56 protein-coding genes, 1 tRNA gene and 1 pseudogene (1 of these 58 running past the window's edge) are annotated in these 55,907 nt (G+C 69.3%); 30 read left to right on the top strand and 28 right to left on the bottom strand.

The features are described from left to right. Positions 1-116 precede the first annotated feature (116 nt). The 4 genes and pseudogenes from K329_RS30395 to K329_RS0116085 all read left to right on the top strand — a co-directional run. A pseudogene (locus K329_RS30395) lies at positions 117-248 on the top strand (GDP-mannose 4,6-dehydratase); the annotation flags it as partial. A 1-nt stretch (position 249) separates the two neighbouring features. Further along, positions 250-636 carry a sugar transferase gene (locus K329_RS31505; protein WP_211225890.1) on the top strand — a complete coding sequence of 129 codons (387 nt, stop codon included), beginning with the start codon at positions 250-252 and terminating at the stop codon, positions 634-636. Then, a complete protein-coding gene (locus K329_RS30405; RefSeq protein ID WP_084541377.1) occupies positions 623-1,381 on the top strand; it encodes an SGNH/GDSL hydrolase family protein in 759 nt (252 codons plus the stop codon). The genes K329_RS31505 and K329_RS30405 overlap by 14 nt, the downstream gene beginning before the upstream one ends. 53 nt (positions 1,382-1,434) lie before the next feature. After that, a complete protein-coding gene (locus K329_RS0116085) occupies positions 1,435-1,929 on the top strand; it encodes an acyltransferase (protein ID WP_245596579.1) in 495 nt (164 codons plus the stop codon). Between the two features lie 13 nt (positions 1,930-1,942). Here K329_RS0116085 and K329_RS32115 read toward each other — a convergent pair whose 3' ends face one another. Both K329_RS32115 and K329_RS31955 read right to left on the bottom strand, forming a co-directional pair. Continuing rightward, complete coding sequence (locus K329_RS32115) at positions 1,943-2,974, bottom strand: glycosyltransferase family 4 protein (RefSeq protein WP_425411485.1); 1,032 nt, start codon at positions 2,972-2,974, stop codon at positions 1,943-1,945. A gap of 125 nt (positions 2,975-3,099) precedes the next feature. Beyond that, positions 3,100-3,669, bottom strand: a complete 570-nt coding sequence (locus K329_RS31955; RefSeq protein WP_084541379.1) for a DapH/DapD/GlmU-related protein — start codon at positions 3,667-3,669, stop codon at positions 3,100-3,102. A gap of 1,373 nt (positions 3,670-5,042) precedes the next feature. Between K329_RS31955 and K329_RS31000 the strand changes: the two genes are divergently transcribed. The 7 genes from K329_RS31000 (at position 5,043) to K329_RS0116100 (ending at position 12,857) form a co-directional block, all read left to right on the top strand. Further along, complete coding sequence (locus tag K329_RS31000) at positions 5,043-6,275, top strand: hypothetical protein (protein ID WP_157571783.1); 1,233 nt, start codon at positions 5,043-5,045, stop codon at positions 6,273-6,275. Further along, positions 6,235-7,467, top strand: coding sequence for a glycosyltransferase family 4 protein (locus K329_RS30420; RefSeq protein WP_157571784.1), 1,233 nt, complete (start codon positions 6,235-6,237; stop codon positions 7,465-7,467). The genes K329_RS31000 and K329_RS30420 overlap by 41 nt, the downstream gene beginning before the upstream one ends. 343 nt (positions 7,468-7,810) lie before the next feature. Next, entirely contained in the window at positions 7,811-8,539 is a 729-nt protein-coding gene (locus K329_RS32120) for a glycosyltransferase (RefSeq protein ID WP_425411486.1), read from the top strand. Between the two features lie 64 nt (positions 8,540-8,603). Next, entirely contained in the window at positions 8,604-9,419 is an 816-nt protein-coding gene (locus tag K329_RS30430) for a glycosyltransferase family 2 protein (protein ID WP_084541382.1), read from the top strand. Between the two features lie 78 nt (positions 9,420-9,497). Next, positions 9,498-10,694, top strand: a complete 1,197-nt coding sequence (locus tag K329_RS31005) for a hypothetical protein (protein ID WP_157571785.1) — start codon at positions 9,498-9,500, stop codon at positions 10,692-10,694. Between the two features lie 157 nt (positions 10,695-10,851). Next, positions 10,852-11,886: a GDP-mannose 4,6-dehydratase gene (gene gmd / locus K329_RS0116095; RefSeq protein ID WP_028473855.1), complete on the top strand. Its 1,035-nt coding sequence runs from the start codon at positions 10,852-10,854 to the stop codon at positions 11,884-11,886. Beyond that, positions 11,883-12,857, top strand: a complete 975-nt coding sequence (locus tag K329_RS0116100) for a GDP-L-fucose synthase family protein (RefSeq protein ID WP_028473856.1) — start codon at positions 11,883-11,885, stop codon at positions 12,855-12,857. The genes gmd and K329_RS0116100 overlap by 4 nt, the downstream gene beginning before the upstream one ends. A 78-nt stretch (positions 12,858-12,935) precedes the next feature. Here the strand turns inward: K329_RS0116100 and K329_RS0116105 are convergent, their stop codons facing one another. The 7 genes from K329_RS0116105 to K329_RS0116135 form a co-directional block, all read right to left on the bottom strand. Beyond that, positions 12,936-14,186, bottom strand: coding sequence for a sulfate adenylyltransferase subunit 1 (locus K329_RS0116105; RefSeq protein ID WP_028473857.1), 1,251 nt, complete (start codon positions 14,184-14,186; stop codon positions 12,936-12,938). Further along, positions 14,186-15,112, bottom strand: a complete 927-nt coding sequence (gene cysD, locus K329_RS0116110; RefSeq protein WP_028473858.1) for a sulfate adenylyltransferase subunit CysD — start codon at positions 15,110-15,112, stop codon at positions 14,186-14,188. The genes K329_RS0116105 and cysD overlap by 1 nt, the downstream gene beginning before the upstream one ends. 115 nt (positions 15,113-15,227) lie before the next feature. After that, positions 15,228-16,727 carry an amidohydrolase family protein gene (locus tag K329_RS0116115; protein ID WP_084541383.1) on the bottom strand — a complete coding sequence of 500 codons (1,500 nt, stop codon included), beginning with the start codon at positions 16,725-16,727 and terminating at the stop codon, positions 15,228-15,230. Positions 16,728-16,775: 48 nt separating this feature from the next. After that, the gene (locus K329_RS0116120; protein WP_028473860.1) at positions 16,776-17,138 is read right to left on the bottom strand and encodes a hypothetical protein; all 363 of its coding nucleotides are present in this window, start codon (positions 17,136-17,138) and stop codon (positions 16,776-16,778) included. Beyond that, complete coding sequence (locus K329_RS27330; RefSeq protein ID WP_052336998.1) at positions 17,135-18,034, bottom strand: DODA-type extradiol aromatic ring-opening family dioxygenase; 900 nt, start codon at positions 18,032-18,034, stop codon at positions 17,135-17,137. The genes K329_RS0116120 and K329_RS27330 overlap by 4 nt, the downstream gene beginning before the upstream one ends. 115 nt (positions 18,035-18,149) lie before the next feature. After that, positions 18,150-18,980, bottom strand: a complete 831-nt coding sequence (locus tag K329_RS27335) for a citryl-CoA lyase (protein WP_052336999.1) — start codon at positions 18,978-18,980, stop codon at positions 18,150-18,152. Next, positions 18,977-20,146 carry a CaiB/BaiF CoA transferase family protein gene (locus K329_RS0116135; protein WP_157571786.1) on the bottom strand — a complete coding sequence of 390 codons (1,170 nt, stop codon included), beginning with the start codon at positions 20,144-20,146 and terminating at the stop codon, positions 18,977-18,979. Before K329_RS0116135 ends, K329_RS27335 begins: the two co-directional genes overlap by 4 nt. 171 nt (positions 20,147-20,317) lie before the next feature. Here K329_RS0116135 and K329_RS0116140 point away from each other — a divergent pair, with 171 nt between their 5' ends. Then, positions 20,318-21,115 (top strand): IclR family transcriptional regulator domain-containing protein, encoded by a 798-nt coding sequence (locus tag K329_RS0116140; RefSeq protein ID WP_028473862.1) that lies wholly within the window; start codon positions 20,318-20,320, stop codon positions 21,113-21,115. 30 nt (positions 21,116-21,145) lie between these two features. Here the strand turns inward: K329_RS0116140 and K329_RS0116145 are convergent, their stop codons facing one another. After that, positions 21,146-22,312 carry a nucleotide sugar dehydrogenase gene (locus K329_RS0116145; protein WP_028473863.1) on the bottom strand — a complete coding sequence of 389 codons (1,167 nt, stop codon included), beginning with the start codon at positions 22,310-22,312 and terminating at the stop codon, positions 21,146-21,148. A gap of 46 nt (positions 22,313-22,358) precedes the next feature. Beyond that, positions 22,359-24,110, bottom strand: coding sequence for an adenylyl-sulfate kinase (gene cysC, locus K329_RS0116150; protein WP_245596581.1), 1,752 nt, complete (start codon positions 24,108-24,110; stop codon positions 22,359-22,361). Between the two features lie 149 nt (positions 24,111-24,259). Here cysC and K329_RS27340 point away from each other — a divergent pair, with 149 nt between their 5' ends. Beyond that, complete coding sequence (locus K329_RS27340; RefSeq protein WP_043643974.1) at positions 24,260-25,501, top strand: glycosyltransferase; 1,242 nt, start codon at positions 24,260-24,262, stop codon at positions 25,499-25,501. Here the strand turns inward: K329_RS27340 and K329_RS0116160 are convergent. Further along, positions 25,432-26,019 carry an LbetaH domain-containing protein gene (locus tag K329_RS0116160; RefSeq protein WP_028473865.1) on the bottom strand — a complete coding sequence of 196 codons (588 nt, stop codon included), beginning with the start codon at positions 26,017-26,019 and terminating at the stop codon, positions 25,432-25,434. The genes K329_RS27340 and K329_RS0116160 overlap by 70 nt on opposite strands. Positions 26,020-26,089: 70 nt before the next feature. Between K329_RS0116160 and K329_RS0116165 the strand changes: the two genes are divergently transcribed. The 3 genes from K329_RS0116165 to K329_RS29725 all read left to right on the top strand — a co-directional run bounded on the left by K329_RS0116165 (position 26,090) and on the right by K329_RS29725 (position 28,577). Continuing rightward, a complete protein-coding gene (locus K329_RS0116165; protein ID WP_028473866.1) occupies positions 26,090-27,049 on the top strand; it encodes an asparaginase in 960 nt (319 codons plus the stop codon). Between the two features lie 345 nt (positions 27,050-27,394). Continuing rightward, complete coding sequence (locus K329_RS27345; RefSeq protein WP_281169824.1) at positions 27,395-27,772, top strand: helix-turn-helix domain-containing protein; 378 nt, start codon at positions 27,395-27,397, stop codon at positions 27,770-27,772. A 46-nt stretch (positions 27,773-27,818) separates the two neighbouring features. After that, entirely contained in the window at positions 27,819-28,577 is a 759-nt protein-coding gene (locus K329_RS29725) for a hypothetical protein (RefSeq protein WP_157571787.1), read from the top strand. An 80-nt stretch (positions 28,578-28,657) separates the two neighbouring features. Here the strand turns inward: K329_RS29725 and K329_RS0116180 are convergent, their stop codons facing one another. After that, entirely contained in the window at positions 28,658-29,731 is a 1,074-nt protein-coding gene (locus tag K329_RS0116180) for a nucleotidyltransferase family protein (RefSeq protein WP_157571788.1), read from the bottom strand. Positions 29,732-29,857: 126 nt separating this feature from the next. Between K329_RS0116180 and K329_RS27355 the strand changes: the two genes are divergently transcribed. Then, on the top strand, positions 29,858-30,160 hold the full coding sequence (locus tag K329_RS27355) for a DUF2516 family protein (RefSeq protein WP_157571789.1): 303 nt from the start codon (positions 29,858-29,860) through the stop codon (positions 30,158-30,160). A gap of 103 nt (positions 30,161-30,263) precedes the next feature. Then, positions 30,264-30,848 carry a hypothetical protein gene (locus K329_RS0116190; protein ID WP_028473868.1) on the top strand — a complete coding sequence of 195 codons (585 nt, stop codon included), beginning with the start codon at positions 30,264-30,266 and terminating at the stop codon, positions 30,846-30,848. On the opposite strand, the gene K329_RS0116195 is transcribed toward K329_RS0116190, so the two are convergent. From K329_RS0116195 to rfbB, 3 genes are all read right to left on the bottom strand, one after another. After that, positions 30,845-32,233: a sugar nucleotide-binding protein gene (locus K329_RS0116195; RefSeq protein ID WP_028473869.1), complete on the bottom strand. Its 1,389-nt coding sequence runs from the start codon at positions 32,231-32,233 to the stop codon at positions 30,845-30,847. The two genes, K329_RS0116190 and K329_RS0116195, sit on opposite strands and share 4 nt — an antisense overlap. Positions 32,234-32,271: 38 nt before the next feature. Beyond that, positions 32,272-32,727, bottom strand: a complete 456-nt coding sequence (locus tag K329_RS0116200) for a hypothetical protein (RefSeq protein WP_043643977.1) — start codon at positions 32,725-32,727, stop codon at positions 32,272-32,274. Between the two features lie 103 nt (positions 32,728-32,830). Further along, on the bottom strand, positions 32,831-33,829 hold the full coding sequence (gene rfbB / locus K329_RS0116205) for a dTDP-glucose 4,6-dehydratase (RefSeq protein ID WP_028473871.1): 999 nt from the start codon (positions 33,827-33,829) through the stop codon (positions 32,831-32,833). Positions 33,830-33,852: 23 nt separating this feature from the next. Between rfbB and rfbA the strand changes: the two genes are divergently transcribed. Next, a complete protein-coding gene (gene rfbA / locus K329_RS0116210) occupies positions 33,853-34,713 on the top strand; it encodes a glucose-1-phosphate thymidylyltransferase RfbA (protein ID WP_028473872.1) in 861 nt (286 codons plus the stop codon). A gap of 92 nt (positions 34,714-34,805) precedes the next feature. Here rfbA and K329_RS0116215 read toward each other — a convergent pair whose 3' ends face one another. Next, a complete protein-coding gene (locus K329_RS0116215) occupies positions 34,806-36,284 on the bottom strand; it encodes a sugar transferase (protein ID WP_052337001.1) in 1,479 nt (492 codons plus the stop codon). A 193-nt stretch (positions 36,285-36,477) separates the two neighbouring features. After that, positions 36,478-37,470: a GDP-mannose 4,6-dehydratase gene (locus tag K329_RS0116220; protein WP_028473874.1), complete on the bottom strand. Its 993-nt coding sequence runs from the start codon at positions 37,468-37,470 to the stop codon at positions 36,478-36,480. A gap of 59 nt (positions 37,471-37,529) precedes the next feature. Between K329_RS0116220 and K329_RS27360 the strand changes: the two genes are divergently transcribed. Beyond that, positions 37,530-38,390, top strand: coding sequence for an N-acetylmuramoyl-L-alanine amidase (locus K329_RS27360; RefSeq protein ID WP_052337002.1), 861 nt, complete (start codon positions 37,530-37,532; stop codon positions 38,388-38,390). 4 nt (positions 38,391-38,394) lie between these two features. Here the strand turns inward: K329_RS27360 and K329_RS0116230 are convergent, their stop codons facing one another. The 3 genes from K329_RS0116230 to K329_RS0116240 all read right to left on the bottom strand — a co-directional run bounded on the left by K329_RS0116230 (position 38,395) and on the right by K329_RS0116240 (position 40,634). Then, on the bottom strand, positions 38,395-39,963 hold the full coding sequence (locus K329_RS0116230) for a GDSL-type esterase/lipase family protein (protein ID WP_028473875.1): 1,569 nt from the start codon (positions 39,961-39,963) through the stop codon (positions 38,395-38,397). A 127-nt stretch (positions 39,964-40,090) separates the two neighbouring features. Then, positions 40,091-40,342 carry a hypothetical protein gene (locus tag K329_RS0116235; RefSeq protein ID WP_157571791.1) on the bottom strand — a complete coding sequence of 84 codons (252 nt, stop codon included), beginning with the start codon at positions 40,340-40,342 and terminating at the stop codon, positions 40,091-40,093. A 70-nt stretch (positions 40,343-40,412) separates the two neighbouring features. After that, complete coding sequence (locus K329_RS0116240; RefSeq protein ID WP_028473877.1) at positions 40,413-40,634, bottom strand: hypothetical protein; 222 nt, start codon at positions 40,632-40,634, stop codon at positions 40,413-40,415. A gap of 383 nt (positions 40,635-41,017) precedes the next feature. Between K329_RS0116240 and K329_RS31010 the strand changes: the two genes are divergently transcribed. Continuing rightward, positions 41,018-41,164 carry a hypothetical protein gene (locus K329_RS31010; RefSeq protein WP_157571792.1) on the top strand — a complete coding sequence of 49 codons (147 nt, stop codon included), beginning with the start codon at positions 41,018-41,020 and terminating at the stop codon, positions 41,162-41,164. Between the two features lie 86 nt (positions 41,165-41,250). Here the strand turns inward: K329_RS31010 and K329_RS0116255 are convergent, their stop codons facing one another. From K329_RS0116255 to K329_RS27365, 5 genes are all read right to left on the bottom strand, one after another. After that, on the bottom strand, positions 41,251-41,607 hold the full coding sequence (locus K329_RS0116255; RefSeq protein ID WP_028473878.1) for a large conductance mechanosensitive channel protein MscL: 357 nt from the start codon (positions 41,605-41,607) through the stop codon (positions 41,251-41,253). 113 nt (positions 41,608-41,720) lie between these two features. Next, positions 41,721-41,984, bottom strand: coding sequence for a hypothetical protein (locus K329_RS0116260; RefSeq protein WP_028473879.1), 264 nt, complete (start codon positions 41,982-41,984; stop codon positions 41,721-41,723). Positions 41,985-42,085: 101 nt separating this feature from the next. Next, complete coding sequence (locus K329_RS0116265; protein WP_052337003.1) at positions 42,086-42,733, bottom strand: SAF domain-containing protein; 648 nt, start codon at positions 42,731-42,733, stop codon at positions 42,086-42,088. 52 nt (positions 42,734-42,785) lie between these two features. Continuing rightward, positions 42,786-43,145: an FmdB family zinc ribbon protein gene (locus K329_RS0116270; protein ID WP_028473881.1), complete on the bottom strand. Its 360-nt coding sequence runs from the start codon at positions 43,143-43,145 to the stop codon at positions 42,786-42,788. Between the two features lie 134 nt (positions 43,146-43,279). Then, positions 43,280-43,921 carry a 5-formyltetrahydrofolate cyclo-ligase gene (locus tag K329_RS27365; RefSeq protein ID WP_084541385.1) on the bottom strand — a complete coding sequence of 214 codons (642 nt, stop codon included), beginning with the start codon at positions 43,919-43,921 and terminating at the stop codon, positions 43,280-43,282. 23 nt (positions 43,922-43,944) lie between these two features. Here K329_RS27365 and K329_RS0116280 point away from each other — a divergent pair, with 23 nt between their 5' ends. The 8 genes from K329_RS0116280 to poxB all read left to right on the top strand — a co-directional run bounded on the left by K329_RS0116280 (position 43,945) and on the right by poxB (position 51,693). Beyond that, complete coding sequence (locus K329_RS0116280; RefSeq protein ID WP_028473882.1) at positions 43,945-45,324, top strand: UTP--glucose-1-phosphate uridylyltransferase; 1,380 nt, start codon at positions 43,945-43,947, stop codon at positions 45,322-45,324. Between the two features lie 67 nt (positions 45,325-45,391). Next, positions 45,392-46,651 carry a molybdotransferase-like divisome protein Glp gene (glp, locus tag K329_RS0116285; RefSeq protein ID WP_028473883.1) on the top strand — a complete coding sequence of 420 codons (1,260 nt, stop codon included), beginning with the start codon at positions 45,392-45,394 and terminating at the stop codon, positions 46,649-46,651. A 26-nt stretch (positions 46,652-46,677) separates the two neighbouring features. Continuing rightward, the gene (gene moaC, locus K329_RS0116290) at positions 46,678-47,166 is read left to right on the top strand and encodes a cyclic pyranopterin monophosphate synthase MoaC (RefSeq protein ID WP_052337019.1); all 489 of its coding nucleotides are present in this window, start codon (positions 46,678-46,680) and stop codon (positions 47,164-47,166) included. After that, positions 47,163-47,687, top strand: a complete 525-nt coding sequence (locus K329_RS0116295) for a MogA/MoaB family molybdenum cofactor biosynthesis protein (protein WP_028473885.1) — start codon at positions 47,163-47,165, stop codon at positions 47,685-47,687. The genes moaC and K329_RS0116295 overlap by 4 nt, the downstream gene beginning before the upstream one ends. A gap of 20 nt (positions 47,688-47,707) precedes the next feature. Next, on the top strand, positions 47,708-48,325 hold the full coding sequence (locus K329_RS0116300; protein WP_043644033.1) for a GNAT family N-acetyltransferase: 618 nt from the start codon (positions 47,708-47,710) through the stop codon (positions 48,323-48,325). A gap of 425 nt (positions 48,326-48,750) precedes the next feature. Then, the gene (gene sepX / locus K329_RS0116305) at positions 48,751-49,623 is read left to right on the top strand and encodes a divisome protein SepX/GlpR (RefSeq protein WP_043643980.1); all 873 of its coding nucleotides are present in this window, start codon (positions 48,751-48,753) and stop codon (positions 49,621-49,623) included. Positions 49,624-49,708: 85 nt separating this feature from the next. After that, positions 49,709-49,784: transfer RNA gene (locus K329_RS0116310), tRNA-Ala, on the top strand. A gap of 178 nt (positions 49,785-49,962) precedes the next feature. Continuing rightward, the gene (gene poxB / locus K329_RS0116315; RefSeq protein ID WP_028473888.1) at positions 49,963-51,693 is read left to right on the top strand and encodes a ubiquinone-dependent pyruvate dehydrogenase; all 1,731 of its coding nucleotides are present in this window, start codon (positions 49,963-49,965) and stop codon (positions 51,691-51,693) included. Between the two features lie 176 nt (positions 51,694-51,869). Here the strand turns inward: poxB and K329_RS0116320 are convergent, their stop codons facing one another. After that, positions 51,870-53,558: an FAD-dependent oxidoreductase gene (locus K329_RS0116320; protein WP_028473889.1), complete on the bottom strand. Its 1,689-nt coding sequence runs from the start codon at positions 53,556-53,558 to the stop codon at positions 51,870-51,872. 95 nt (positions 53,559-53,653) lie between these two features. Then, the gene (locus tag K329_RS0116325; RefSeq protein ID WP_052337005.1) at positions 53,654-54,337 is read right to left on the bottom strand and encodes a GntR family transcriptional regulator; all 684 of its coding nucleotides are present in this window, start codon (positions 54,335-54,337) and stop codon (positions 53,654-53,656) included. Between the two features lie 137 nt (positions 54,338-54,474). Here K329_RS0116325 and K329_RS27370 point away from each other — a divergent pair, with 137 nt between their 5' ends. Further along, positions 54,475-55,907 carry the 5' portion of an IlvD/Edd family dehydratase gene (locus tag K329_RS27370; RefSeq protein WP_052337006.1) on the top strand. The gene runs 328 nt beyond the window's last position, so the window shows 1,433 of its 1,761 coding nt (coding positions 1-1,433); the start codon lies at positions 54,475-54,477; its stop codon lies off the right edge, out of view.

Raw genomic sequence — 55,907 nt, forward strand, 5'->3', positions numbered from 1 at the left:
AGGGGTTCGGTCTTGGTTGCACCATCGAACGCGATAGCTCCGAGTAGTGGCGCGGAGGCGACACTTGTCACTTCCTCGGCGTTCTTGATCGTGTTCTCAAGCACGTCGCGTAGGCGACGCCCTACACGCCGTCGTCGCCGTACTCGGCCTCGAAGGCCGGCTCCGACCACCTCGTGCGCGCGTGGGGGCGCTCCTTCGGCGTGCAGGCAACGGTGTCGAACTGCTCCGACAACTACGGGCCGCGGCGCGATGAGCCTCGTGGGACGCGTCCGTCGCTGCCGAGCGTGGTCGCGACAAACGACGACGAAAATACGTCGCCGCCTGGGCGTGCTGCGCGGCATGACCGGCCTCTGGCAGGTCTCCGGCCCGTCAGACCTCTCGTGGGAAGAGGCGGCACGCCTCGATCTCCACTACGTCGACAATTGGTCGATGCTGCAGGACTTCAGCATCCTGGTGCGCACGGGTCGGGACCGGCTTTGGCTCCCGAGGCGCCTACTGAAGTCCGTCCTGCCCACGCATAGTCTGTGTGCCATCAAGCCGGGGTGTGCCGCACCACGATTGGTCCACCTCAGCACAGCCAACCAGCACCCGACAGAGCTACTACACCGCGTAAGGACACCCTGTGACCTCCGTTGATGCCGCGGCCACGACCCGCATCGCGTTGTTTGGCGACTCAATCGCCGCCGGGCTTGGCGTGAAGGAACACCGGTACGGTGCTCTGGTCGCTCAGTCTCTGCAAGCCACTCTCGTGGACTTCGCGTCGACTGCAGCAACTGTCAAGGACTCGCTTGCTGCGTTCGAAGCCGATCCACGAACCGTTGACATCGCCTTGATCGCCCACGGCATCACAGAGGCGATTCTGCGTCCAGAGGTGAGTCGGTTCAGTCGGCTCCCGCGCAGGTGGAGGCGACCCGGATGGATGGATCCTCGTCCCTATTACTCAACGCGCTTACATAGACGAGTATCCGAGCGGATCGAATCCTCGCTGAGATGGCGCATCAAGAATCTATTAATTCGGAGAGGTGGGGCAATTCAGTTTGTGTCCCCCGACGACTACGCCGACGCTCTCGATGTGTTAGTCCGACTTCTTGGCCGGCACGGTTGCGGTCAGATATTCATCCTGGAACCCACACACATCAGCGAGCGGTTCTTCCCGGGCAGCAATGAAGCAATGTTGCACTACGCGACCGTAGCGAGGGCTCGGGTCTCGGGAGTGACCTGGATCCGGACTCGCTCGGCGGTGCGAGAGGAGGCCCACTACTTCCTCGACGACTTCCACCCCAACAGAGAGGGGCATCAAGCTATGGCCTCGCTGATCACGAAGATCATCTTGGGACAATCGGAGGTCAATCAGAGCTTTTCGAACGGAGGTGGCCTTTGATGAATCTTCTACACTGGGCACGACAGTTCAAGCACGGATTGGTTAGCTTGTACTTGAACGACTTCGTGGCGCGATTGCTTTCGCACGCCTTGCGACGCGTCGCCTATAGCAGAGCCGGCCTCGTCATGGGCTCTGGATCGAGCATTCACCGAGGTGTCAGGTTCGACGGGACTGGGAACTTCGTAATGGGGAACAACTCGGTCATCAACCGTGGCTGCAGACTTGACAACAGGGCCATGGTGACAATCGGGTCTAACGTCAGCATTTCCGAGGAGGTCATCGTTCTGACTGCCGATCATGACCCCGTAGACCGCGACTTCAGCGGCCGCGAGAGGCCCGTCCAGATTGACGACTACGTTTTCGTGGGCACAAGGGCGACAATTTTGCCTGGCGTCAATCTTGGACACGGGGCCGTGGTCGCGGCGGGCGCTGTTGTCACACGCAGCGTCGAACCCTTCAGCATCGTTGCCGGAGTACCAGCCAGGGTAGTCGGGCAGCGTCGCAACGACCTCTCGTACAGCGCCGAGTACAAGCCGTTCTTCCGCTGACCTGTCGTATGGCCTAGAACGGCGTGCGATCCACGACGCTCTTGTAGATGGAACGCAGGGTCGCAAGTTGTCGCTCTCGACCCAACACTTGTTCCGATAGGTTGCCAGCTCCCACAGACAAGCGCGAGCGCAGCGTTTCGTCATCTAGAATCTTGCTTACCTGATGTGCGAGAGCGGCATGGTCGCCGTCAGCGAAAACGAGGCCGGCCCCATACTCCTCAATTGTGCGGGCGAGTGCCGCGGATTCTGGCACAACTACGGGCATTCGAAGACTTAAGGCTAACGCAAGAACATTTCCCCACGGCTCGGCCTCGGACGTCAACACGAAGACATTCGCCCGATCCAACCGAGCTGCGACGGCGCCACCTGGAATTGACCCTTCGTAACTCAAGTTTTTATTCAAAGCAACTTGACGACGCAAAAACGCTTCGTCCCCTTCGTCGGGACCAACCACTGTCCATGCCTCGGTCCGTCCCAGTTCACCTGCTCGCGCAGCAGCGGCAGCGAAGGTCGAAACTCTCTTCCTCCTATGCAAACGAGCGATCCATATGACCTCGCGGCGGTGGTTGACCCCCCGCACGTCATCGGGAACTCGCGCCGGAGCTGCGGCCACTGGATTGCCCAGGACCGTTATGCATGGCCCACCTTCCCCGAGCCATCCACGCACCGACTCGGCCTCTTGTTCAGTCAACGCAATGATTCCGCCGCTGCGGCGCAACAGAGGACGAAGGAACAAGTCGATCGAACGGTGAAATTTGGATGAACGTGCGGTCAGCATCCCATGCGTCTGAGCAACCCACGGTCGCCGTAAAACTGTCAGAACCAGGATGACCCAGACGGGTCCCAATTCGCGACTGACCGAAACATGGGCGAGATCGCAAGCCCGAACTTCGGCTATGGCGCGTGTTGCCAGTCGAAACGAAAACACGCCCGTGAACCCCGGGGACGGGACTAATCGCCGCACTCGGGCAAGTGCGAGAGGCCCGGTGGCCGCCTCCAAGGGTTCATCACCTTCGAAAGAACCAGCAAGCAAGGTGGGCCTCATACCGAGTTCTGTTGCCACCGCCACCTGCCGCACCGACGTGTCGTACGGACCGCCGTATCTGCCGCTCGCGCTCGCCAGAGCAACGAAACGCAACAGTCGCAGCTCAGAGACCGAATCGGAGGCTCTCACTTTCGGCGCCTTTCACCCTCAGCTAGCCTTCTTACGACCCTGGCGGGCGAACCGGCCACCACACACCATGGATCGACAGACCGGGACACAACGGAGTTCGCACCGACGACTGCTCCGTCGCCAACCACGACGCCTGGAAGGATGACCGCATTCTGGCCGATCCATACGTCGTGACCAATCACAACCGGAACGCACTTAACACCCGCCCCAGGCTCGACCTCATGGAAATCGGTATCGGAGATGCTCGCTCGCGGACCAATGCGACAATAATTGCCAATCGTGACCGAATCTGCAGACTGAATCGATGCGCCGGAGTTGACCAGCACCTCGTTACCGATTGAAATACGCCCGTCTCCGTGAGTCCGAAGGAGCACCTTTGCTCCCTCTCCCCCAAAAACGACCCTTGACCCGATGGTGATGGTGCCCTCATTCGAGATGTAGGGCCGCATGCCGACTACTGCGGGCCGTCGACCGAACTCGACGCGCTGAAGCAGAAGGGGCGCCATCGCTTTCGCGACACCCCACTCCCTAGCCAACCGGGCCACTACACCATGCCGCATGATCATCTCTTTCGTCGAGGACGCTGGAATCCTGCGCTTTCTTGGTGCAGTGACACTTCCCCTATCAATCGCTGAAGAGCCTCCGCGGCAGCGTCCACAGACATCCTCGACTCGTAGAAAGCTTTCCCCGCAAGTGACAACCGAAGAGTTTCCTCACCGCTATGACTGCTGAGATTGGTGATCGCTGCCCCGAGCGCCGACGCGTTCTCGGGCACAAGGCACACAGCTCCGGCCGCCGCAAGATCAGGCCAAGTCTCCAGACCTGAGAATGCCACGACAGGAACGCCGTTTTGCAAGGCGGCTGCGAGTGTGCCTTTACTCGCAGCGGGGCCGTCGCTCCCTGGAATCAGCGCTACGGTCGACTCGGCGAGAGTTCGCGATGCCTCTGTTGCACTCAAGCGACCGGTGAATGTGTAAGAGACTCCATTACTCTCCAGGGCTGCGGCCCACGAGCGGCCCTGCGGCGTCGATGCACCCGCCCCTCCAAGAAGAATAACCTCGTCGACTACACCTGCAAGGCCTTTCGCGATCAGCTCGTAGGGAATTCGGGGGTGACCCCAGCCAGCCACGCAGACCGACGTGGGATGGCCAGCGCTCGGGCGCGTCCAATCAATTCGGGGCCAGTTACTGAAAACGGGAATCACGCGGACCTTGCGCGCAGACACTCCCGCCGCGCACAACTCCGCCGCCCGCCGGTCCGTAGTCACCACAACACGGTGACTGCCAGCCGCCACTACCTTCATCGCGAGACGATGCATCGCTGACAGCACCCACGTCTTCGGTCGGCGTCCATATCCCGGCCACATCTCGTGAGCAACAGTTATTGTGCCAACGCCCCGTGCCCTGCTGACAATTGGAAGAAAAATACTGGTCAACGGGACGCCACGAAAACTCCCTCCGAAAGAAGCGTACTGAAAGATCAGAACATCCTGGTCGACTGGTCCCATCAATTCATGGGAACTTCGCAACATTGAAAACAAGCCGGTTGTTTTCTGCCGCAATGCAACCGACACTTCATTGCCGTCGGCATCAATCCGATCGGCCAGGGTAATGCTGTAGTCCCGCACTCCGCAAGAACCAGCGTTAACGAAGCCCCGAACAGCAACTCTCTGACCGCCCAACTGGGTCATGTCGACGGCCTCCAGGGGTGACACTGAGTAGACGAGATCGTCGGCGCGAGTGGGCCAACTCGTGGGAGACTCTAGTCGGAGCGTCCGGTCAGGCGCTCCGACACCTGATGCCTGGCCGCCGTCGTCTTACAGGGAGACGCCCGCTTGAGTTCGTCGCCCCCTCAACTGTCAGCCACTCGCCCCGTCGACGACCCAGGGCGGGCCTTCCGAGACCAGCTCCTCTTCGTGTGGCTCACGACATACGGGATCTTGTGGATCTACGAAGGCGCGCTTCGTAAGTGGGTGCTGCCGGGCGCTGCGGATGTCATCTACCTCGTGCGCGACGCATCGACTGTCGTGACCTTCCTCGCCGTCCTGATCCTAGGCACCGGAAGGAGACCATCCCGTACGTTTGCTGCGGCGATCGTGGTCGCCTTCGGGCTTGCCGTTCTGTCCATTCTGCAATTGATCGTCTCCGGCGGGATTACTCGCGTAGCGGTCGTGGGATCCGTGGGATACATTTCGCCACTTCTCGCGGCCGGCCTAGCAGCGCTGGTCGGCGACCCCCGGCGAGTGCTCGACTCACTTTTGCGAATCATCCTCTGGAGTGCGCCTATCCAGGCTGGCCTTGCCATCCTGCAGGTAGTCACGCCCCCCTCAGGGTTCTGGAACCGCGTCGGGACCGAGGAAGCTGCACTCTTCACCGCAGACGGCATTGTTCGCGCCTCTGGGTCCTTCACTTCACCGACGGGATTGACTTGCTTCACCACCTTGCTAGCTGCCCTGACCCTCGGGCGTCTCTACGACGAAGGACGTAGGAGCGGGCGTGGTCTCACGGGGATGGCAGTCGTCAGTTCGGGGGTTCTGCTCAGCATTGGGGGATCGCGCGGAGCGCTTCTTGTGGCGGCCGCATTGTTCGTCGCAGCGCTAATGCTCACTTTTGGTCGCGCCGATCGCCTCGGGCGCTCTCTCGTCAGAACCACTGCAATCATCGCGGCTTCTCTAGCCCTATACTTCCTTTCTCGGGCTGCCTTGCCAGCCGTAACCGAGGCCTTCAGTGCGCGCCTGACGAATGCGAGTGAGAATGAAGACACCGTTGGTCGCGTGATCGTTACTTCTTTCGGATATCTTTCGCTTCCCTATGATCTCCTAGGGGCTGGTGCCGGGAACCACACTAACGCGGGTGTCGCTCTCGGGGCAGAAGGGCCCTGGATCGAGAACGAGCTTGAGCGGTGGGTGGCGGAACTCGGATTGGCGGGACTGCTCGCCGGAGTCGGTCGCCAGCTGCTCAGTGTTGTCGGGCTTGTATACGCTCTCCGCGCTTCGATTCGCTCTGGGTACACTCGGCCGTACTTCGTCATCGCCGCACTCTCGACCACGCTGATCGCAGGGAGTGGGTTTTCGCAGCCGTCACAGCAAGGCATGACTGCTCTCATGTTGGCAATCGTATTGCTGTCCTACCGTGAACTTTCCGACCGAAACGGGCAGCCTACCAATGACTGACTTCCAATCAGCCCTTTACGCGTGCTCCGCAAAACACTGGAACCACGTTGCAGACGGGCTTGTGTCTCGTGTGCCAGAAACCGCTTTGATCACCCCGTTCGCGCTCTCGCCCGAAGCCGCTCAGATCATCGGACGTTCGACCGTTCTTCCCAGGAGCGTGCGGAAACTGCTCCTGCGGCGGGTCAACTCAAGCGGCGTAGCGAACGCTGGCGGTCTGGGCGCGGGACAGTTCGTACTTCCCATGTTCGTCCACTTGGGCCTCAAGGTTCCAATGGCGATCAGACGTCAGGCAATGACTGCGCAGGCTAGTCGAGTCGCGCGAGTGGCCGAGTCGCTGAAGGGACGATCAGTAGTCCAGTTCACCGACGGCTTCGGCCACCGTATCCGCCGCGATCGCACTCCTGAGGCGACAATCATTTGTGAGAGGCGCAACCTACATCAAGATATTTTTACTCAAACATTCGAGACTTTTGGCAATTTTCCCCACCAGCATCTAGATCGCGATCCGATCGAATCATTCCTGCTGGCGGAGTATCGATTGGCCGACAAGATTCTAGTCTACTCTTCGTATGCGCGTCAGACTTTTCTGGATCGCGGTTTTGATCCAGCCCGAGTCGTGGTGGCGCCGCTGCCGGTCAGTCTCTCGGCCACGGCTGGATCGATGAAGCCGCCCGAGCGCGACAAAAGGCGGATGCTTTTTGTCGGCCGATGCGAGGTGGTCAAGGGCGTCGACCTAGCTGTTGCCGCTGCTCGCCTGGCCGGAGTCCGAATCACTGTAGCGGGACCTGCGTCGCCATCAGTACGAGAGTGGCTCAGCGCGCAGAGGCACGTCGACTATGTAGGTTTGCAGACGTCCGAGCAGCTGACGAGCCTCTTCCGCAGTGCGGGAGCCCTGATCCTGCCGTCGTACGAGTCTTTCGGCTTGGTTGCCTTCGAGGCCGCTCATTATGGTCTTCCTGTTATTGCTGCCGACACCACGGGCGCATCCGAGTACCTGGACCTGGATGCCGTTGGAACTCAGGTCAGGGGTCGCTCAGTAGACACCTGGGCGTCGGCAATCGATCGTCTCCAGACTTCTGGTCGTGAATGGACAATGTTGTCGCAACGGGGCGCCGAAAAAGCACGGATGTTAAGTCCTCAGGAATGTACGAGGAGGTGGGCAAATGCAGTCTTCGGAGAAGGCGAAAACTGAGCTATTCGCCAGATCAATCTTGGTAGTCGGACCTCATCCCAGGGATGGCAGGTCGATGCAAAGATATGTCGGTATTGTCGAACAGGCATTAAAGCGCGAAGGATTCGAGCCAAGAGTAGCGAGGCCGCGTGCGATTTTTTCTCGGCTGCCTGGATCATTGTCGAAGTTCGGAGCCTACGTTGACAAATTCATAATTTTCGCTCCCACTCTTTCGCTCAGATCGCGGCAGTTCTCGTCGGTTCTGATTTCTGACCACTCAGACGCTGTCTACGTCCACTACCTACGACGGGACCGCCGGCGAGTGGCCGTTGTATGCCACGACCTCATAGCCGCGAGAGCGGCCATGGGTGAGATCAGAGAGCACAGGACACGACCCAGCGGGCGGCTTTATCAAACCGCGATTCTGCGCGGGCTGAGACTATCGGCTCTGGTAATTTGCGTTAGCAACACCACGCGCCTCGATGTTCAGCGCATCGTCGGCGGAAACTCCGCCGTGGTCCACAACCCCGTCGGCAGAGCCTTCGACCGTCCGCGGCGCCACGATCGCACCCGGGATTTTGTCGTCGTTGCGCCTCCACATTGGCGGAAGAACCGCCTGTGGGCCGTGGAGTTTTGGCTGCTGGCACGACGACTCCCTGGGTTCGCTGCTTCGCGGCTCCACATCGTCGGTGGGGCTCTTTCCGCTACCGAGAGAGTTGCAGTCGAGGGTGAGGGAGCGCAGAACGCGGTCATGATCCACTCTGGAGTTTCGGACGACGAGTTAAACGCGATCTATGGAGCATCCTTCGCAGTCATCCAGCCCTCGTTGCACGAGGGGTTTGGGTGGCCAGTCGTGGAAGGACAATCCGCCGGCACGCCGGCGATTTGCATCGACACGCCGATCAATCGCGAGATCGGTGGTGAGGCGGCTATTTATCTACCACCCGAGCTGGGTGAGGAATCCGCCCACGCGGCCGTTCAAGCGTTAATAGACCACCGCGCAGCTTTTGACGAGAGCTGCGCTCGGAATGTCGCAAGATTCAGTCAGGCAAACTTTGACACCTCTCTGCGAGCCTGCCTTTCTGAGTCCTAGCAATCTAGTCCCTGCCGCCGACCCGCGGCGATCGCGATTCTCACTTTTAGAAGGATGACGACATATGGAGACGCTGGCAATTGTCACGCCCAGCTACAACCAAGGTCCCTACCTGGAACGCACCATCCAGTCAGTTCTGGATCAGAATGATCCGTCGCTGCGGTACGCCGTTGTTGATGGCGGCAGTCGAGACAACTCGACGCGGATCATAAGGAAGTACGAAAAGTACTTGGCTTTCTGGTGCAGTGAACCCGACAAGGGCCAGACAGATGCGATCCTGAAAGGGTTTCGTGCCGTCGGCGGTGATATTCGCGGCTGGATCAATAGTGATGACGAGTATGTGCCGGGTTCTTTTGCAAAGGTGCGGAAGGTGTTTGCTACCCGGCCAGAGGTTGGACTGGTGTATGGGGAGCGCGTTTTGATCGGGCCCGCAAGTGAGGTGCTCGGATGGACCCGGCAGCCAGCTTTTGATCCTTCTAAAGCAGGATTCAACATTCCTTCGGAGACCGCTTTCTGGCGGTCGACCGTGGAGAGTCGAGCAGGTTCGCTCGACGGCAGTCTGCAGTTCGCAATGGATCTCGATTTTTTTTCACGCTTGTATCTAGCCGCCCCTACGGTCAAGCTGAATTCCTATCTTGGGAAGTTCAGGGCGCACGAGGAGAGTAAGTCGTCCACGATTCCTGAGGTGGGAAGGGAGGAGGCCGCGGAACGATGGCGCCGGCACTTCGGCGACAATGAGATGTGGTCGATTCAGCCACCTCGGCTTTACGCCCGTCACCTTGCAGCTGGTCTCCGCAGGCCACTTCTGCTGGGCGCACCGTACGCGAGGCATCGGCTCTTGAGACTCACTCGCAGAATGACCGGGGGGTCCGGTGCCTGATGGTGGAGAAAGCGCTTGCGTAGATTTGGGAAGTTATTTCTTCAACAAGGTGCGCTGACTGCTGCGTTTCAACTGATCGTGGCCATCGCAGGAATTCTGATCGTCCGTGATCTGCCGAAGTCAGAGTATGCGCATTATGTCCTCGCGATCAACGCGGTAACCACAATCTCCGCTCTGGCGGAGGCGGGCGTGACGTCGACCCTCTTGTCGCGAGGGGGTGACCTTCTTAATCGCGGCATGAATCTGACTCGCCTTGTTCAGCAGGCTGCTCGATTCAGGCTCGCCACCTATGCTCTGGCCACAGCGGCAGTAGTTCCAGTCTTCTCTGTCCTCTTGCGGGGAACGGGCGCGACGGTTCCGAACCTGGCGGCGATGTTGTGTATCGCGGCCGTATCGGCCCTCTGCTCTTCGGTCAGTGTGGTGTCTGCGACCCTTCTAAGGCTGGGGGGGCGGTTTACCACCGCCAATCTCATTCTGCTCGCCTCGGCAACAATTCGGCTCGCCGCAGTAGTGTTTGTCGTTGTGGCCCCAGTACCAAACCCGATTATCGCATTCTTGGTTGTGAACACGTTGGCCCTTCTGTTTGAATCCTTGATTGCGTCACGACTGGCTACAACTTTGGTCACGTCGGGGCTAACTGACACTCAGAACTCTTACTCGCCAGCACTTGCAATGAATGCGAGAAGACAAATCCCGAATAGCGTTTTCTATGTCATCCAGGGCCAGGCGCTTGTAATGATTCTGGCCACTCTGGGATTATCCGGAGCAATCGCTGAAGTGGCTGCGTTGTCGCGGTTTTCGCTGGGTTTCATCGTAGTGGGCGGCGTGATTAGTCAAATCTTCATGACTTCTATCGCAAGACAGACCTCGAATCGGTCGGCACTACGGAAGTACGTTCAGGCGATGATGGCATACCTGTTTGTTGCGACCATGGGATTTCTATGTATCGTTGCGACCCCCGGAATTTGGCTGTCCATCCTTGGGTCGGAGTATTCTGGATTGCATCTTGAATTGATCCTGATTAGCGCAGGCGGATTGCTTAGTTCTCTGATCGGCGTGGTCACATCGCTGAACCAAGCGAGGGCGTGGACGCGGCGCGCTTGGCTTTTCATTCCTGCCACCTTGACATGGCTTACCGTACTTGCATTGTGTCTTCGCCCGAATGATATTTTGTTGGCGTCGATTTTCTTCATGCTCGCACCACTGGCTGGCCTTCCAGTGATGCTCTACTGTGCTTGGCTGGGCTCGAGAGGGTCTACAACCGGTCAGCGGTAAGCGTGATCTGGGAGACAGAAGGTGAGGCACTTCACCCAAGTCGCTAGGGACGGTTCTCCTGATCGCAGGTACGAACGGGCTGCGTGTGGGATTGTTTCCGGGATCGCCTTGTCGCGCAACGGGCAGACCAGCTCGCCGCTGACCATAATCATCAGGAGTGACCTTGAAGCGTGCCCTCATCACCGGCATCACCGGCCAGGACGGTTCCTACCTGGCAGAGCTGCTGCTCGCCAAGGGGTACGAGGTCCACGGCCTGATCCGTCGTGCCTCCACCTTCAACACGTCGCGGATCGACCACCTCTACGTCGACCCGCACGACCCGGAGGCCAAGCTCTTCCTCCACTACGGCGACCTCAGCGACGGCGCGCGCCTCGTGACGCTCATGGCGGAGATCAAGCCCGACGAGGTCTACAACCTCGCGGCGCAGTCCCACGTGCGGGTGTCGTTCGACGAGCCCGAGCACACGGCCGACACGACGGGCACGGGCTCCATCCGCCTGCTCGAGGCCGTCCGGCTCTCCGGGATCGAGACGAAGTACTACCAGGCCTCGTCCTCCGAGCTGTACGGCGCGACCCCGCCGCCGCAGAACGAGGAGACGCCGTTCTACCCGCGCTCGCCGTACGCCGCCGCCAAGCTCTACAGCTACTGGATCACGAAGAACTACCGCGAGGCCTACGGCATGTTCGCGGTCAACGGGATCCTCTTCAACCACGAGTCGCCCCGTCGTGGCGAGACCTTCGTGACCCGCAAGATCACGCGTGCCGTGGCGGCCATCGCCGCCGGCAAGCAGGAGCACCTCTACATGGGCAACCTGGACTCGGTGCGCGACTGGGGCTACGCGGCGGAGTACGTCGAGGGCATGTGGCGGATGCTGCAGGTCGACGAGCCCGACGACTTCGTGCTCGCCACCGGCAGCGGCATCACCGTGCGCGACTTCCTCGAGATCAGCTTCACCCACGCGGGCCTCAACTGGGAGGACCACGTGAAGTTCGACGAGCGCTACCTGCGCCCGACCGAGGTCGACGCCCTCATCGGTGACCCGAGCAAGGCCAACGAGAAGCTGGGCTGGAAGGCGACCATCGACGGCCGCGAGCTCGCGAAGCTGATGGTCGACGCCGACATGGAGGCCATCAAGCACGCCGGCTCCACCTGGATCGACGAGGTGAAGCTCGCGTCGTGGGGCACGGCATGAGCGAGGCCGCGACCTTCTCGCCCCGGCCGCTCGACCGTGACCAGCCGTTCTACGTCGCCGGTCACCGCGGTCTCGTGGGGGGCGCGCTCTGGCGCACGCTGGAGACCAACGGGTTCGAGCGCCTCCTCGGGCGCTCGTCGTCCGAGCTGGACCTGACCGACCGCCGCGCTGTCTTCGCGTTCTTCGAGGCGGAGAAGCCGACGTACGTCGCGCTGGCCGCTGCCAAGGTCGGCGGCATCCTCGCCAACAGCACCTACCCGGCCGACTTCCTCTCGGTGAACCTGCAGATCCAGACGAACGTCATGGACGCGGCGCTCGAGCACGGTGTCGAGCGCCTGCTCTTCCTGGGCTCGTCCTGCATCTACCCGAAGCTGGCCCCGCAGCCGCTCAAGGAGGAGTACCTCCTCACGGGCCCGCTCGAGGAGACCAACGACGCCTACGCGATCGCGAAGATCGCCGGCATCCTCGGCGTGCAGGCCGTCCGACGCCAGCACGGCCTGCCGTGGATCTCGGCCATGCCGACGAACCTCTACGGCCCCGGCGACAACTTCTCGCCGCAGGGCTCGCACGTGCTGCCGGCCCTCATCCGCCGGTACGACGAGGCCGCTCGCTCGGGTGCCTCGACCGTCGAGAACTGGGGCACGGGCTCGCCGCGACGCGAGTTCCTCCACGTCGACGACATGGCCGAGGCCTGCCTGTTCCTGATGGAGAACTACGACGGGCCGTCCCAGGTCAACGTCGGCTCCGGCTCCGACGTCACCATCAAGGAGATCGCCGAGACGATCGCCGAGGTCGTCGGCTACACCGGCGACGTCGAGTGGGACACGACGAAGCCCGACGGCACGCCCCAGAAGCTCATGGACGTCGGCCTCATCAACCAGGCCGGTTGGAAGGCCCGCATCGGGCTCCGCGAGGGCCTCGAGTCCACGGTGGAGTGGTACCGCGCGAATGCCGGCTCGCTGCGGCAGTAGCGGGCCGCCACGACCGAGCATCAACGACGACGGCGCCCCTCCCGCGAGGGAGGGGCGACGTCGTACGTGTCGTAGGGCTCAGCCCTTGTCGTTGATCATCCCGGCGCCGACGGTCACGCCGGTGGCCTCGTCGATGAGGATGAACGCCCCCGTGGTGCGGTTGCGCGAGTAGGCGTCCACGAGCAGCGGCTGCTGGGTGCGCAGGCGCACCCGACCGATCTCGTTCACGCCCAGCTCGCCGGCCTCGAGGTCGCGGTGCAGCGTGTTGACGTCGAGGCGGTAGTCGAGCTCCTTCACGAGCGCCTTGACGGTGCGCGTCGTGTGCTTGACCAGCAGCTTCTGGCGGGGCTTGAGCGGCGTCGTCGACATCCAGGCCACCATCGCGTCAATGTCCTGCGTGACCGTCGGCGCGTTGTTCGGCCGCGCGATCATGTCACCGCGGGAGACGTCGACGTCCTCGTCGAGGCGGATCGTCACCGACATGGGCGGGAAGGCCTGGGCGACCTCGTCGTCGAAGAGGTCGATGCCGGCCACCTTCGCGGTCATGCCCGACGGCAGCACGACGACGTCGTCGCCCGGCTTGAAGACGCCGCCGGCGACCTGGCCGGCGTACCCCCGGTAGTCGTGGTGGTCGTCTGACTTCGGCCGGATGACGTACTGCACCGGGAAGCGCGCGTCGATCATGTCGCGGTCGGAGGCGACGTGGACGTTCTCGAGGTGGTGGATGAGCGAGGGCCCGTCGTACCAGGGCATGTTCTCCGACCGGGTCACCACGTTGTCGCCCTTGAGCGCCGACAGCGGGATGATCGTGAGGTCGGGGATCGTCAGCTTCGTCGCGAAGGCGCTGAACTCGCGCTTGATCTCGGCGAAGCGCTCCTCCGAGAAGTCGACCAGGTCCATCTTGTTCACGGCGAGCACGAGGTGGGGCACCCGCAGCAGCGAGAGCAGCACGGCGTGACGACGCGACTGCTCCGTGAGGCCCTGGCGGGCGTCGACGAGCACGAGGCCGAGGTCGGAGGTGGAGGCGCCGGTGACCATGTTGCGCGTGTACTGCACGTGGCCCGGGGTGTCCGCGATGATGAACTTGCGGTTCGGGGTCGCGAAGTAGCGGTACGCCACGTCGATCGTGATGCCCTGCTCGCGCTCCGAGCGGAGGCCGTCGGTGAGCAGCGCGAGGTCGGTGTAGTCGTAGCCCTTGGAGACGCTCGTGGCCTCGACGGCCTCGAGCTGGTCCTCGAAGATCGCCTTGGAGTCGAGCAGCAGCCGCCCGATGAGGGTCGACTTGCCGTCGTCGACGGAGCCGGCAGTGGCGAAACGAAGCAGGTCCATCAGAAGTAGCCCTCCTTCTTGCGGTCCTCCATGGCAGCCTCGGAGAACCGGTCGTCGCCTCGGGTGGCGCCGCGCTCGGTGAGTCGTGCGACGGCGATCTCGTCGATGATCTCGTCGGTCGTGGAGGCCGTGGACTCCACGCAGCCGGTGAGGGTCAGGTCGCCGACGGTGCGGAACCGCACCGTGCGCTCCTCGGCGACCTCGCCCTCGCGCAGCGGGTTGAACTCGCTCTCCGTCAGCAGCATGCCGTCGCGCTCGAACACGCGGCGCTGGTGGGAGAAGTAGATGGAGGGGATCGAGATGCCCTCGCGGTCGATGTAGTGCCAGATGTCGAGCTCGGTCCAGTTGCTCAGAGGGAAGATCCGCATGTGCTCGCCCTCGTGGATGCGTCCGTTGTAGAGGCTCCACAGCTCGGGGCGCTGCATCTTCGGGTCCCACTGCCCGAACTCGTCGCGGTGGGAGTAGACGCGCTCCTTCGCGCGGGCCTTCTCCTCGTCGCGCCGGCCGCCACCGAAGGCGGCGGTGAAGCCCTCCTCCTCGATGGCGTTGAGGAGGGTGCCGATCTGCATCCGGTTGCGCGAGGTGCGGCCGTCGTCGACGACGATGCCGTTCGCGATCGCGTCCTCGACCGAGGCCACGACCAGGCGCAGCCCGAGGCGGGAGACCCACTCGTCGCGGCAGGCGAGCACCTCGTCGAAGTCGTAGCCCGTGTCGACCTGCAGGACCGGGAACGGGATCTTCGCGGGGAAGAACGCCTTCTCGGCCAGGCGGAGCATCACGATCGAGTCCTTGCCGCCCGAGAACATCAGGACGGGCTTCTCGAACTCGGCCGCGACCTCGCGGAAGATGTGGATCGACTCCGCCTCGAGCTGGTCGAGCTGGCTCAGTCGGTAGTCCGGATGGGTCCCCGGGTCGGTGGTGGACATGGATCGAGATTACGAGCGAGCGGGGGTCGCCCCCGACACGTCCCGAGGGATGAGAGTGCGTCTCACCCCTCGGGTCGCGTGTGCGGGGCGCGACCCAAGGCCGACGTCCGCGCCGTCAGGACCCGTGCGCCGACTCGTGCGTCGAGGCGTCCGCGAAGTCGGTGTAGGTGTAGGGGTTGTCGAGCACCTTCGACTCGGGGACGTCGGGGTTCATGCCGCCGAGCCAGGCCTCCTCGCCGAGGGTCTCGCGCAGGTGGGCCACCGTGTCGCCCACCGTGCTGCGCGCCGCCCCCAGGTCGACGCCGACCAGCTCGTGCGCCTCCTTCACCACCCGGCCGTCGACCAGCACGGTGTGCACGTCGCCGCGCTGCGCCTGGAACACGATGTGGCCGTACGGGTTGATCAGCGGGAACATCGCCGGGGAGCGGTCGTTCTTGATGAGCACGAGGTCGGCACGCTTGCCGACCTCCACGCTGCCGACGAGGTGGTCGAGCCCGAGCGCCCGGGCGCCGCCCAGCGTCGCGTACTCCACGACGTCCTTGGCGCGCAGCCCCAGGTGCGTGACCGTGTCGCCGGTGGCGTGCGCCTCGTGGTGCTCGCGCGACCGGTCCGACGACAGCGTCGAGCGCATCGCGGCGAACATGTCCGCGCTGAACCACACGCTGGTGTCGACCGAGAGCGAGATGTCGATGCCGTGACGCCGCAGCGACCAGCTCGACGGGAAGCCCTGGCCGCAGCTGGCCTCGCTCTCCGCCGACACCGACGCCTTGCCGCCCGAGGCGGCGATGCGCTGGTAGGAGTCGTCGCTCAGCGTGGCCGCGTGCACGTAGACGGTCTGGGGCGTCATGAACCCGTGCTCGTGCATCAGCCGCACGCCGTTGTCGTTCGTCGCGCCCCACACGCCCGCATGCGTGGTGACCGCGACGTCGAGCTCGCGCGCCGCCTCGAACGCCGCCCGCTCCGGGAACTCCGGGTCACCGGTCACGTCGAAGGCCAGCTGGAAGCCCAGCATGTCCGAGCGCGGCATGCGGCGCTCGACGAAGCTGCGGAAGTCCGCGCTGTTCGTCCACTCCCACGGCGCGGCGTGGATGTTGCCGTAGCCGAACACGAACCGCGCGGGCACCGCCTCGAGCGCATCGACCGCCGCCTCCGCGTGCTCGACCGTCGAGAGCCCGTGCGACCAGTCGACCGAGGTCGTCACGCCGGCGTCGATCGCCTCGATGCCGCTGAGCAGGTTGCCGGCGAAGATGTCCTGCGGACGGAACTTGATGCCGTGCTCCAGGTAGTTCCACACGAAGTACTGCGTCAGCGTCCAGTCGGAGCCGTAGCCCCGCAGCGCCGTCTGCCACATGTGCCGGTGGGTGTCGATCATGCCCGGCATCACGATCCCGCCCGCGGCGTCGATCTCCCGCGTGCCCTCCGGGACCTGCAGGCCCGGGCCCACGGCCTCGATCCGGTTGCCGACCACCAGCACGTCGGCGTCGTCGAGCACCCGGCGCGCAGCGTCCATCGTGACGACCACGGCGTTGCGGAAGACGGTCGCGTCACGCGCGGCGGGCGCGGAGGCGGTCGTGGCGGACGTCGCGGTGGGCGTCGTGGCGGGGGTGTCGGACATGGCGGGACCTTTCGGACGGTGGAGAGAGGGCTGCGGCTCGGCGCGGGGTCAGGTGGAGATGTCGGGGTAGGGCATGCGCACGTGCGCGAGCTTCTCGGCGTAGTCGAGCTGCATGCCGAGCGGCTCGGTGAAGTCGCGTTCGAACATGGCGATCCACAGGGTGAGCGCGAGGAACGGGTGCGCGCCGAGCTCGAAGAGCGCCACGTGGTCGTGGGTGGCCAGGGCGGTGCGCTCGTCGTCGGTGAACGAGAGCCAGGTCGTGGTCTCGGCGGTGATGCAGTTGAGGATGCGGCCGGCCATCTCCTGCTCCCACCAGGTCACCGTGCCGGCGGGATCGTCGCGGTAGCGCTCGGTGAGGTCGTGGTCGCGGTCGATCGTGTAGAGGAACTTGTTGACCAGGTACTTGCTCATGCCCGCCCTCCCGGCGTGGTCAGGGAGGACGGCGCGTCGATCAGGTGCGGGTTCGGGTACCAGGTGAAGTAGGCCTCCATCGTGTGGAAGAGGCTCAGGCTGTCGGCGTGGTCGGCCTTCTGGTAGCCGGCGACGCCCATCATCAGCATGAAGTCCATGAAGCCGTGGGTGGCGTTGCCGGGAGCGTGCAGGCTGTCGAGCGTCACGTTCCCCAGCACGCCGTCGATGTCGCCGTTGCTGATCCACTCGACCGCGCGGGCGTCGAACTCGGGGTCGGGGCCGGTGGGCCCGAACTGCCGCGGCCCGCCGAGCTCGAGCGAGAGGTGTCCCGAGCCGATCACGGCCACGCGGAGGTGGCTGGGCCACGACTCGATGATCTCGCGGATGGTGCGGCCCAGCTGCACGAACCGCTCGGGCTGCGGCAGCGGCGGGGCGAAGATGTTGGTGTAGATCGGCACGATCGGCAGGTCGGCGTCGGGCCGCACGGTCAGGATCGGGCAGGTGATCGAGTGGTCGATCCGCAGCTCGTTCGAGAACGCGAGGTCGAAGCCCTTGTCGAGGCCCTGGCGCAGCATGTACGCCGAGAGCTCCTCGTCGCCGCGCAGCAGCAGCTTCGGCATGCCGAACTCACGGACCTCGTTCTCCCAGTTGGCGTCGTACATCGGCGCCTTGCCCACCAGGAACTGCGGCATGTTGTCGAGCCACAGCTGGTGGAAGTGGTCGGAGCCGACCATCACCAGCACGTCGGGGCGCGCCCGGGTGAGGGTCTCGCGGTAGGTCGCGATCTTGCTGATCCACTCCGCGGCGAACGGCGGCGCCTGGTCGGGCGGCAGCTGGCTGGTGCGGTAGTAGAAGGGGTGGTGCGTGGTGGCGAGCACCGCGACGAGGTCGGCCATCGTTGGGAGCCTCCGGTTCAGGCGACGGGACGGGTCGCACGCAGAGCGCGGCGACGCGGGAGAAGGGGTGGGACGGCGGCGGCGCAGCTGACCGGTCCGACATCGACGGTCGCGGTCACGTCGAGGGCTCCTCGCGCGCCTGCTCCTGCGCGGCGAGGGCGTCCTCGGGCGGGACGAAGACGGCGTTGTGCTCGACGGCGAGGTAGACGTCCATGCCGACCGGGTTGCGCAGCTCCTCGGCGAGCTGGCCGAGCAGTCCGGCCGCGCGGGCGAGCAGGGCGAAGCCGCGCAGCAGCGGCATCGGCAGCTCGAGGTCGGCCAGCGCCGCACCGACGACGCCGGCGCCGTTGAGCACCAGTCGGCGACCGATGAACTCGGGGTGCACCCGTCCGATCGCCTCGAACAGCGCGAGGTGCGGGCCGTAGGTGTCCTCCTCGCGGGCGATGCCGACGAGCGCCGGGGTGCGCGGGTCGAGCTCCTTGTGCACGGGGTGGCCCAGCCCGGGGATGGTGCGCCGCTCGGCGCGGGCGGAGCCCACCACCTCCCGCGCCACGTCGTCCCACCCGGCGTCGTCGGCGGGCAGCTCGTCGAGGCCCTCGACGACCGCGTGCAGGAACTGCCCGCAGTCCTCGGTGACGCCGAGGAAGCGCGAGCCGCCGCCGAGCAGGCCGGCGGCCATGGCGCCCTGCACCGAGTCGGGCGCGCTGAGGAAGGTCAGCCGCGCGGCGATCGCGGTGGGCGTGAAGCCGTGGTCGGCCAGCGCCAGGAGGCAGGCGTCGAGCATGCGCACCTGGCCCGGGGTGGGCGTGCGCAGCGTGACCATGCGGAACACCAGCTCGGTCAGGCCGATCTTGCCCATCAGGTCGCCGGCGAGGTCGTCGCCGAGCAGGGTGATGGTCGAGGTGGTCGACATGCCGAGCGAGGTCGGGAAGCGCAGCTCGCTCATCGCGCGTCCTCCTCGGCCAGGCGCTGCAGCCACGCGCGCACCTCGGCGCCCTGCTGGTCGAGCGAGGGTGGGGCGAGCTCGTAGCGGGCCTCGGAGCGCGAGAAGCGGATCGGGTGGCGCACCAGCGGCACGGCCGCGTCGCCGTCCCCGACCTCGACGACGGGCTCGAGACCCAGGCTGTCGGCGAAGGCCACGCCCTCGGCGATCGAGTTGATCGGGCCGGAGGCGACACCGGCGTCGGAGAGGACCTCGAACCACTCCGCCTTGGTGCGCCGGGCGAGCAGCTCCTCGAGCAGCGGGCGCAGCTCCTCGCGGTGGGCGGTGCGGTCCTCGTTGTGCGCGAAGCGCGGGTCGTCGACCAGCTCCGGGGCGCCGAGGGCCCGGGTGAGCGCGGCGAACTGCCGGTCGTTGCCCGCGATGACGATGATGTCGCCGTCGGAGGCGGGCAGGGGCTCGTAGGGGAACAGCGACGGGTGCGCGTTGCCCATGCGGTGCGGCGTCGTGCCGCCGGCGACGTACGCGCCCGACTGGTTCACCAGGCCCGAGAGGGCCGAGGAGAGCAGGTTGACCTCGATGTGCTGCCCGCGCCCCGACGCGTGCCGCTCGTGGAGCGCGGCCAGCACGCCGACCAGCGCGTGCATGCCGGTCATCACGTCGAACACCGAGATGCCCGCGCGGTACGGCGGGCCCTCGGGGTCCCCGGTGAGGCTCATCAGGCCCGACATCGCCTGCACCATCAGGTCGTAGCCCGGCAGGTGGGCGCCGCCACCGGAGCCGAAGCCGCTGATCGAGGCGTACACGACGCGCTCGTTGCGGGCGCTGACGGACTCGTAGTCGAGGCCGTACTTCGCGAGCCCGCCGGGGCGGAAGTTCTCCACCACGATGTCGGCGCGCCGGGCGAGGTCGTGGGCGACGGCGAGGTCGGCGGGGTCCTTGAGGTCGAGGGCGATCGACCGCTTGTTGCGGTTGACGCTCAGGTAGTAGGTCGAGACCTCGTCACGCACCGGGGGCATCCAGGTGCGGGTGTCGTCGCCGCCCGGACCCTCGACCTTGACCACCTCGGCGCCCAGGTCGGCCATCAGCATCGTGGCGTAGGGGCCGGCGAGGATGCGCGAGAAGTCCGCGACGAGGAGCCCGTCGAGGGGTCCGCGGGAGCTGTCCGTCATCGGTTCGATTCGTCCTTGTCCGTCAGGCGGTCACTTGTCCGTTTTCTGTTCCTACTGTGACGGGCGCCACGACGGGGTGTCAAGAGGTCCTGCTCGGGCGGCGGCACCGGGCATCGACTGGCCTAGGATCCGACGAGCCCAGGAGACCTACGACGAGGGGAGGCGGAGGCGATGGCCAGCCGTGGCAACGGACCGGACTTCATCGAGGCGCTCGCGCGCGGGCTCGACGTGATCAAGGCCTTCGACGCCGCCCAGCCGGCGCTGTCGATGTCGGAGGTCGCGGCGCGCACCGGTCTGGCGCGCCCGACGGTCCGTCGCATCCTGCTCACCCTCGAGGAGCTGGGCTACGTGCGCTCCTCGCGCGCCGGGTTCTCCCTCACCCCGCGGGTGGTCGAGCTGGGCATGGCCTACGTGCACTCCACGGGCCTGTGGGACGTCGCGCGTCCGCACATGGAGGCCCTGGTCGAGCGCACCGGCGAGTCGTCGTCCATCGCGCAGCTCGACGGCGGCGACATCCTCTACGTGGCGCGCGTGGCGGTGCCGAAGATCATCGCGCTCAGCGTCACCATCGGCACGCGGTTCCCGGTCGCCTCCACGTCGATGGGCAAGGTGCTGCTCGCAGCGCTCGAGCCCGCCGAGGTCGACGCCGCGATCACCGAGCCCAGCCGCTCGGGGGTGGCGGTGCGCCACACGCCCGACCGCGCCGAGCTCGAGCGCGAGCTGGCGGAGACCCGCGAGCGCGGATGGTGCCTGACCGACGAGGCGCTGGCGGCCGGCGTGCGCTCGGTGGCGGCGCCGCTGCGTGGCGCCGACGGCACCGTCGTGGCGGCGATGAACGTGACGGTGCACGCGGCCGAGACCAGCGTGGAGAAGCTGCTCGACGAGCACCTGCCGCAGCTGCTGAGCGCGGCCGCCGCGATCAGCGACGACTTCGCCCGGCGCGGAGCGGTGCCGGCCGTCCAGCGCTGAGCGTCCCGCTCGCGGACGAGCGGACGAGCGTCAGTCGCGGCCGTAGATGTCGCGCGTGTAGACCTTCTCCGCCACGTCGGCCAGCACGTCGGTGCGACGGTTGGCGATGATCACGTCGGCGCGCTTCTTGAACTCGTCGAGGTCGGCGATCACCTCGGAGTTGTAGAACAGCTCGTCCTCGAGCGCGGGCTCGTAGACCACGACCTCGACGCCCTTCGCCTTGAGGCGCTTCATGACGCCCTGGATGCTCGAGGCGCGGAAGTTGTCGGAGCCCGACTTCATGATCAGCCGGTAGACGCCCACCGTCGCCGGGCGGCGTCGCAGGATGTCGTCGGCGATGAAGTCCTTGCGCGTCGTGTTGGCCTCGACGATCGCGCTGATGAGGTTCTGCGGCACGTCCTGGTAGTTCGCCTGCAGCTGCTTGGTGTCCTTCGGCAGGCAGTAGCCGCCGTACCCGAACGACGGGTTGTTGTAGTGCGCGCCGATCCGCGGGTCGAGCCCGACGCCCTCGATGATCTGCTTCGAGTTCAGCCCGTGCATCGCGGCGTACGTGTCGAGCTCGTTGAAGTAGGCGACGCGCAGCGCGAGGTAGGTGTTGGCGAACAGCTTGATCGCCTCCGCCTCGGTCGAGTCGGTGAAGAGCGTCGGGATGTCGTCGTCGAGCGCGCCCTCGGTGAGCAGCTCGGCGAACAGCCGGCCGCGCTCGCCCGTGTCGCCCACGACGATGCGCGACGGGTGCAGGTTGTCGTAGAGCGCGCGACCTTCGCGGAGGAACTCCGGGGAGAAGATGATCGAGGCGCCCGGGTGCTCCTCGCGGATGCGGGAGGTGAAGCCGACCGGCACCGTCGACTTGATGATGATCGAGGCGTCCGCGTTCACCGCCAGCACGTCGTCGATGACGCTCTCGACCGTGCTCGTGTCGAAGTAGTTGTTGACCTCGTCGTAGTTCGTGGGCGTCGCCACGATCACGAACGTCGCGCCGACGTACGCCGCCGCCTTGTCGGAGGTGGCGGTGAGGTCGAGCTCGTGCGTGCCGAGGTAGTCCTCGAGCTCGACGTCCTCGATCGGCGACTCGCGGCGGTTGACCTGCTCGACCTTCGACGGGTCGACCTCCACGGCCACGACCTCGTGGTGCTGGGCGAGGACGACGGCGTTGGAGAGGCCCACGTAGCCCATGCCGGCAACGGCGATCTTCATGGGAGCGAGCGTAGTGGCTGCCGACGGGCCCCGGGTACGGCGTGGGTCAGCGGCGGCCGAGCGCGGGCGCGATCTGCGTCACGAGCCCGTCGATGTACGACGCGCAGGCGGCCGCCGCCTCGGGCCCGCGGCGGTACGGGTCGGAGACGTCGACCGCCGGGTCGGCTGCGGGCCGGTTGGCGCCGATGAGGGCCACGACCTCGCGAGCGGGCAGGTCGGCCGCCCCCACCTGCGCGACCCCCCGCGCGAACTGGCCGAGCGTGAACACCTTGCGGAACGCGCCCGGCTGCTCGTCGAGGATGTGGGAGCGGTGACGGCTCTCCGCGGTCAGCACCAGGTCGGCCTCGTCGACGAGCTGCCGGGTGAGCGGACGGCTGCGGAACTCGGTCGGGTCGAGGCCGCGGTCCCGCGCCTGGGCGGCCATCTGCTCGTCCATGGGGTGCTGGGTGAAGCCGTGCGTGCCCGCCCCGACCACCTCGACCGCGTCACCGACCTGCTCGCGCAGCACCAGCTCCATGTAGGGCGAGCGGCAGATGTTCGCCGTGCAGACGACGAGGACCTTGAGGGGTGGGAGCGGCGGAACGGGCGCGGGGTTTCGAGACGGTTGCTGCGCAACCTCCTCAACCACCGCGACGGTGTCGGTGGTTGAGGAGGCCGCCTGCGGCCGTCTCGAAACCACGGTCTCCGCCGGGTGGGTCAGCAGCCCCCGCCGCTCCAGTCCCGCCAGCACGTCGCCGAGGGCGTCGTCGACGCTGCGGCCGGTGGTGTCGACGACGACGTCGGCGTCGGTCGGCTCCTCGTACGGCGCGGAGATGCCCGTGAAGTCGGGGATCTCGCCGGCGCGGGCCTTCGCGTAGAGACCCTTGCGGTCGCGTCGCTCGCACTCCTCGACGGGCGTCGCGACGTGCACGAGGAAGAGCTCGCCCCCGGCGTCCGTGACCATGCGTCGTACGTCGTCGCGGGTCGCGGCGTACGGAGCGATCGGGCTGCAGATCGCCAGGCCGCCGTGGCGCGCGACCTCGGCCGCCACCCAGCCGATGCGTCGGATGTTGGTCTCGCGGTCGGCCGGCGAGAACGTCAGCCCGGCGGAGAGGTTGCGGCGCACGACGTCGCCGTCGAGGCTCGTGACCGTGCGACCCGTCGTCTCGAGCACGTGGTCGGTGAGGGCGCGCGCGATGGTCGACTTGCCGCTGCCCGAGAGCCCGGTGAACAGCACGACGACGCCGGGTGCGCTCGGGGCGCCGGAGGCCACCCGGGCGGCGAGCGGGCCGTCGCCCGCCGGGAGCTCGATCAGCGTGCCCTCGCCGGTGTAGGCGGCGAGCGCCCGCTCGCGCAGGTCGGCGTCGGTGTCCGGGTGGTCGTGCCGGGCCAGGGGCACGACCACGGCATGCACGTGCGCGAACTCACCGGTCGCCTCGAGCGTCGAGCGCACGAGGTCGAGCGGTGTGGTGGACGTCGGCCAGCCGACGCCGGCGAGCAGCAGCAGCACGATGTCGGTGTCGGCCGCGGAGAGCTCGCCGAGCTGGCTGACGGTGAGGGGCTCCTCGACGGGCACGCGGATGGCGTCGCCGAAGCGTTCCTGCACCTCGTCGGCCGTCAGGCGGAGACGGCGGAAGGGCCCGTACGACGGCCGCCCCAGCGGCGCGACCTGCCAGCCCCACACCTCGCCGTCGACGACCTGGGGGGTGACGCGCGCCAGCGGGGCACCCTCGGGATCGACGAGCTCGATCTCCTCCGCCGAGGCCAGCTCGGGCGGGAGATGGAGGGAGACGCCGTTGAAGAAGGTCGGCGGAGCCACTCCCGCGATCATCAGCTCGAGGTCATCTTGCTCACGTGCGGAGGGGCAATGTTGCGGAATGGCCGTCTGCACCCTCATATCCTGCCAGGATGGGGGGCGACACCGTCGTCTGGCCCATTGACCGGTCGTTCGCCATCTCGAGGAGCCACATGCGTCGTCCCCGCGCCCTGATCATCGGGCTGAACTACGCCCCCGAGCCGACGGGCAACGCGCCGTACACCACCGGTCTGGCCGAGGGCCTAGCGGAACACATGGACGTCCAGGTCGTCACGGCTCACCCGCACTATCCCCAATGGCGGGTACAGGACGGCCACGGCGGGTGGCGCGTCGACGACGACCAGCCCGGCCTCAAGGTCACCCGCCTGCAGCACTACGTGCCGGGCAACCCGACCGGGGCCTCCCGCATCCTGAGCGAGGCCACGTTCGCCGCACGGGCCGTCGCGGCCAAGGTCGACCGGCCCGACGTGATCGTGGCGATCAGCCCCAGCCTCCTCTCGGTGGCCTCCGCCCAGCTGCTCGCGCGCCGCTGGCGCGTGCCGGTCGGCGTGCAGGTGCAGGACGTCTACTCGCGGGCCGTCGCCGAGCTCGGACTCTTCGGTGGGCGCGTCGACCAGGCCGTGCTCGCGCTCGAGAGCCGGCTGCTGCGCCGCGCCGCCGGCGTCGTCACGATCCACGAGCGCATGGCCGGCGTGCTGCAGAACCAGCTGCGCGTGCCGCGCCAGCAGCTCACGGTCGCCCGCAACTGGACCCACATCAAGCCGGCGGCCCGCACCGCGGCCGACGTGCGTGCCGAGCTCGGCTGGGGCGACGAGGTCGTCGCCCTGCACGCCGGCAACATGGGCGCCAAGCAGGGCCTCGAGAACGTCGTCGACGCGGCGCGCCTGGCCGACAGCCGCGGCGACAAGATCCGGTTCGTGCTCCTCGGCGACGGCAACCAGCGCGCGGCCCTGGAGCGGCGCGCGCAGGGCATCCGCAGCCTGACGTTCGTCGACCCGCTGCCCGGCGAGGGCTTCCCCGACGTGCTCGGCGCCGCCGACGTGCTCGTGCTCAACGAGCGCGCGGGTCTCGAGGAGATGTGCGCGCCCTCGAAGCTGACGTCCTACTTCGCCTCCGGCCGGCCCGTCGTGGCGGCCACCTCCGAGCGCAGCGCGGCCGCCTTCGACGTGTACGACAGCGGTGCCGGTTCGGTCGTCCCGCCGGCCGACCCGGCCGCTCTCCTCGACGAGGTGCTGCGCCTGGGCCGGGACGACGAGGGCACCGGTGCACGCGGCCCCGTCTACGCCGAGACCTACCTCAGCAAGACCGCGGCGGTCGAGCAGTACTACGACTGGACGATGTCGCTGCTCGGCGAGAAGCGGTCCCCGAGCACCGTGGCGGTCGGCGCGCCGTAGACGGCGTTCGCGGGCACGTCCTCCTTCACGACCGTGTTCGGCGTGACGAGGGCGGAGCGCCCGACGGTGACGCCGCCGAGCAGCATGCAGCGCGACGTGACCCAGGCGCCGTCCTCGACGACGACCGGCCGGGTGATCAGCGCCATGTCGCGACGGTGGGCGTGCGAGCCCGTGGTGATGAAGGTGCCCTGGCTGAGCACCACGTCGTGACCGACCACCACGCGGTCCTGGTTGTGGATCCACACGTCCTCGCCGATCCAGGAGTGCGCCCCGACCACCAGCTTCCACGGGAACTTCACGCGGAGCCCCGGCCGCATGATCACGTGCTCGCCGATCTCCGCGCCGAAGCGTCGCAGCACGGCGATCCGCAGCCGGGAGCTGATCTGGAAGGCGTTCGTGACGAGCAGCCGCTCCACGAAGGCCCAGGCGAGGACGACCCGGAGGGGGCGGTCCCACGCCTCGCGCGCGCCGGGGGCCCGGGTGAGGTCGATGACGGGTGGCTCGAAGCGCTCTGGCACGTCTCGGACTCTAGTGCCGGGAGGTCGGTGCGCGGCGGAACTCGGTGCGGGTGCTCCCTAGACTCGTCGCATGCCTGCTCCCGAGATCGTCGCCGAGATCGTCCGCTCCGGGTTCGTCGAAGGGGTCCACCGCGGGTCGGTGGTCGCCCTGAGCCCCGACGGCGCCGTCGACTGGTCGATGGGCGACGCGACCTCCGCGATCCTCCCGCGCTCCTGCAACAAGCCCGTACAGGCCCTCGGCATGCTGCAGGCGGGCCTCGACCTGCCGCCCGACCTGCTCGCCCTCGCCTGCGCGTCCCACTCCGGCGAGCCGTTCCACATCGAGGGTGTACGACGCATCCTCGCCGGCGCCGGGCTCGACGAGTCGGCGCTCCAGACCCCGGCCGACTACCCGCTCGACGACGAGGCCCGGGAGGCCGTGATCCGCACCGGCGGCCACAAGGCGCCCGTCCTCATGAACTGCTCGGGCAAGCATGCCGCGATGCTCGCCACCTGCGTCGTCAACGGCTGGGACACCGCGACCTACCTCGAGACCGGCCACCCGCTGCAGCGCCAGATCGCCACGACGTTCGCCGCGATCACCGGCGAGGACGTCGTCACGGTCGCCGTCGACGGGTGCGGGGCGCCGCTGCTCTCGACCTCGCTGCCGGGCCTCGCCCGCGCCTTCCGCACGCTGGCCGTGGCCACCGAGGGCCCGGAGCAGCGCATCGCGGAGGCGATCCGCAGCCACCCCGCGAACGTCTCGGGCACCCGCCGTGACGAGCTCACGCTCCTCACCGCCATCCCGGGCGCGATCGGGAAGGCCGGGGCCGAGGCCTGCTACGTCGTGGCCCTGCCCGACGGCTCGGCCTACGCGTTGAAGATCGAGGACGGCGGCGCTCGGGCCCGTCCGGTCGTCATGGCGGCCACGCTGGTGCGGTTCGGCGTCGACGCCGTCGACGGGGTCGACGGCGCGGCGCTGCGAGGCACGGGTCGCCACGAACTGCTCGGTGGGGGCGTCGCCGTCGGAGAGGTGCGGGCGACCTTCTGAGGCATCTCCGCCGTGGGCGGGGCGCTCAGGACATAACGGAGCCGCCCTGCTCTCTGGGGTTCAGCAGGGCGGCTCCACTCAGAGCTCGCGGTCGACCGGATGTCAGGGTCCCGGGTTCCCGGCGTCGCTCCGAGATCCACTGTTGCACGACCACTGTCAGGGTTCAAAGCATGATCAGGTCAAGATTTCCGGCGAGTTTCGACGCCCCGGACCCCCCACCCCAGGTGCGAGCAGGTGCTAGCAGCGTGCTCGCAGTCGAATCCCTGGTCACCATTGGGATGTTCGACTGCCGTGTGGGCGTCGTCACCCACGAGCCCCTTGATTGTGCTAGCTAGAGTTAGCACCATGGAACTCATGTCCAAGGGCAAGGTCGGCAAGACCGTCGAGACGTTGGGGGAGTACCTCAAGGAGCAGCGCACCTCTGCGCAGCTCTCACTGAGGCAGCTCGCCGAGCAGGCAGGCGTGTCGAACCCGTACCTCAGCCAGATCGAGCGGGGACTGCGCAAGCCGTCCGCCGAGGTGCTCACCCAGATCGCCAAGGCACTGCGCATCTCCGCCGAGCAGCTCTACCTCCGGGCCGGCATCACCAGCCCTCCGGAGGGCCAGGGTGGTTCCGTCGAGCTGGCTGTCCTCGCAGATCCCAACCTCACGGAGCGGCAGAAGCAGTCCCTTCTGGAGGTCTACGCGTCGTTCCTGGCGCTCAACGCGGGACGCGACGCCTGACAACCCCCTCGGCCGTGACCCGGTCGACAACCCTGAAGGAGTGAACATGGCCAAGGCCAAGTTCGACATCAAGTCCGAAGCCACCAAGACCCTCTACGCCGGTGCCGGCGTCGTCGACCTCGCCGTCGAGGTCGTCCGCGAGTACGTCTCCTCCGCCCAGGCGAAGGTCACGACGACTGTCGACGGCGTCCAGAGCGACGTCACCAGCCGCGCCAAGGGCTACCAGGCGAAGGCCGCCGACGTGCAGAAGAAGGCCACGTCGTTCGACCTCGAGCCCAAGGCCCTGCGCGACAGTGCGCTGACGACCGTGAACGCTCGCGTCGAGGCCCTGAGCAAGGAGGCCAAGGAGCGCCGCGCCGCCATCGAGGCGAAGGTCGCGGAGTTGCAGGCAGAGGCGAAGGCCCTGCCCGAGAAGGCCAAGAAGGCGGGCGACGAGTACGTCGGCACCGTCACCGAGACCTACACCGAGCTCGCGAAGCGCGGCGAGACCCTCGTCTCCCGCATCCGCAAGCAGGAGTCGACGCAGGCCGCCACGTCCGCCGCCAAGACCACGACGTCCCGCGCCAAGGCCACCAAGACGTCGGCTACGAAGACGACGGCGGCCGCGAAGACGACCGCCAAGACCGCGACGACCCGCGCCAAGAAGGCCGCCACCACCGGCCCGGCCAAGGGTGCGGCCACCACCACGCGCAAGAAGGCGGCCACGACCAAGTCGACCGCCAAGGCGACCGGCACCGCGGCCAAGAAGACCGCCGCCAAGACCACGGAGGCCGTCGCCGAGGCCGCCAAGAAGGTCGGCGACTGATCGCCTGCATCACCTGAACGACGAATGCCGCGGTCCTTTGGGGCCGCGGCATTCGTGCGTCCGGTGGGTGACCTATCTGGTCACCACCGACCCCAGTCGATGAAACGACGGCGTGCACGTCCCGAGCGGCGCCGGGCCGACGTGCCAAGGGCTTCCGTGAATGATGCCGCCGTGGTGTCTCCGAGGGTGCCGGGTGGAATCACCATCGTGACGACCAGGCGGCGGGCGTCGCCGAGCGAGCTGACCCCGCGGCCCACTCGTCGGAGATGCATCAAAGTCCCGTGTCCGGGGGCTCGGCCAACGGAGGTGACGAGTTCGCTCTCCTGCCGCCGCCGTGCCAGGGGCAGGCTTCGGTGACCTGCGAGCCGCGCCGCCCGGTGAACTGCGGGCGGAGCGGTGCGTGGTGTTCCGAGGCCGTCGAAGGCGACCCCGAGGGACCTTCGCTGAGCACGCGTGAGCCTGGGTGGTTCACCAAGGGCATGCTGGGCGGAGGCCAGAAGGTGGATGTCCACGAGGCTGCGCAGCCACGCCCAGTCGTCCTTCGCGGCGTGGCCGCACGACTGGAGCAGAGCGTCGGTACTGCCGAGCGTGTCCAAGGGCCGTCCTGCGAGCTCCACGGTCGATCGTCGCCCCCACAGCACGTCGAAGGGCGGGAGAGAGCTGTGATTGGGATCGGGTGCCCAGTGGAGGTCTATGGCGCTGGTCGGCCCGCTCAAGGCCAGCTCGTAGAAGTTGCTGACGACGAAGCGCCATGCCCACGACGGACCCGGCTCGGGGTAGGCCGGGTCGGCGGCCCAGCCGGCGTCGACGAGCGCCGTACGCGCCGTGACGAGGTCGTCCGGGCTCACCAGCAGGTCGAGGTCGCCCGACCCGCGGGCGGTGAAGTCGCCGTACGCCTGCTGGGCGAGCGCGATGCCCTTGAAGGTCAGCACGCGGACGCCGGCGTCGCTCAGTGCGTCGACGGCCCGGAACAGCTCGCGCGCCATCATCAGGGCGGGCATCCGTTCGCGCTGCCCGCGGGCGGCGATCGTGGCCCGCAGGTCGTCGGCCAGGTCGAGGCGGTCGAGGTTCAGGGAGAAGAACGGCATCAGCCGGTGCCGGTCGGTCGCCTCGACGAACGCGTCCGCCGTGACGTCGGCCGGCAGCCGGAACACGGGGGCGTCGTCGCCCGCCAGGACGGCGCGGGCAGCGTCGCGCACGGCAGCCACGGCCGAGGGCGAGAGCACAGGACGTTCCTTCCGGGTCGGACGTCCCGACCCTAGTTGTCTAGGGTGGTCGCCGTGAACGTCTTCGAGATCCAGGGCCTGGCGATGCTCGTGCTGCTGCTCGCGCTCATCGCAGTGAAGGCGTTCACGTTCGTCAACGCCCTCATGTACTCCGCCGAGGCGTTCGACGCCGCGATGAAGCAGCCCAAGAAGACGTGGATCACGATCCTCGGCATCGGCCTGGCGATCCAGCTCGTCACGCTCGTGATCGCGCTCGGCCTGCTCACGAGCATCCTCAACCTCGGCTTCACCATCGCGGCGCTCGTCTACCTCGCCGACGTGCGCCCCGCGCTGCGCCAGGTCACGCGCCGCAGGTAGGGGTGTCGCGACAGTTCGGCGAAAGCGCGGACCCGGCCCGCCGTCCGGCTCCATACTGTGCTGCGCGGCTGCCGCTGCCGCGCGACCACACGGAGGAGCCCCCATGTCTGACGTCCGCCACAACCGACGCACGGTGATCGGGGCGACCGCCTGGTCGGTCCCCGCCATCGTGGTCGCTAGCGCTGCACCGGCGGCAGCGGTCTCCGCGTCGCCTGGTCCGGTAGTCAACCTCGGCACGAGCGGGACCCAGCTCTTCACCAACCCCCAGGGCACCTTCTACGACGTCGTGCTGCGCGACGTCACGATCACACCCAGCTCGGCGGTGGCGGCCGGCACCCTCGCCCTGGTGGTCACGTTCCAGCCGAGTGCTTCCTACCCGGAGGGCAGTCACCCCGGCCTGGCCTACGTGGGCAGCCCCAGTGGCTGGACGCCGAGCTCGACCGCGGCCGCGAGCTCCTACACGTACACCTACAGTGCGGCCATCCCGGCGGGGTCGACGATCGCCATCCCGACCGGGGTCTACTTCGGGACCAACTATCAGACCAACCGGCAGCAGGGACAGGGTGTCTTCACCTTCGCGGTGTCGGCCCCCGGCTCGACGACGAGCTTCGTCACGCTGGCGACACCCCAGCAGCAGGTCCAGCGCCTGAGCCGCTCGGCCGAGGGCGCTGCGCCCCGATCGTCCTAGTCGGCGCTGACGTACTCCTCGAGCTGCTCGAGGGAGTCGCGCGGCACGAAGCCTGTCGCCTCGATCTTGGCGAGCGCCAGGGCGCTGTTCTCCGGTCGCGGCGAGAGCGTCTTGCCCGCGGCGTACTCGGCCGTCGTGATCGGCGTGACGTCGTCGGCCGAGCGGCCGCTCAGCTCGAAGACGCGCTTGGCGTAGTCGGCCCACGAGAGCACGTCGCCGCTGCCGGAGACGTTGTAGGTGCCGTACGGCGCCTCCGAGTCCAGCAGGTGGCGCACGGCGCGTGAGAGCTCGCTGGTGAACGTGAGGCGGCCGAACTGGTCGGCGACGACCGTCGGGGAGAAACCGTTGCCCGCGAGCGTCTGCATCGTGCGCACGAAGTTCTTGCCGTCGCCGATCACCCACGAGGTGCGGAGCACGTAGTGGCGGGGCGCGAGGCCGACCGCGATGTCACCGGCGGCCTTGGCCTGGCCGTAGACGCCGAGCGGGGAGTAGGGCTCCTCCTCGGTGTGCAGCGACTGGGCGCCGTCGAAGACGTAGTCGCTCGAGACGTGCACCAACGTGAACCGGTGCTCGGCGGCGAGCCCGGCGAGCGTCGCGGGCGCCGTCGCGTTCGCCGACCAGCAGACGATGCGCCCGTCGGGCGTCTCCGCAGCGTCGACCGCGGTGTAGGCGGCGGCGTTGAGCACGACGCCGTACTCGTTCCACGGCCACGCTGCCACGGCGGCGGGGTCCGTGACGTCGAGCTCGTCGAGGTCCACGAGGTCGGCGTCGGGGAAGTCCGCCTGGAGGGCGCGGCCGAGCTGGCCCTTCGCGCCCACGATGAGCGTCCTGCGCGGCGCCATCGGCTCGACGTCGGCGAGGCGCGGGTTGTGCTGGTCCTTCTCCGAGATCTCCGCCTCGGCGAGCGGGATCGGCCACGGGATGCCGGCGGTCTCGTCGGCCAGGTTCAGCGCCGGGTAGACCTTGCCCGCCTGGTAGTGGTCGTTGACCAGGTACGTGTACGTCGTGCCGTCCGCGAGCGCCTGGTAGGAGTTGCCGACGCCGCGGGGCACGAAGACGGCCACGGACTCGTCGACCTCGATCCAGAACGTCGCACCGAAGGAGTCGCCCTCGCGCATGTCGACCCAGGCGGCGAAGACGCTGCCGGTGGCGACGGTGACGTACTTGTCCCACGGCTCCGTGTGGATGCCCCGGGTGGCACCACGCGTGGCGTTGTAGGAGACGTTGTTCTGGACCGGCCCGAAGTCGGGCAGGCCCAGCGCCGTCATCTTCGCGCGCTGCCAGTTCTCCTTGAACCAGCCGCGCGCGTCGCCGTGCACGGGCAGGCGGAAGACGAGGAGGCCCGGGATCGGGGTGGTCTTGACAGTGAGCTCGGTGGTGGTCACACCCCAGAGTGTTCCACCACCGAGCTCGCCGGCGATCGTCAGCCGGGAATGCCGCCGGAGCTCCACGGCACGCGCACGGCCTGCGACGTGAGGCCGGGGGACGTACCGATGATGTCGTAGCCGCCGTCACCGTTGAGCGCATCCCAGCCGACACCGAGCGGTGAGGCTGACTGCGAGAGCGGGGCGAGCGTCACGGTCATGACCCACGACGGGTCGCCCGTTCCGCTGCGGACCCAGATGCGCGGACGGCTGTAGGTGGTGCGCCGAGCGGTGGCCGACTCGTACGGGAGCGTCACCGAGACGCTGATGGTGTTCCGGGCCGACAGGTTGCGAGCCGTGATGGCTGCGTAGCCGTCGCTGGGACGTGTCGTGGAGAGCTCGAACGCCTCCGTGCCGGTGCTGGCGGCGTAGGCGGGAGCGGCCGCGACGACGGCGACCGCGGGGGCGGACCACGCCGCAGCGCGGAGCACGGAACGGCGGGAGGGCGTGTTCATGCGCGAATTATTTCACGGGCGCTACGGCCGTGTGAGCAGATTGCAAAAGTCCAGCCGTCGGCAGACCCGGGTCCCCCGACTGTGTTTCCGAAGCGTGTCTTGGTTACTGGCCCTTCGCGGCGTACGTCGCCTCGACGGCCGTCTTGTGGGGGCGCCACCAGGCCTCGTTGTCGCGGTACCAGGCGACCGTGCGGGCGAGGCCCTCGGCGAAGTCGCCGTACGCCGGGCTCCAGCCCAGCTCGGTGCGCAGCTTCGTGGAGTCGATCGCGTAGCGCAGGTCGTGGCCGGCGCGGTCGGTGACGTGCTCGAAGTCGTCGGCGGAGCGCCCGAACGCCTCGAGGATCATGCCGACGACCTCGAGGTTGTTCTTCTCGCCGTCGGCGCCGATCAGGTAGGTCTCGCCGATGCGGCCCTTCGTGAGGATCGTCCAGACCGCGGAGGAGTGGTCGTCGGCGTGGATCCAGTCGCGCACGTTGAGGCCGGCGCCGTACAGCTTCGGCCGCTGCCCGTCGATCACGTTCGTGATCTGGCGCGGGATGAACTTCTCGATGTGCTGCCACGGCCCGTAGTTGTTCGAGCAGTTCGACACCGTGGCCTGCACGCCGAAGGAGCGCACCCAGGCGCGCACGAGGTGGTCGGAGCCGGCCTTCGAGGCCGAGTACGGCGACGACGGCGTGTAGGGCGTCGCCTCGGTGAAGCGGTGGGGGTCGTCGAGCTCGAGGTCGCCGTAGACCTCGTCGGTCGAGATGTGGTGGAACCGCACGCCGGCCTTGCGGACCGCCTCGAGCAGCACGAACGTGCCGACGAGGTTGGTCTGGATGAAGGGGCTCGGGTCGTTGAGCGAGTTGTCGTTGTGCGACTCCGCGGCGTAGTGCACGACCGCGTCGTGCTGGGCCACGAGCGGCTCGACGACGGAGGCGTCGGCGATGTCGCCGACCACCAGCGACACCCGGTCGGCGGGGAGCGCGGCGAGCGACTCGCGGCTCGCCGCGTAGGTGAGCTTGTCGAGGACGGTCACCCGGGCGTCGGTGTGCTCGACGACGTGGTGCACGAAGTTCGAGCCGATGAACCCGGCACCGCCGGTCACGAGGATGCGCTGCATGCCGGCCAGCCTAGAGTGAGTCCATGCGCGGAATCATTCTGGCCGGCGGCACGGGCTCGCGGCTGCACCCCATCACGCTCGGCGTGAGCAAGCAGCTCGTGCCCGTCTACGACAAGCCGATGATCTACTACCCGCTCACCACGCTGATGCTGGCGGGCATCCGCGACATCCTCATCATCACCACGCCCCACGACGCGGAGCAGTTCCACCGCCTCCTCGGCGACGGCTCCCAGCTGGGCGTGTCGATCACGTACGCCGTGCAGCCCAGCCCCGACGGCCTCGCCCAGGCCTTCGTGATCGGCGAGGAGCACATCGGCGACGAGACCGTCGGCCTCGTGCTCGGCGACAACATCTTCTACGGCCCCGGGCTCGGTACGCGCCTGCGCCGCTTCGAGGACCTCGACGGCGCGGCGGTGTTCGGCTACCAGGTGGCCGACCCCACGGCGTACGGCGTGATCGACTTCGACGCCAACGGTGTGGCGACCTCGATGGAGGAGAAGCCGACGCACCCGAAGAGCAACTTCGCCGTGCCCGGTCTGTACTTCTACGGCAACGACGTCGTCGAGCGGGCCAAGGACCTGAAGCCCTCCGCCCGCGGCGAGCTCGAGATCACCGACCTCAACCGCATCTACCTCGAGGAGGGGCGGCTCCAGGTCGACATCCTGCCGCGCGGCACCGCCTGGCTCGACACGGGCACGTTCGACTCCCTCAACGACGCCAGCAACTTCGTGCGCACCCTCGAGGGCCGCCAGGGCCTCAAGATCGGGTGCCCCGAGGAGGTCGCCTGGCGGATGGGCTTCCTCAGCGACGACGAGCTGCGGGCCCGCGCCGAGCCGCTGCGCAAGAGCGGGTACGGCGCCTACCTCGAGGGCCTGCTCGCCTGACGCCCCGCGTGACCACCCGGACATGACACGACCGGCACCCGCCACTCCCCAGAGGGGTCGGGTGCCGGCCGTGTGTCCGGGAGGGACGGACCTCAGTAGGCGCCGCGGGAGCCGAAGACGGCCCCGACCGTGCGCACCAGGATGCTGAGGTCCTGCAACATCGACCAGTTGTCGACGTAGTAGATGTCGAGGCGGGTCGCCTCTTCCCACGAGAGGTCCGAGCGGCCCGAGACCTGCCACAGACCCGTCATGCCGGGCAGGACTCGCAGGCGGCGGCGCATGTCGTCGTCGTACGTCGCGACCTCGCTCGGCAGCGGCGGGCGCGGCCCGACGAGGCTCATCTCGCCGCGCACCACGTTGAACAGCTGCGGCAGCTCGTCGATCGAGAAGCGGCGCAGCCACGTGCCGGGCTTCGTGATGCGGGGGTCGTCCTTCATCTTGAAGAGCCCGCCCTCGAAGCCGGCCTCGGCGTGCAGCCGCTCCAGGCGCGCCTCCGCGTCCACCACCATCGTGCGGAACTTGAAGCACCGGAACTCGACGCCGTCGCGGCCGGTGCGGATCTGGCGGAACAGGATGGGGCCGTGGTCGAAGGCCCACACGCGCGCGGCGGCGACGACGATGAGCGGGCTGAGCACGGTGATGAGCGCCACCGCGCCGACGAGGTCGAAGGTCCGCTTGGCCCAGCGCGACGCCTTGGCCGAGCGCGCCTGGTCGAGGTGCATGAGCGGCAGGCCGCCGACGGGGCGGATCGTCACGCGCTCCCGGGCCACGTCGGTGACGCTCGGCGCGACGACGACCTGGGTGCGGTGCTGCTCGAGCTCGTACGCCGCGCGCCGCATGTCGCTCGACGTGCGGAAGGCGCCCGAGGCGAAGAACACGATGTCGGCCTCGGCGCGGGCGGAGACGGCGGCGAGGTCGTCGGCGTCTCCGAGCACCCGGATGCCCGAGCCCGTCGTGTCGGCGACGTGGCCCAGCGGGGTGGCCGCGCCCACGACGTCGTACCCCAGCCACGTCTCGCGGTTGAGCACGGCGGCGATCTCGTCGATGTGCGACGGGCGGCCGACGATGACGACGCGGTGGCGCAGGAGGCCCTTGCGGTGGGCCTTGTGGAGGGCGCGGCGCAGCGCGAAGCGGCTCAGCAGCAGCAGCGGGATGCCGAGGCCGATGGCCAGCAGGAAGAAGCCGCGCGAGAGTGGGAACTTGGCGAGGTAGCAGCCGATGCCGACCGCTGCCGCCACCGTCAGGGACGCGTTGAGGACGCGGCGGTACTCGTCCGGGCCCGCGCCGAAGACGGAGCGCTGGTAGCCGCCGCCGGCGGCGATCGCGAGGAGCCAGCCGACGAACATGAGCGGCCCGACGACGCCGAGCTGGTCGGCGACGTCGCTGCCGCCCGTCTGGAAGACGGGGAGGCGGTTGCGACCCGCGGTGGCGAGCACCGCGGTGAGGGAGATGACGACGATGTCACCGACGAGAGCAGTGGCGGGCAGGTAGGACAACGCGCGCTGGCGGGCCGGGATGGCTGCTGCGCGTCGCGCTTCCTTGCGCTCCACTGAGTCGAGGACGACGGTCATGGAGCTCCTCGAGACGACCTGAAGGGTGGGCTCCTCGATTGTGGGCCACGATCGACCCGCTGTGGGTTCGATACGGCGATTACCTGGTGAAATCCGTGTGTCGTTGGTCATCACGGCCCACTGACCTGCGGTATCGGGCGCGACGGGCTGCGACCGGCGCGCACGCAGTGGTCTAGTCCACCCAGGGGTGGTCTCACCCGATCGGGTGTGCGGCCTCCGCGACGTCGTGGTCGACCATCATCCGCACGAGCTCGGCGAAGGTGACCTTCGGCTTCCAGCCCAGCACCTCGCGGGCCTTCGACGCGTCGCCGAGCGTCAGGTTGGCCTCTGCGGGTCGGAAGAACGCCGGGTCCTGCCGCACCAGGTGGCTCCAGTCGTCGACCCCGACGTGGCCGAACGCCACGTCGAGCAGATCGCGGAGCGAGTGGGTCTGGCCGGTGGCGATCACGTAGTCGTCGGCCTCCTCCTGCTGCAGCATCATCCACATGGCCTCGACGTAGTCGCCGGCGAAGCCCCAGTCGCGCTCCACGTCGAGGTTGCCGAGCGTCAGCACGTCCTGGAGGCCCAGGCTGATGCGCGCGACGGCCCGCGTGATCTTGCGGGTCACGAAGTCCACGGGGCGCCGGGGCGACTCGTGGTTGAAGAGGATGCCCGACGAGGCGTGCATGCCGTGCGACTCGCGGTAGTTGATCGTCATGTGGTGCCCGAACACCTTCGCGACCGCGTACGGCGAGCGCGGCCACGGCAGCGTCGTCTCCCGCTGCGGCACCTCCTGCACCTTGCCGAACATCTCCGAGCTCGAGGCCTGGAAGAACCGGGCGCCCTGCGGCTCGGTGTCGGTGTAGAGGCGCACGGCCTCGAGCACGTTGACGACGCCCTTGGCGTTCACCTCGGTCGTGAGCTGCGTGCTCTCCCAGGAGTTCGCGACGTACGACATCGACGCCAGGTTGTAGACCTCGTCGGGGCGCGATGCGTAGACGGCCCGCACGAGGCTCGGCAGGTCGGTCAGGTCGCCGTTGTGGAGCACCGTCCCGGGGGCGATCGCCTCGACCAGCGCCTGCTTCGCGTTGTTCTTGCCGCGGATCAGCCCGTGCACGTCGTACCCCTTCGCGAGCAGCAGCTCGGCGAGGTAGAGGCCGTCCTGGCCGGTGATCCCGGTGATGAGGGCGGAGGGTCGCGCGGACATGCCGGGGATTGTGCCAGTCGCGCTGTCATGGTCGTGGGCCCGGCTGGCACAGTGACGGGATGCAGTCGGTCGGGCGTCACCGGTGGATCGCCCTCGCGGCGGTCGTGGTCGCCGTCGTGCTGGTCGTGGTCGTGGTGCAGCGGGTCGGACCCACCTCCGACGACACCACGACGCCGCCCGTGCCGTCGGTCTCCCCGTCGGTCGACCCCTCCGCGGACCCGACGGCCGCGTTGCCGCTCGCGGGCCGCGTCGTCGTCGTCGACCCGGGGCACCAGCTCGGCAACGGACGGCAGTCGCGGCTGGTGAACCAGCTGGTCGACGCCGGCGGTGGGCTGCGCAAGCCCTGCAACTCCACGGGTACGGCGAGCGACGACGGCCTGCCCGAGGCCACCGTGAACTTCGCCGTCGCCCAGCGCCTGGTGGCGCGGCTCGAGCAGCTGGGCGCCACGGTCGAGCTGACGCGGACGACCAACTCCGCCGAGGAGTCGGGGCCCTGCGTCGACGCCCGCGGACGTGCCGGGCGACCGGGTGCGGACCTCCTGGTCAGCCTGCACGCCGACGGGGCGGCGGCGTCGGACCGCGGGTTCCACGTGATCGCGCCCGGTCCGCTCACGGGCGACGGGCCGTCCCGCACCGACGTCCTGCTGCCGGAGGCGGCCGCCCTGGCGTCGACGCTGCGCGACGAGCTGCTCGCCGCCGGGTTCCCCACGGCGCCGTACGTCGAGGGCGGCCTCGACGAGCGCAGCGACCTCGGCACCCTCAACCTCTCGCAGGTGCCGGCCGCCATGGTCGAGATGGGCAACCTCCGCAACGCCGACGACGCCGCGCTGCTGGGGTCGGAGGAGGGCCAGCAGGCCTACGCCGACGCGATCGCGTCGGGCGTCGTCGCGTGGGTGGGCGCCGACCGCCCGTCGCGCTGACGGGTCAGCGCACCCGGACGCAGACCATGCCCGTGCCGGGGGACACGTCGGCGCCGCGCACGGCGTACCAGCGGACCCACGCGTAGCCGTACGAGGTGCGGAAGGAGTGGAGGGGCGTGGCCGACAGCGGCCCGACGGGCCGGAAGCCGGCCGCCGACGGCTTCGTGGTGCAGTTCGTCGCCGCGTGCCAGTAGAGCTGGTAGCCGGTCGCGCCGGTCACGCGCTGCGCGCTGGAGGTGACCACGTCGGCCTTCGTGGACGTCGCCGTCGTGCCCTGTACGCCGGGCAGGGGAGCGGGCACGGCGAACGGCACGGTGATCACCGGGGCCCGTACCCCGCGGGCCGACGTGATGACCCGGACGTCGTACCGCGTGCTCGCGCTCGCGCCGGTGAAAGTGGCGGTGCTGCCCCGGACGGTCGCCGGGAGCCAGGTCGACGGGCGGGCGCGGTCGCGCACGAACACCTCGATCCGGTCCGCCCACGGGTCGGTGGCGACCGTGAACGTGATGACCCTCGCCGAGGGCGCGATGCGCACCGTCGGCGCCTTCAGGCGGATCGGGCGCAGGACCCCCAGGTCGACCATGCCCTCGGCGACGGCCCGGGCGATGCGCACCTCGCCCTCGGCGTTCGGGTGCAGGCTGTCCCAGGTGTGGACGCCCTTCTGGTAGACCGCCGGGGCCGGAGCGACCCGGGCCCGTGCCTCGGGGGTGTCGAGCCGCGCGGCGATGCCGCCGAGGAGCCGGGTGAACTCCGGCACGCCGGCCACCCACGTCTGCGTCGGCGGCGCGATGAGGATGTCGAGCTCGGGGTTGGCCGTCCGCATCTCGACGAGGCGCTGCTCCATGAGCTGCGCGGTGGCCGCCGGGGTCGCGCCCATCAGCATGTCGTTGACGCCGAGCGCCATCACGACGGTGTCGACGTCGTACTGCGTGGTCCACCCCGCGATGCCGGGGATGTCCGACAGCTTGAGGCCCCACTTGGAGGCGTGGTCCTGGTCGAAGCCCGGCACCCTGTAGCCGTCGGCGTAGTGCGTGATCGAGCCGTCCGGAGCCTTGTAGCGCAGGCCGTTCCACGGGCCGACGAAGTCGAAGGCGACGCCCTGCGCGGTGAGGTACTGCCAGAAGCGGTAGCGCCACGTGTAGTCGCCGCGCGAGCCCTGGGTCACGGAGTCGCCCAGGATCATGATGTTCAGCGGCGACGCCGGCGTCGGCGGGGTCGACCGGGGCGCCGGGGTGGCGGGCGCGCTCGGGCCGACCCGTGGGGCCGCGGTCGCGGGCGTCTCGGCCGGCGCGGGGGTCTCGGTGGTCCCGGGGAGCTCGGCCGGCGCGTCGGTGGACGGCTCGACGGGACCGCCCGGTGCGGTCGGGCCAGCCGTCGGGCCGGCGGTCGGGCCGGCGGTCGGGCCAGCGGTCGGGCCAGCGGTCGGGCCAGCGGTCGGGCCGGACGTCGCAGCCGGCGGCGCGGTGTCGTCGGCGCTGGCGGGAACGGTGACGCCGACGAGGGCGACGAGGAGGGCGGGCGCGAGCATCGTCGACGCTCGCGTGCGGAGGCGCAGGGACAAGGGGATCACCATCAGGAGAGGCGGGCGGGTGGCCGGTCAGACCTCCCGAAGCCTCTCCGTGGACCAGGCGCGCGCGATGTCTGCGCACACCCTCTCAAGTCCAGCCGCAGTTCGTTGAACTTTCGCCCAACTCCAGGGGTCAGCTCGCCGGTACGGCGGGGCGCATGCGGGTCTCGGTGGCCGCCGAGGGCTGCACCGTCTCGACCACGCGGCCCGAGCGGCCCTCCAGGATCTCGATCGGCTCGCCGATCCTGTCGGCCGTCGTGCGGGCCACGCGCTGGGCGATGTCGAGAGTCAGCTGGCCCAGCAGGTCGTTCGACGACCCACGCGCAGGAGGGTAGGTCTCGGGGCGGTCGATGAACCGCAGCTCGTACGTCACTCCTTCACCCAAGCACCTCGACGTTGCGATCGCGAACGTGGGTCGAGCGGCTCACCCCTGGGGGCGGGATGACCTGGACGGATCAGCGCCGGGACGAGGAGCCGTCGGAGAACCACAGGAACCCGCAGGCAGCGACGACCGCGGCCCAGACCCCCACGACGGGCAGGTCGCTCACGTGCAGGCCGTGCGAGGGCGTGAACGACATCAGCACCCGCCCCGACCACGGACCCTCACGGGTCACGAGCAGCAGCGCCATCCACGACGACGCCGCGACGATCAGGAGCAGGGCGGCGCGTCGGAGCATGCGGAGAAACGTACGTCGTGACGCCCCGCGGATCGACGCATCCGCCGGTGATGTCGCGCGGTCGCTCGGTGAGGTGCGTCTCAGTCGTCAACCACCCCTCCGGGTGTCATGGCACCGACCCCACTTCGACGTCATGACACGCCTCCCCACACTCTCCGCATGACTGGTAGAGGCACCACACGCAGGACGGTCCGTGTGCCCGATCCTCTGTGGAATCATGCGCTCGCCGTCGCGGAACGGCGCGGCGAGACTCTCTCGGACGTGATCCGGCGAGCCCTCGAGGAGTACCTCGCGAAGCACGCCTGAGCCGCACCGTCGACGACCGGGTGTCGTGACACCTCTGCCCGACGTGTGTCATGACACAGGTTCCGACAATCTGCGCCATGCCCAGCCGCGGGACCACCCGTAGAACCATTCGAGTCCCCGACCATCTGTGGGTCTCGGCGCTCGCCGCCGCCGAGAAGCGCGGGGAGACGCTCTCCGACGTCATCCGTCGTGCCCTCGAGGAGTACGCCGAGAAGCACGACTGATCCCGGGTCCGTCCTGCCGGTGGTGCCGCGCGAACGCGAGAGCGCCCGCCCCGCAGTGCGGGACGGGCGCTCGTGAGGGGCTCGCCTCAGAGGTGCTTGGCCTGGCCGGCCGCGAGCAGGTCGCGGATCTCCTGGAGGAGCCGGACGTCCTCCGGCGTGCCGGGCTGCGGGCTCGGGAAGTACTTCTCCTTCGCCTTCGTGTAGGGCAGCACGATGAGGAAGTAGACGACGGCCGCGAGGATCACGAACGAGATGGTCGCGTTCATGAATGCGCCGAAGGTGTTCGCCTTGTTGGTGAACACGTCCTCGACGCCCTTGGGCAGCTGGGCGGTCAACCAGTTCGTGAAGGTCGACACGACCGCGCCGAACGCCGTACCGATGATGACGGCCACCGCGAGGTCGATGAGGTTGCCTCGCAGCAGGAAGTTCTTGAAACCGGTCACGTGGTGACTCCTTCGTACGGATCCCGAGGCCCCGCGGTGCGGGGCTGCCTGACCCGCACGTTAGACCCTGGCCGCTCGACCGGAGAAGACACCACAGGGGTGGGAGGGCGGGGTCACGGGAGCGTGGCCGAGGCCCGCACGTCGCCGGTCGCGACGTCGACGACCTCGACGAGCACCCCCGGCCGGTGGAGCGGCAGCGGCACGCGGGTGACGCCCGTCGTCACCTCCACGTTGAGGAAGGCGCCGTTGCCCGTGGCCGGGTCGGACGCCATCACGAGCGCGTAGAAGGGCTCGGCGGAGTCGACCACGACGTGGCGGTCCTCGACCACCAGGCCGGGCCCCCGCCGGTCGACCGGCGCGTTCTCCATGAGGGTCATACGACGATGGTCCTGACCCCACCTCAAGATCGGCGCAGGGTCGTGTGAACACCTCCGTGGTGCTGCGTTGCGGCCAGGCAACGTGGTCGCGCCGGCGCGCCTCAGGGCCGGAAGGCGACGGTCAGGAAGTCGCGCACCGCGGCCCCGGCGACGTCGTGGGCCTCGCCGGAGGCGACCGCCACCACGACGAGACGACCGGTCGTCGCGCCCGGCTCCGAGGCGTCGCCGGACTCGGGCAGAGCGACCACCCGGACGTCGCGCCCCACCGTGCGGGTCGACCCGGCCTGCGGGTCGGTGGCCACGAGGTCCACCTCGTCACCCAGCCGCAGCAGGGCCGCCGTGCCGGGGTCGGGCAGCCGCACCGGTACGGCGACCTGGCCGGGCGCGAGGTCGAGCCCGGCAGTGCCGACGAGGCGGGCCTCGGTGACGGTCTCGGCGGCCGGCACCGGGCCGGCCAGCACGCGGCCGAGGAGGTCGTCGGGCGCGGGGGAGCGCGCAGGGGCCGCGTCGAGCGGCACCGCGACGGTGGTGAGGTCGGCGGCCGCGAGCGTCGTACCGGCCGGGAGGTCACGGGCGGCGACGGTGACCTCGGTGGTGGCGGCTCCGGGGCCGGCGGCGGCCTGGAGGCCTGCCAGCACGGCGATCGCGACGGCGACCGCGGCGAGGAGGCGACGGTGGAGCAGGAGGCGCCGGCGCGCGCTGCTCAGGGAGCGGCGCGCGCCGCCGAGCGACGAGGGGCGTGGGTCCATGGGGCGACGCTAGGCCGGATCGGCCCGGCGCCGCCGCCGTCATCCACAGGGGTCAGGCGGGGGTCTTCGACGACGAGGTGCTCGACGAGCCGCCGGTGCTGCCCGAGCCGCCCGAGCCCTTGTCGCTCGACGACGAGCCCGAGCTCTTCTCGCTCGTGCCGCTGGACGAGGAGTCGGACTTCTTCTCCGAGGAGCCGCTCGTGCTCGCTGCGGGGATGTCGCTCGACGAGGTCGTCGAGCGACTGTCGTTGCGGTAGAAGCCCGAGCCCTTGAACACGACGCCGACCGCGTTGAACAGCTTGCGCAGCCGGCCCTGGCACACGGGGCACTCGGTGAGCGCGTCGTCGCTGAACGACTGGACCTGCTCGAACGCGTGGCCGCACTCGGTGCAGGCGTACTGGTAGGTGGGCACAGGAACCTCCGGGAGAGCTGAGCTGACGTGGAGCCCGGGGCGTCGACCGCGGTGGCGGTGCTGGCACTCTCGGGACTCGACTGCCAATGGTACGTCGTGCCTGGCGCCGGGGTGGAGCGGGCGGCGGATCGGGGTCAGTGACGCGCGTCGACCCGACCGGCGCCGGTGAGCGCCGCGTGCACCGGGAGGTCGTGGGCCTCGCTCGGCACGTCGAGGCCGACCTCGTCGTCGTGGAGGAGCACGAGGAGGGGAGGGGCGGGCCCGTCCGACGGCAGGTCGGCGAGAGCACGGTCGTAGGCGCCGCCGCCGCGGCCGAGCCGCATCCCCGTCGGCGACATCGCGAGCCCGGGCAGCAGCACGACGTCGGCGGCCGCCAGCCCGTCGGGCTCCGGCTCGCCGGTCGGCTCCCGCAGGCCGCGGTCGGTGGTCACGAGGTCGCCCCGCCCGCCGTACACGCCCCACGTCATCGAGAACCCGGGCCCGAGCAGCGGCAGCAGCACCCGCACGCCGCGCGTGGTCAGCGCGTCGAGGAGGGGGAGGGTGGCGGGCTCGGCGCCGACCCCGACGTACGCCGCGACGCAGGCCGCCCGACGTACCTCGGCCTGGTCGAGCACGACGGTGGCGAGCTGCTCGCCGTACGACGCCCGCTCGGCCTCGCTGCGCGCCTCGCGCCGGGCGAGCACGGTCGCGCGGAGGGCCCGTTTGGCCGCCCGGACCCCGTCCTCGCGGTCACCCCTCGGGAGGGGACCTGGGGACGGGGGTTGTGGGGAGGGCACCGCACAAGCCTACGATCGCGCCCATGGGGAGCCCTGGCCTGCACGCAGCCCGCACGAAGATGGTCGACGCCGGCGTCGACGACACCGCGATCGAGGTGTTCTCGCACTACTACCGGCTGCTGGAGCACGGCGAGACCGGCATGATCGCGGAGGACACGATCGAGCCGCTGGACATGCCGGCCCTGGCCGACGTGGAGGTGGCCGACGACGTCGCCGCCGAGGCGCTCTCGAAGACCGCCGTCATCAAGCTCAACGGCGGCCTCGGCACGTCGATGGGCATGGACCGCGCGAAGTCGCTGCTCTGCGTGCGCCGCGGCCTGTCGTTCCTCGACATCATCGCCCGCCAGATCCTGCACCTGCGCAGCCAGTACGACGCGAAGCTGCCGCTGCTTCTGATGAACAGCTTCCGCACCTCCTCCGACACGATGGCCGCGCTGGAGCGCTACGACGACCTGCCGCTGAGCGAGCTGCCGCTCGAGTTCGTGCAGAGCAAGGAGCCCAAGCTCCGCGCCAGCGACCTCACGCCCGTCGACTTCGCCGAGGACCCCGACCTCGAGTGGTGCCCGCCCGGCCACGGCGACATCTACCCGGCGCTGCTCGGCTCGGGCCTGCTCGACGAGCTGCTCGACGCGGGCTACCGCTACGTCTTCGTGTCGAACTCCGACAACCTCGGCGCCGTGCCCGACCCGCGGGTGGCCGGCTGGTTCGCCGAGTCGGGCGCGCCGTTCGCGATCGAGGCGGTCCGCCGCACGGCGTCCGACAAGAAGGGCGGCCACTTCGCCCGCCGCAAGAGCGACGGCCGCATCGTGCTGCGCGAGTCGGCGCAGACCCGCGACGAGGACCAGTCGGCCCTCGCCGACCTCGACCGCCACCGCTACATGTCGACCAACAACCTCTGGTTCGACCTGGCCGCGATGAAGAAGACGCTCACCGAGCGCGAGGGCGTGCTCGGCCTCCCGCTGATCCGCAACGTCAAGACGGTCGACCCCGCCGACAGCTCCACCGAGAAGGTCGTGCAGATCGAGACCGCCATGGGCGCCGCGATCGAGGTCTTCGACGGAGCGGTGACGATCGAGGTCGGCCGTGACCGCTTCATCCCGGTGAAGACGACCAACGACCTGCTCGTGCTGCGCAGCGACATCTACGCCATCGGCCAGGACTTCGTGCTCGACCAGGTGGCCACCGACGTGCCGTTCGTCGACCTCGACGGGTCGTTCTACAAGCTCGTCGGCGACTTCGACCGCCGCTTCCCCGAGGGCGCCCCGTCGCTCAAGGACGCCGAGACCTTCCGCGTGCGCGGCGACTGGACGTTCAAGAAGGACGTGAAGGTCGTCGGAGCGGTGGAGCTCGAGGAGGGTACGTCGGCCCAGCGTGTGGAGCCGGGTACCGTCCTCGGGAGCTGAATCCCGACCCGGCCGCCCGATCCCCCCGGCGGCCTCCTGGACGTACCGAGGAGCCGAGAAGACCACGATGGCTGATCCGACCCCCCTGACCGGCGTACCCGAGTTCTTCGAGCGGGTCATCGAGGGTGTCCGGACGCTCCCGGCGATGTCGCAGCCGCTCCTCGAGTGCATCGGTCTCGCCTGCGCCGAGGACGTCACCGCCGACGTGGCCCTGCCCTCCTTCGACAACGCCGCCATGGACGGCTACGCCGTCGTGCTCGCCGACCTCGAGGGCGCGACGGAGGACACCCCCGTCCAGCTGCCCGTGATCGGCGAGATCGGCGCCGGCCAGGCCCGGATCATGGCGCTCAGCCCCGGCACGACCGCCAAGATCATGACCGGCGCGCCCGTGCCCGCCGGCAGCGACGCCGTCGTGCCCTACGAGTGGACCGACCGCGGCGTCGCCCAGGTGCGCATCGGTCGCGCCCCCACCCCGCTCCAGCACATCCGCCACGCGGGCGAGGACGTGCGGGCCGGCGAGATCGTCGTCTCCGCCGGCACCGTCATCGGGCCGCGCCACATCGGGCTGCTCGCCGCCATCGGCCGCTCCCACCTGCTCGTGCGCCCGCGCCCGCGCGTGGTCGTCATCTCGACCGGCTCCGAGCTGCGCGACCCGGGCTCCGCGATCGGCCACGACTCCATCTACGACGGCAACTCCTGGATGCTCGCCGCGGCCGCCCGCGCCGCCGGGGCCAAGGCCTTCCGCGTCGGCATCGTGCAGGACGAGCCCCACGCCTTCCTCGAGGCCCTCAGCGACCAGCTCGTGCGCGCCGACCTCATCGTCACCAGCGGCGGCGTCAGCGCCGGCGACTTCGACGTGGTCAAGGAGGCGCTGAGCGCCTACGGCTCCATGTGGTTCGGCTCGGTCGCCATGCAGCCCGGCAAGCCGCAGGGCTTCGGCCTCGTCGGCGAGGACGGCACCCCGATCATCACGCTGCCCGGCAACCCGGTCTCGGCGTACGTCTCGTTCGAGGTCTTCGCCCTGCCCGCGATCCGCAAGCTGATGGGCGTCGCGCCGTACGCCCGCCCCCTGCGCCGCGCCCTGCTCACCCACCCCGTCACCTCCATCCGGGGTCGGCGGCAGTTCCTGCGCGGGGAGTACGTCGTGCCCACCGGCGTCGGCGGCAACGCGGCGCGCTCGGCGCACGTGACGCCCGTCGGCGGCCCGGGCTCCCACCTCCTGGGCGACTTGGCCGCGTCGAACGCGCTCATCGTCGTGCCCGAGAGCGTGACCCGCATCGAGGCCGGCCAGCCCGTGCACGTGCTGGCGCTCGACGAGCAGTTCTGAGAGGACCGGCCGTGACCGACGCCCCCGTGCCCGACGCCCCCGTGCGCCTGACCCACGTCGACGAGCGCGGCGCCGCCCGCATGGTCGACGTCTCCGAGAAGGCCGTCACCGCGCGGTCGGCGACCGCCACCGGCCGGGTGCTCGTCTCCGCCGAGGTGGTGGGGCTGCTGCGCGGCGAGGGCGTGCCGAAGGGCGACGCGCTGGCCGTGGCCCGCATCGCCGGGATCATGGCGGCCAAGCAGACGCCCGCGCTCGTGCCGCTGTGCCACCCGCTCGGCATCTCCGGGGTCGAGGTCGATCTCGAGGTCGTCGACGAGCCGGAGCCCGCCGTGGTCATCACCGCCACCGTGCGCACCGCCGACCGCACCGGCGTCGAGATGGAGGCGCTGACCTCGGTCTCCGTCGCCGCCCTCACCGTGATCGACATGGTGAAGGCCGTCGACAAGCGCGCGACGATCACCGACGTACGCGTCGAGGCGAAGAGCGGTGGGCGCTCGGGGGACTGGACGCGATGAGCGCCGCCCCCTCCCCCGAGGGGCAGGCCGTCCTGCCCGCCGCCGTGGTCGTGGCCTCGAACCGCGCCGCCGCCGGGGTGTACGACGACACCACCGGCCCGCTCATCGTCGCCGCCCTGCGGGAGTGGGGCTTCGACCCGGGCGAGCCCGACGTCGTGCCGGACGGGCAGCCCGTCGGGGAGGCGATCGTCCGGGCGGTGGCCCTCGGCGCCCGCGTCGTGCTCACCACGGGCGGCACCGGGCTCACGCCGACCGACCGCACTCCCGAGGTCACCGCGCCCCTGCTCGACCGGCAGGTGCCGGGCATCGCCGAGGCGATCCGCGCCGCGGGCGTGGCGAAGGGGATCCCCACCGCCGTGCTCTCGCGGGGTCTCGCCGGGGTGGCCGGCCAGTGTCTCGTCGTGAACCTGCCGGGCTCGCGCGGCGGCGTGAAGGACGCGCTGGCGGTGCTCGCCCCCGTGGTGCGCCACGCCGTGGAGCAGATCGTCGGCAGCGACCACGCGCGCGGGTCCGGCGACTGAGCGTGGGGCGTGCGGACGGCATGCGGTGGGGACACGCGGCGGCCTGGCCGGCCCGGCTGGTCGACCCCGACCCCACGACGCGGCTCGTGCTGCGGCCGATGGCGGTGCGCGACGCCCAGGAGTGGATGGACGTGCGCACCCGCAACGCCGACTGGCTCCGCCCCTGGGACGCGACCGCCCCGCCCGGCGCGGAGGTCGACGGCCCGGCGACGCTGAAGCGCGTCGTACGACGCCTGCTGCGCGCCGCAGACCACGGCGAGGCCATGCCGTTCGTGATCGAGGTCGGGGGCGAGTTCGCCGGCCAGGTGACCGTGAACAGCGTGGTGCGCGGGTCGGCGCAGTCGGCGTCGATCGGCTACTGGATCGACCAGCGCTTCGCCGGACGCGGCCTCATGGCCCGCTCCGTCGCCCTCGCGATCGACCACTGCTTCGGGCCGGGCCGGCTGCACCGCATCGAGATCGGCATCCGCCCCGAGAACAGCAACTCGCTGCGGGTCGTGGAGAAGCTGCAGATGGCGGAGTACGGCTACGCGCCCCGTTATCTCCACATCTCCGGAGCCTGGCGCGACCACCGGCTGTACGCCGTCACTGTCGAGGAGGTCGGCCCCGGCGGGATGCTGGGCCGGCTCTCGCGCTGAGCGTGCCGAGCTGTCGCGTCTGCACGCTCGGATGGCGCCGACCTGTCGCGTCTGCACGGTGCCGAGCCGGCAGTTCTGCAGCGCTCGCACCGGTGCGGACCAGCGCCCGCGGATTCCGGCGGCCGGAGTCCGCGCCCCATCCACGCCGTGCGGCAGGTGCCGGCGCGCTGCTGCGTGCGGACCAGCGCCCGCGGATTCCGGCGGCCGGAGTCCGCACCCGCCGCCCCTCGCGACGCCCGACCCGCGCAGAGCCGACAGCTCGGCGCTCCCCGACCGTGCAGACGCGACAGCTCGGCGCTCGCCGGCGGTGCAGACCCGACAACTCGCCACCCCGCACCCCCGAATCACACGAGTCACAGAAGTGAACGCCCGACACACCCCTGACCTGCGCGTTCCGCATGCCGGGCGCTCCTAGGCTCGCGTTCGTGGATCTGAGCGGTGTCATCTTCGTGGCCGTCGCCATCGCATGGGCGGCGTACCTCATCCCCAAGGCGCTCAAGCACCACGACGAGGCGGTCGAGACGCGGTCCGTGGACCGGTTCTCCTCCACGTTGCGCGTGCTGGTGCGTCGCGGTGGCGCGCCCGAGGGCGGTGCGGCCGACGCGGTCGCGACCCTCGGTGCGCCCGCGACCGTCGACGTGCCCGTAGCTGCGCCCACCCCTGCGCAGCTCCGGGCCCGTCGCGCCGCCGCCCACCGGGCCATGCAGCGTCGCCGCCGCGTGCTCTCGGTCGTCGGCGGGCTCAACGTGCTCGGCGTCCTGCTGGCCGCCTTCGGCGTCATGCCGTGGGCGTACGTCGCCGCGCCCGTCGCGCTCCTCGTCACCTGGCTCGTCACCTGCCGCGTGATGGTCAAGGGCGAGCGTGCGGCGCTGGTGCGCCCGGTCGCGGTCCCCGCTCCCGCGACGAAGCGCCGCGACGAGCCCATCAACGCGGCCAGCCCGGAGGAGGACATCACCGTCCCCGCCGGCGAGATCGACCACGAGGGCCTGCTCGCCGTCACCGCCTCGGCCGACACCTCGGTCATCACGGCCGTCGACGCCGAGCTGCTCGACGTGCGCACCATCAAGGACGACCGCGACCCCGCGACCCTCTGGAACCCCGTCGACGTGCCGCTCCCGACGTACGTCGGCAAGGACCACGCCGCCGCCCGCGAGCTGCCCGCCTTCGACTTCGACGACACCGGCGTCTGGACCTCGGGCCGCGACGAGAGTGACAGCGACCTGGTGCGCCGCACCGCTGCCAGCCGCGACGAGCGCGACTCCGGCGAGGGCGAGGCGCGCCGCGTGGTCGGTCACTGATCCCGTACGGCGCACGCCGGGTCGGATTCGGCCCGGACCGCGGGTGGTGCTAACGTTTCTCCGCGCGTCATCATGACGACGCACTGGGGCTGTGGCGCAGTTGGTAGCGCGTCTCGTTCGCATCGAGAAGGTCAGGGGTTCGAATCCCCTCAGCTCCACCAGCAGTCGAAGCCGGGCCCTCAGGGCCCGGCTTTCGTCGTCTCCGGGACGCCGGCGCCCGGCGTGACGAGCGAGACGCCCCGATCGCTCGGGTGCCCGGGCCCCGGGTGGCACTGTGGGGAGGGCCGACCCTCCGCCGGGCCGACGCGACCGCCGTCCGCACCACCCCGAGGAGCACCCATGGCCACCATCGCCGACGAGATCGTCCGGATCGTCCACGACGCGGGGGTCCGTCGCATCTACGGCCTGCCGGGTGACTCGCTCAACGGGCTGACCGACGCGATCCGCCGCGCCGACGACGTCGCCTGGACCCACGTGCGCCACGAGGAGGCCGCCGCGTTCGCCGCCTCCGCCGAGGCCGCGATCACGGGCGAGCTGGCCGTGTGCGCCGGCAGCTGCGGGCCCGGCAACCTGCACCTGATCAACGGCCTGTACGACGCCAACCGCAGCCGCGTGCCGGTGCTGGCGATCGCCGCGCAGATCCCCGGCTCGGAGGTCGGCACGACGTACTTCCAGGAGACGCACCCCCAGGAGCTCTTCCGCGAGTGCAGCGTCTACAGCGAGCTCGTCAGCACCGTCGAGCAGCTGCCGCGCGTGCTCGAGATCGCGATGCGCGAGGCCGTCGAGCGCCGGGGCGTCGCGGTCGTGGCCATCCCGGGCGAGATCCTGCTCGAGAAGGCGACGAAGGCGCGGACGTCCGCGCCGATCCGCACCCTCGACCGCGTCGTGCGGCCCGCCGACGCCGACCTCCGCCGTACCGCCGAGCTGCTCAACGCCGCCGAGCGCGTCACCATCCTCGGGGGCGCCGGCGTCGAGGGTGCCCACGACCAGCTGCTCGCGCTCGCCGGACGGCTCCAGGCGCCCGTCGTGCACGCGCTGCGCGGCAAGGAGCACATCGAGTACGACAACCCCTACGACGTCGGCATGACCGGGCTGCTCGGCTTCTCGTCGGGCTACCGGGCCATGGAGAGCTGCGACGTGCTGCTCATGCTCGGCACCGACCTGCCCTACCAGCAGTTCTATCCCTCGGACGCGAAGATCGTGCAGGTCGACATCCGCGGCGAGCAGATCGGGCGGCGCACGCCGGTCGACATCGGTCTCGTGGGCAGCGTCGCCGACACCATCCCCGCGCTGCTGCCGCTGCTCGAGCAGAAGGGCTCGGCGCACCTCGACGACGCGGTCGCCCACTACAAGAAGGCCCGCCACGGCCTCGACGCCCTCGCCGACGACGACCGCGGCCGCACGCCGATCCACCCGCAGTACCTCACCCGCCTCGTCGACGAGCTCGCCGCCGACGACGCCGTCTTCATCCCCGACGTCGGCTCGCCGGTCGTGTGGGCCGCGCGCTACCTGACGATGAACGGCCGCCGCCGCCTCATCGGCTCGTTCTCCCACGGCACGATGGCCAACGCCGTGCCGCACGCCATCGGCGCCCAGTCGGCGCAGCCGGGCCGCCAGGTGGTCGCGCTCTCCGGTGACGGCGGGCTCGCGATGCTGCTGGGCGAGCTGCTCACGCTGCGACAGAACGGGCTGCCGGTGAAGATCGTCGTCTACAACAACTCGTCGCTGAACTTCGTCGAGCTGGAGATGAAGGCCGCCGGCATCGTCAACTACGGCACCGCGCTCGACAACCCCGACTTCGCCGCCGTCGCCGAGGCCATGGGCATCAAGGGCATCCGGGTCGAGAAGCCCGGCGACGTGGAGGGTGCGCTGCGGACGGCGTTCGCCCACGACGGGCCCGCCCTCGTCGACGTCGTCACCGCCCCGCAGGAGCTCTCCGTGCCGCCGAAGATCACGGCCGCCCAGGTGAAGGGCTTCTCGCTCTACGCGCTCAAGACCGTGATGTCCGGCAAGGGCGACGAGCTCGTCGACCTCGCCGAGACGAACCTGCTGCGGCGCATCTTCGACTGAGGGTCCTAGCCTCACGCCGTACGGCGCGGGGCCGGCGCCGGTCGGCGCTGGTCGGAGCCGGTCGGCGCAGTGCGTCCCATTGGTGCCACCTGGTGACACCGATGGGACACGCTGCGCGCAGTCTCGCCGCTCGAGCGGCGAAACCGCCGCCCGTCCCCGCCCGACCCCCGCCGCCCTCAGGCCTTCGCGGCCTCGACGACGGCGCGCGCGGCGGAGATGTCGGTGATCTTGATGCGGGGGCGCTTGGCGTCCTTGCCGCTCTTCTTCTCGTGGGTGTCGATGGCGCGCCACCCCTTCACGTCGACGGCGTCGGGCAGCAGCGTGTCGAGGTCGTCGGGGGTGGCCGGGGCGGGGAGCGTGCCGGCGGTGAAGTCGTCGAGCAGGCCGGCCACCGTCTCCTCGGCGCAGAGCTTGTTGGTGCCGATGACGCCGGACGGTCCGCGCTTGATCCAGCCGGCGACGTACGTCTGCGCGAACGCCTCGCCGGTGGCGGGGTCGGTCACGCGCCCGCCGTCGTTGGGCAGCACGCCGCGGTCGGCGTCGAACGGCACGTCGGGCACGGCGTCGCCGCGGTAGCCCACCGAGCGCAGCACCAGCGAGGTCGCGAGGTCCTCGGTCTCGTCGGTGGCGCGGGCGACGATGCGACCGTCCTCCTCCACGAGCTCGGTGCGGGCCAGGCGCACGCCGGTGACCCCGGTGGTCTCGTCTCCGAGGATCTCCACGGGCGCGGAGAGGAAGCGCAGGGTGACCGTGCGGCCCCCGCCGTTCTCGCCCGCGATGTCGCCGACCTGCTCGAGCACGTCGATCTTGTACGCCGCCATCGAGGTGGCCTCGGGGGCGCCGACGCCGCGCGACGCGGCGAGCTCGTCGGCGTCGACGACGACCTCGATGCCGTCGGTGCCGGCCAGCCCGAGCAGCTCGGGGGTGGTGAAGGCCGCCTGCCCGGCGCCGCGGCGCCCCACGACGACGACCTCGGTGACGTTCGAGTCGCGGAGCACGTCGATGGCGTGGTCGGCGGTGTCGGTGCCGGCGACCCGCTCGGGGTCGGAGGCCAGGAGGCGAGCGACGTCGAGGGCGACGTTGCCGTTGCCGAGCACCACGACCCGGCCGTCGGTCACGTCGGAGAGGTCGAAGTCGCGGTCGGCGAAGTCGGGGTGCGCGTTGTACCAGCCCACGAACTCGGTCGCGGAGCGCGAGCCGGGGAGGTCCTCGCCGGGGATGCCGAGGCGGCGGTCGTGCAGGGCACCGACGGCGTACAGCACCGCGTGGTAGCGCTCGGCGAGCTGCGCGTGGGTGACGTCGGTGCCGACGGTGACGCCGGCGAAGAGCCGGAACCCCTTGCGGGCCATGATCGCGTTGAACGCGTCGCCCATGGCCTTGGTCGCCTGGTGGTCGGGCGCGACGCCGTACCGGACCAGCCCACCGGGGGTCAGCAGCCGCTCGAACATGTCGACCTCGACCGAGATGCCGCGCTGTCCGAGCAGCTCACCTGCTGCGTACGTCGCAGCCGGCCCCCCACCGACGATCGCGACGCGCAGCGTCTCGTCGGGCGCGCCGTCGAAGGAGCGCTTGGGCTTGCGGGGCACGACCTCGTCGTACTCCTTCTTCTCCGGGTCGGTGAAGTAGTGGGCGTTGATCTCCTCGTAGCGGGCGAACTCCTCGGGCAGGTCGTAGTCGGCGTGGATCGCCGAGACCGGGCAGGCGTCGAGGCAGGCGCCGCAGTCGATGCACCCGTCGGGGTCGATGTAGAGCATCTCCGCGGTCCGGTAGTCCGGCTCGTCGGGCGTGGGGTGGATGCAGTTGACCGGGCAGACCGGCACGCACGTGGCGTCGTTGCAGCAGTTCTGCGTGATGACGTGCGTCAACGGATGCCCCTTGCTCTCGGTGCGGTCGTGGTTGTGTCCCGGCACACACTAATTCATGAGCACAGTATGCATGGTTGACGGGCGAAGGATGCGGGTCAGTCCTCGACGGCGCCGAGGCGCTGCAGGTACGCGTCGCGAGAGGGGATCAGGTGCTGCGCGCAGAGCGTCGCGAGCGCGTCGGTGTCGCCGTCGCGGAGTGCGCGCAGCATCGCCCAGTGCTCGTCGCGGGCGCGCCGCAGGTGCTCGTGCGAGGTGACGAGCACCGAACGGATCGCGTAGGCCATCTGCGCGTGCCGACGCACGGCGTCGACGAGGAGCGCGTTCTCGGAGAGGCCGAAGAACGTGTGGTGGAAACGCAGGTTGGCCCGGACCGCCGCCCGCGGGTCGTTGGCCTCGACCGCGTGGTCGTGCTGCTCCTGCACGGCGACGAGCTCGGCCAGCCGGTCCTCGCTCGCGGGGGTGGCGATGCTGCGGGCGCAGTGCACCTCGAGCAGCTCGCGCACGTCGTAGAGGTCGACGACCTCCTGGGCGCTCCAGGCGCGGACGAAGGCGCCGACGTTGGCCCGGCGCTCGACGGCGCCGCGGACCTCGAGCTCACGCAGCGCGCTGCGGGCCACGTGGCGCTTGACGTCGTACCGCGCGATCAGCTCGTCCTCGGTGAGGCGCTCGCGGGGGTAGAGGCGACCGAGGGCGATCTCCTCCTCGACGGCCGCGGCGACCTGCTCGGAGCGGCCGGGCAGGGGCGACGTCTCGATGCGCTCGGCCGCCCGCTCCGACATGTCCCGTTCCTCTCGTCGCTGGCCACGCGCGGTGCCCGCGAGGCCGGCGACATCGTCGCACGACGGTTGCGGGCGTCGGCTGCCTGTGATCTGATGCACATCGTTCTCGACAAGATTATCAATAACAAGGGCGATAAATGACTTCCGAGACCTCACCGACCGGGCTGCGCTCCAACCTCGTCAACTACGGCGACGCCGAGTTCGCACTCTTCCTGCGCAAGGCGTTCATCAAGGGCGCGGGCTACAGCGACGACGTGCTCGAGCGTCCCGTCATCGGCATCGTCGACACCGAGAGCGGGTTCAACCCGTGCCACGGCAACATGCCGGAGCTCATCAAGGCGGTCGAGCGGGGCGTGATGATGGCCGGCGGCTTCCCGGTCTCGTTCCCCACGATCTCGCTCCACGAGAGCTTCTCCCACCCGACCAGCATGTTCCTCCGCAACCTGATGGCGATGGACACCGAGGAGATGCTCCGGGCCCTGCCCGTCGACGCCGTGGTGCTCATCGGCGGCTGCGACAAGACGGTGCCGGCCCAGCTCATGGGTGCGGCCTCCGCCGGGCGCCCGGCCATCCAGCTCGTCACCGGCTCGATGCTCACCGGCTCCCACCGGGGCCGCACCGTCGGCGCCTGCACCGACTGCCGCGCCTTCTGGGGCCGCTACCGGGCCGAGGAGATCGACGACGCCGAGATCGAGGAGGTCAACGGTCGCCTCGTGGGCAGCGTCGGCACGTGCTCCGTCGCGGGCACGGCGAGCACCATGGCCGCCGTCGCCGAGGCGCTGGGCGTCGCGCTCCCCGGCAGCGCCGCCCCGCCGGCGGTCACCGCCGAGCGGATGCGCGTCGCCGAGATGACCGGCCGCCGCGCCGTCGGGCTCGCCGAGGAGAAGCTGGACATCAACCAGATCCTCACGCCCGCGGCGTTCGACAACGCCTTCCGGGTGCTGCTCGCCATGGGCGGCTCGACGAACGCCCTGGTGCACCTCGCCGCCATCGCCGGCCGCTGCGGCTACACGCTCGACCTCGACGCCTTCGACGCGATGAGCCTCGAGACCCCCGTGCTGGTCAACCTCAAGCCGGCCGGCGCGCACTACATGGAGGACCTGCACCGTGCCGGTGGCGTGCAGCGCCTCATGACCGAGATCAGCGACCTGCTCGACCTCGACACCCTCACCGTGACCGGCCGGACCCTGGGGGAGGAGCTCGCGGAGGCGCCCGCGCCGTACCCGCAGGACGTGATCCGCCCGCGCGAGGACCCGATCTACCCCGCCGGCAGCATCGCCGTCCTGCGCGGCAACCTCGCCCCCGCCGGCGCCATCATCAAGCAGGCCGCGGCGGCGCCGGCGCTGCTCGAGCACACCGGGCGCGCCGTCGTCTTCGAGGACGCCGCCGACCTGGCCGCCCGCATCGACGACGAGGCGCTCGACGTCACGGCCGACGACGTCCTGGTGCTGAAGAACATCGGGCCGGTCGGGGCGCCCGGCATGCCCGAGGGCGGCTACATCCCCATCCCGCGCAAGCTGGCCCGCGCCGGGGTGAAGGACATGGTGCGCATCTCGGACGGCCGCATGTC

Origin of the sequence: Nocardioides alkalitolerans DSM 16699 (assembly GCF_000426525.1) — a bacterium.
In the GTDB taxonomy this organism is placed as follows: Bacteria; Actinomycetota; Actinomycetes; order Propionibacteriales; family Nocardioidaceae; genus Nocardioides; species Nocardioides alkalitolerans.

Excerpts from the sequence above, each read along its gene's own strand:
- K329_RS0116325 (WP_052337005.1), bottom strand. The coding sequence starts at position 54,337 with ATGTCGGAGCGGGCGGCCGAGCGCATCGAGACGTCGCCCCTGCCCGGC.
- glp (WP_028473883.1), top strand. The coding sequence starts at position 45,392 with ATGGCTGATCCGACCCCCCTGACCGGCGTACCCGAGTTCTTCGAGCGG.
- K329_RS0116135 (WP_157571786.1), bottom strand. The coding sequence starts at position 20,146 with ATGACGGACAGCTCCCGCGGACCCCTCGACGGGCTCCTCGTCGCGGAC.
- K329_RS27360 (WP_052337002.1), top strand. The coding sequence starts at position 37,530 with ATGCAGTCGGTCGGGCGTCACCGGTGGATCGCCCTCGCGGCGGTCGTG.
- K329_RS0116215 (WP_052337001.1), bottom strand. The coding sequence starts at position 36,284 with ATGACCGTCGTCCTCGACTCAGTGGAGCGCAAGGAAGCGCGACGCGCA.
- K329_RS0116105 (WP_028473857.1), bottom strand. The coding sequence starts at position 14,186 with ATGGACCTGCTTCGTTTCGCCACTGCCGGCTCCGTCGACGACGGCAAG.
- K329_RS0116265 (WP_052337003.1), bottom strand. The coding sequence starts at position 42,733 with ATGGACCCACGCCCCTCGTCGCTCGGCGGCGCGCGCCGCTCCCTGAGC.
- K329_RS32115 (WP_425411485.1), bottom strand. The coding sequence starts at position 2,974 with ATGAGGCCCACCTTGCTTGCTGGTTCTTTCGAAGGTGATGAACCCTTG.
- K329_RS0116115 (WP_084541383.1), bottom strand. The coding sequence starts at position 16,727 with ATGTCCGACACCCCCGCCACGACGCCCACCGCGACGTCCGCCACGACC.
- poxB (WP_028473888.1), top strand. The coding sequence starts at position 49,963 with ATGGCCACCATCGCCGACGAGATCGTCCGGATCGTCCACGACGCGGGG.
- K329_RS27340 (WP_043643974.1), top strand. The coding sequence starts at position 24,260 with ATGCGTCGTCCCCGCGCCCTGATCATCGGGCTGAACTACGCCCCCGAG.
- K329_RS0116165 (WP_028473866.1), top strand. The coding sequence starts at position 26,090 with ATGCCTGCTCCCGAGATCGTCGCCGAGATCGTCCGCTCCGGGTTCGTC.
- rfbB (WP_028473871.1), bottom strand. The coding sequence starts at position 33,829 with ATGCAGCGCATCCTCGTGACCGGCGGTGCCGGGTTCATCGGCTCGAAC.
- K329_RS0116260 (WP_028473879.1), bottom strand. The coding sequence starts at position 41,984 with ATGACCCTCATGGAGAACGCGCCGGTCGACCGGCGGGGGCCCGGCCTG.
- K329_RS0116100 (WP_028473856.1), top strand. The coding sequence starts at position 11,883 with ATGAGCGAGGCCGCGACCTTCTCGCCCCGGCCGCTCGACCGTGACCAG.
- cysD (WP_028473858.1), bottom strand. The coding sequence starts at position 15,112 with ATGTCCACCACCGACCCGGGGACCCATCCGGACTACCGACTGAGCCAG.
- K329_RS31955 (WP_084541379.1), bottom strand. The coding sequence starts at position 3,669 with ATGATCATGCGGCATGGTGTAGTGGCCCGGTTGGCTAGGGAGTGGGGT.
- K329_RS0116140 (WP_028473862.1), top strand. The coding sequence starts at position 20,318 with ATGGCCAGCCGTGGCAACGGACCGGACTTCATCGAGGCGCTCGCGCGC.
- K329_RS27330 (WP_052336998.1), bottom strand. The coding sequence starts at position 18,034 with ATGGCCGACCTCGTCGCGGTGCTCGCCACCACGCACCACCCCTTCTAC.
- K329_RS30430 (WP_084541382.1), top strand. The coding sequence starts at position 8,604 with ATGGAGACGCTGGCAATTGTCACGCCCAGCTACAACCAAGGTCCCTAC.
- K329_RS0116300 (WP_043644033.1), top strand. The coding sequence starts at position 47,708 with ATGCGGTGGGGACACGCGGCGGCCTGGCCGGCCCGGCTGGTCGACCCC.
- K329_RS31010 (WP_157571792.1), top strand. The coding sequence starts at position 41,018 with ATGCCCAGCCGCGGGACCACCCGTAGAACCATTCGAGTCCCCGACCAT.
- K329_RS0116145 (WP_028473863.1), bottom strand. The coding sequence starts at position 22,312 with ATGAAGATCGCCGTTGCCGGCATGGGCTACGTGGGCCTCTCCAACGCC.
- K329_RS29725 (WP_157571787.1), top strand. The coding sequence starts at position 27,819 with ATGGCCAAGGCCAAGTTCGACATCAAGTCCGAAGCCACCAAGACCCTC.
- K329_RS27335 (WP_052336999.1), bottom strand. The coding sequence starts at position 18,980 with ATGAGCGAGCTGCGCTTCCCGACCTCGCTCGGCATGTCGACCACCTCG.
- K329_RS0116200 (WP_043643977.1), bottom strand. The coding sequence starts at position 32,727 with ATGAACACGCCCTCCCGCCGTTCCGTGCTCCGCGCTGCGGCGTGGTCC.
- K329_RS0116240 (WP_028473877.1), bottom strand. The coding sequence starts at position 40,634 with ATGCTCCGACGCGCCGCCCTGCTCCTGATCGTCGCGGCGTCGTCGTGG.
- K329_RS0116190 (WP_028473868.1), top strand. The coding sequence starts at position 30,264 with ATGTCTGACGTCCGCCACAACCGACGCACGGTGATCGGGGCGACCGCC.
- rfbA (WP_028473872.1), top strand. The coding sequence starts at position 33,853 with ATGCGCGGAATCATTCTGGCCGGCGGCACGGGCTCGCGGCTGCACCCC.
- K329_RS0116120 (WP_028473860.1), bottom strand. The coding sequence starts at position 17,138 with ATGAGCAAGTACCTGGTCAACAAGTTCCTCTACACGATCGACCGCGAC.
- K329_RS27345 (WP_281169824.1), top strand. The coding sequence starts at position 27,395 with ATGGAACTCATGTCCAAGGGCAAGGTCGGCAAGACCGTCGAGACGTTG.
- K329_RS31505 (WP_211225890.1), top strand. The coding sequence starts at position 250 with ATGAGCCTCGTGGGACGCGTCCGTCGCTGCCGAGCGTGGTCGCGACAA.
- K329_RS32120 (WP_425411486.1), top strand. The coding sequence starts at position 7,811 with ATGGGTGAGATCAGAGAGCACAGGACACGACCCAGCGGGCGGCTTTAT.
- K329_RS0116230 (WP_028473875.1), bottom strand. The coding sequence starts at position 39,963 with ATGGTGATCCCCTTGTCCCTGCGCCTCCGCACGCGAGCGTCGACGATG.
- K329_RS0116295 (WP_028473885.1), top strand. The coding sequence starts at position 47,163 with ATGAGCGCCGCCCCCTCCCCCGAGGGGCAGGCCGTCCTGCCCGCCGCC.
- K329_RS0116220 (WP_028473874.1), bottom strand. The coding sequence starts at position 37,470 with ATGTCCGCGCGACCCTCCGCCCTCATCACCGGGATCACCGGCCAGGAC.
- K329_RS0116280 (WP_028473882.1), top strand. The coding sequence starts at position 43,945 with ATGGGGAGCCCTGGCCTGCACGCAGCCCGCACGAAGATGGTCGACGCC.